The 57671-nt window shown below is 72.0% G+C and carries 51 protein-coding genes and 2 pseudogenes (1 of these 53 running past the window's edge); 37 read left to right on the forward strand and 16 right to left on the reverse strand.

All coding sequences use genetic code 11. The annotated features are described in order from the left end of the window. Together T398_RS13880 and T398_RS13885 are read right to left on the reverse strand one after the other, a co-directional pair. Positions 1-246, reverse strand: a pseudogene (locus T398_RS13880) (hypothetical protein); the annotation flags it as partial. Positions 247-330: 84 nt separating this feature from the next. Then, positions 331-543 (reverse strand): hypothetical protein, encoded by a 213-nt coding sequence (locus T398_RS13885; RefSeq protein WP_496447230.1) that lies wholly within the window; start codon positions 541-543, stop codon positions 331-333. 215 nt (positions 544-758) lie between these two features. Here T398_RS13885 and T398_RS13890 point away from each other — a divergent pair, with 215 nt between their 5' ends. Beyond that, positions 759-4448: an ATP-binding cassette domain-containing protein gene (locus T398_RS13890; RefSeq protein WP_496447232.1), complete on the forward strand. Its 3690-nt coding sequence runs from the start codon at positions 759-761 to the stop codon at positions 4446-4448. Positions 4449-4589: 141 nt separating this feature from the next. Here T398_RS13890 and T398_RS13895 read toward each other — a convergent pair whose 3' ends face one another. Further along, positions 4590-5897 carry a dicarboxylate/amino acid:cation symporter gene (locus T398_RS13895; protein ID WP_496447234.1) on the reverse strand — a complete coding sequence of 436 codons (1308 nt, stop codon included), beginning with the start codon at positions 5895-5897 and terminating at the stop codon, positions 4590-4592. 313 nt (positions 5898-6210) lie between these two features. Between T398_RS13895 and pcaF the strand changes: the two genes are divergently transcribed. From pcaF to T398_RS13920, 5 genes are all read left to right on the forward strand, one after another. Continuing rightward, positions 6211-7416 (forward strand): 3-oxoadipyl-CoA thiolase, encoded by a 1206-nt coding sequence (gene pcaF, locus T398_RS13900; RefSeq protein ID WP_496447236.1) that lies wholly within the window; start codon positions 6211-6213, stop codon positions 7414-7416. 159 nt (positions 7417-7575) lie between these two features. Next, positions 7576-8394 (forward strand): SAM-dependent methyltransferase, encoded by an 819-nt coding sequence (locus tag T398_RS13905; protein WP_496447238.1) that lies wholly within the window; start codon positions 7576-7578, stop codon positions 8392-8394. A 5-nt stretch (positions 8395-8399) separates the two neighbouring features. After that, positions 8400-10601 carry a putative bifunctional diguanylate cyclase/phosphodiesterase gene (locus T398_RS13910; RefSeq protein WP_496447240.1) on the forward strand — a complete coding sequence of 734 codons (2202 nt, stop codon included), beginning with the start codon at positions 8400-8402 and terminating at the stop codon, positions 10599-10601. 209 nt (positions 10602-10810) lie between these two features. Continuing rightward, positions 10811-11668, forward strand: a complete 858-nt coding sequence (gene map / locus T398_RS13915; protein WP_496447242.1) for a type I methionyl aminopeptidase — start codon at positions 10811-10813, stop codon at positions 11666-11668. Then, positions 11665-12378: a VIT1/CCC1 transporter family protein gene (locus T398_RS13920; protein WP_496447243.1), complete on the forward strand. Its 714-nt coding sequence runs from the start codon at positions 11665-11667 to the stop codon at positions 12376-12378. Before map ends, T398_RS13920 begins: the two co-directional genes overlap by 4 nt. Positions 12379-12390: 12 nt before the next feature. On the opposite strand, the gene T398_RS13925 is transcribed toward T398_RS13920, so the two are convergent. The 3 genes from T398_RS13925 to T398_RS13935 all read right to left on the reverse strand — a co-directional run bounded on the left by T398_RS13925 (position 12391) and on the right by T398_RS13935 (position 13809). Beyond that, a complete protein-coding gene (locus T398_RS13925; RefSeq protein ID WP_496447244.1) occupies positions 12391-12861 on the reverse strand; it encodes a nitroreductase family deazaflavin-dependent oxidoreductase in 471 nt (156 codons plus the stop codon). 73 nt (positions 12862-12934) lie between these two features. Then, positions 12935-13378, reverse strand: coding sequence for a ferritin-like domain-containing protein (locus tag T398_RS13930; RefSeq protein WP_496447246.1), 444 nt, complete (start codon positions 13376-13378; stop codon positions 12935-12937). Beyond that, positions 13375-13809, reverse strand: a complete 435-nt coding sequence (locus tag T398_RS13935) for a hypothetical protein (RefSeq protein WP_496447386.1) — start codon at positions 13807-13809, stop codon at positions 13375-13377. Before T398_RS13935 ends, T398_RS13930 begins: the two co-directional genes overlap by 4 nt. Positions 13810-14047: 238 nt before the next feature. Here T398_RS13935 and rimP point away from each other — a divergent pair, with 238 nt between their 5' ends. The 10 genes from rimP (at position 14048) to T398_RS13985 (ending at position 23895) form a co-directional block, all read left to right on the forward strand. Then, positions 14048-14704, forward strand: coding sequence for a ribosome maturation factor RimP (gene rimP, locus T398_RS13940; RefSeq protein ID WP_496447248.1), 657 nt, complete (start codon positions 14048-14050; stop codon positions 14702-14704). Next, positions 14701-15744, forward strand: coding sequence for a transcription termination factor NusA (gene nusA, locus T398_RS13945; protein ID WP_496447250.1), 1044 nt, complete (start codon positions 14701-14703; stop codon positions 15742-15744). The genes rimP and nusA overlap by 4 nt, the downstream gene beginning before the upstream one ends. 15 nt (positions 15745-15759) lie before the next feature. Then, positions 15760-16092 carry a YlxR family protein gene (locus T398_RS13950; RefSeq protein WP_496447252.1) on the forward strand — a complete coding sequence of 111 codons (333 nt, stop codon included), beginning with the start codon at positions 15760-15762 and terminating at the stop codon, positions 16090-16092. Positions 16093-16185: 93 nt separating this feature from the next. Continuing rightward, positions 16186-19215, forward strand: a complete 3030-nt coding sequence (gene infB / locus T398_RS13955; RefSeq protein ID WP_496447254.1) for a translation initiation factor IF-2 — start codon at positions 16186-16188, stop codon at positions 19213-19215. Between the two features lie 87 nt (positions 19216-19302). Beyond that, the gene (locus T398_RS13960) at positions 19303-19596 is read left to right on the forward strand and encodes a DUF503 domain-containing protein (RefSeq protein ID WP_496447255.1); all 294 of its coding nucleotides are present in this window, start codon (positions 19303-19305) and stop codon (positions 19594-19596) included. A 156-nt stretch (positions 19597-19752) separates the two neighbouring features. After that, a complete protein-coding gene (gene rbfA / locus T398_RS13965; protein ID WP_496447257.1) occupies positions 19753-20223 on the forward strand; it encodes a 30S ribosome-binding factor RbfA in 471 nt (156 codons plus the stop codon). Then, positions 20220-21266 carry a DHH family phosphoesterase gene (locus tag T398_RS13970; protein WP_496447259.1) on the forward strand — a complete coding sequence of 349 codons (1047 nt, stop codon included), beginning with the start codon at positions 20220-20222 and terminating at the stop codon, positions 21264-21266. The genes rbfA and T398_RS13970 overlap by 4 nt, the downstream gene beginning before the upstream one ends. 166 nt (positions 21267-21432) lie before the next feature. After that, positions 21433-21840, forward strand: coding sequence for a hypothetical protein (locus T398_RS13975; RefSeq protein ID WP_496447260.1), 408 nt, complete (start codon positions 21433-21435; stop codon positions 21838-21840). Then, positions 21840-22049: a DUF6186 family protein gene (locus T398_RS13980; RefSeq protein ID WP_018219014.1), complete on the forward strand. Its 210-nt coding sequence runs from the start codon at positions 21840-21842 to the stop codon at positions 22047-22049. The genes T398_RS13975 and T398_RS13980 overlap by 1 nt, the downstream gene beginning before the upstream one ends. 517 nt (positions 22050-22566) lie before the next feature. Further along, on the forward strand, positions 22567-23895 hold the full coding sequence (locus tag T398_RS13985) for an MATE family efflux transporter (protein ID WP_496447262.1): 1329 nt from the start codon (positions 22567-22569) through the stop codon (positions 23893-23895). 57 nt (positions 23896-23952) lie between these two features. Here T398_RS13985 and T398_RS13990 read toward each other — a convergent pair whose 3' ends face one another. Then, positions 23953-24279, reverse strand: coding sequence for a hypothetical protein (locus T398_RS13990; RefSeq protein ID WP_496447263.1), 327 nt, complete (start codon positions 24277-24279; stop codon positions 23953-23955). Between the two features lie 78 nt (positions 24280-24357). Here T398_RS13990 and truB point away from each other — a divergent pair, with 78 nt between their 5' ends. From truB to dapB, 6 genes are all read left to right on the forward strand, one after another. Next, positions 24358-25332, forward strand: coding sequence for a tRNA pseudouridine(55) synthase TruB (truB, locus tag T398_RS13995; protein WP_496447264.1), 975 nt, complete (start codon positions 24358-24360; stop codon positions 25330-25332). Positions 25333-25370: 38 nt separating this feature from the next. Then, positions 25371-26300, forward strand: coding sequence for a bifunctional riboflavin kinase/FAD synthetase (locus T398_RS14000; RefSeq protein WP_496447265.1), 930 nt, complete (start codon positions 25371-25373; stop codon positions 26298-26300). A 222-nt stretch (positions 26301-26522) separates the two neighbouring features. After that, a complete protein-coding gene (rpsO, locus tag T398_RS14005) occupies positions 26523-26792 on the forward strand; it encodes a 30S ribosomal protein S15 (protein ID WP_496447267.1) in 270 nt (89 codons plus the stop codon). 234 nt (positions 26793-27026) lie between these two features. Then, a complete protein-coding gene (locus T398_RS14010) occupies positions 27027-29381 on the forward strand; it encodes a polyribonucleotide nucleotidyltransferase (protein WP_496447269.1) in 2355 nt (784 codons plus the stop codon). A 93-nt stretch (positions 29382-29474) separates the two neighbouring features. Further along, the gene (locus T398_RS14015) at positions 29475-30842 is read left to right on the forward strand and encodes a M16 family metallopeptidase (RefSeq protein ID WP_496447388.1); all 1368 of its coding nucleotides are present in this window, start codon (positions 29475-29477) and stop codon (positions 30840-30842) included. A gap of 135 nt (positions 30843-30977) precedes the next feature. Further along, on the forward strand, positions 30978-31751 hold the full coding sequence (gene dapB / locus T398_RS14020; protein WP_496447270.1) for a 4-hydroxy-tetrahydrodipicolinate reductase: 774 nt from the start codon (positions 30978-30980) through the stop codon (positions 31749-31751). Between the two features lie 50 nt (positions 31752-31801). Here dapB and T398_RS14025 read toward each other — a convergent pair whose 3' ends face one another. Continuing rightward, positions 31802-32398: a GNAT family N-acetyltransferase gene (locus T398_RS14025; protein WP_496447271.1), complete on the reverse strand. Its 597-nt coding sequence runs from the start codon at positions 32396-32398 to the stop codon at positions 31802-31804. A gap of 35 nt (positions 32399-32433) precedes the next feature. Between T398_RS14025 and T398_RS14030 the strand changes: the two genes are divergently transcribed. From T398_RS14030 to T398_RS14055, 6 genes are all read left to right on the forward strand, one after another. Next, positions 32434-33672 (forward strand): glycosyltransferase 87 family protein, encoded by a 1239-nt coding sequence (locus tag T398_RS14030; RefSeq protein ID WP_496447273.1) that lies wholly within the window; start codon positions 32434-32436, stop codon positions 33670-33672. A 10-nt stretch (positions 33673-33682) separates the two neighbouring features. Continuing rightward, positions 33683-34912 (forward strand): winged helix-turn-helix domain-containing protein, encoded by a 1230-nt coding sequence (locus T398_RS14035; protein WP_496447275.1) that lies wholly within the window; start codon positions 33683-33685, stop codon positions 34910-34912. After that, positions 34909-35511 carry a DUF2752 domain-containing protein gene (locus T398_RS14040; RefSeq protein WP_496447276.1) on the forward strand — a complete coding sequence of 201 codons (603 nt, stop codon included), beginning with the start codon at positions 34909-34911 and terminating at the stop codon, positions 35509-35511. The genes T398_RS14035 and T398_RS14040 overlap by 4 nt, the downstream gene beginning before the upstream one ends. A 285-nt stretch (positions 35512-35796) precedes the next feature. Further along, positions 35797-36540, forward strand: coding sequence for an FAD-dependent thymidylate synthase (thyX, locus tag T398_RS14045; protein ID WP_496447389.1), 744 nt, complete (start codon positions 35797-35799; stop codon positions 36538-36540). Positions 36541-36586: 46 nt separating this feature from the next. After that, on the forward strand, positions 36587-37513 hold the full coding sequence (gene dapA / locus T398_RS14050) for a 4-hydroxy-tetrahydrodipicolinate synthase (protein WP_496447277.1): 927 nt from the start codon (positions 36587-36589) through the stop codon (positions 37511-37513). 52 nt (positions 37514-37565) lie between these two features. After that, complete coding sequence (locus T398_RS14055; protein ID WP_496447279.1) at positions 37566-39254, forward strand: ribonuclease J; 1689 nt, start codon at positions 37566-37568, stop codon at positions 39252-39254. Positions 39255-39289: 35 nt separating this feature from the next. Here the strand turns inward: T398_RS14055 and T398_RS14060 are convergent, their stop codons facing one another. Together T398_RS14060 and T398_RS14065 are read right to left on the reverse strand one after the other, a co-directional pair. Further along, positions 39290-40924, reverse strand: a complete 1635-nt coding sequence (locus tag T398_RS14060) for a YbjN domain-containing protein (protein WP_496447281.1) — start codon at positions 40922-40924, stop codon at positions 39290-39292. Continuing rightward, a complete protein-coding gene (locus tag T398_RS14065; RefSeq protein ID WP_496447283.1) occupies positions 40921-41397 on the reverse strand; it encodes a type III secretion system chaperone family protein in 477 nt (158 codons plus the stop codon). The genes T398_RS14060 and T398_RS14065 overlap by 4 nt, the downstream gene beginning before the upstream one ends. 112 nt (positions 41398-41509) lie before the next feature. Here T398_RS14065 and T398_RS14070 point away from each other — a divergent pair, with 112 nt between their 5' ends. Beyond that, positions 41510-43975 (forward strand): DNA translocase FtsK, encoded by a 2466-nt coding sequence (locus tag T398_RS14070; protein ID WP_496447285.1) that lies wholly within the window; start codon positions 41510-41512, stop codon positions 43973-43975. A gap of 76 nt (positions 43976-44051) precedes the next feature. On the opposite strand, the gene T398_RS14075 is transcribed toward T398_RS14070, so the two are convergent. Continuing rightward, entirely contained in the window at positions 44052-44366 is a 315-nt protein-coding gene (locus T398_RS14075) for a DMT family transporter (protein ID WP_018220635.1), read from the reverse strand. 102 nt (positions 44367-44468) lie between these two features. On the opposite strand from T398_RS14075, the gene T398_RS14080 reads away from it, so the two are divergent. From T398_RS14080 to pspM, 7 genes are all read left to right on the forward strand, one after another. Next, on the forward strand, positions 44469-45389 hold the full coding sequence (locus T398_RS14080; protein WP_496447287.1) for an ornithine cyclodeaminase family protein: 921 nt from the start codon (positions 44469-44471) through the stop codon (positions 45387-45389). Between the two features lie 99 nt (positions 45390-45488). Continuing rightward, positions 45489-47039: a 30S ribosomal protein S12 methylthiotransferase RimO gene (gene rimO / locus T398_RS14085; RefSeq protein ID WP_496447289.1), complete on the forward strand. Its 1551-nt coding sequence runs from the start codon at positions 45489-45491 to the stop codon at positions 47037-47039. 56 nt (positions 47040-47095) lie between these two features. Then, positions 47096-47683, forward strand: a complete 588-nt coding sequence (gene pgsA / locus T398_RS14090) for a CDP-diacylglycerol--glycerol-3-phosphate 3-phosphatidyltransferase (protein WP_496447390.1) — start codon at positions 47096-47098, stop codon at positions 47681-47683. A gap of 25 nt (positions 47684-47708) precedes the next feature. Next, positions 47709-48236: a CinA family protein gene (locus T398_RS14095; protein ID WP_496447291.1), complete on the forward strand. Its 528-nt coding sequence runs from the start codon at positions 47709-47711 to the stop codon at positions 48234-48236. A 201-nt stretch (positions 48237-48437) separates the two neighbouring features. Further along, positions 48438-48890: a helix-turn-helix domain-containing protein gene (locus T398_RS14100; RefSeq protein ID WP_018219039.1), complete on the forward strand. Its 453-nt coding sequence runs from the start codon at positions 48438-48440 to the stop codon at positions 48888-48890. A 147-nt stretch (positions 48891-49037) separates the two neighbouring features. Beyond that, positions 49038-49913, forward strand: a complete 876-nt coding sequence (locus T398_RS14105; protein ID WP_496447293.1) for a PspA/IM30 family protein — start codon at positions 49038-49040, stop codon at positions 49911-49913. Between the two features lie 23 nt (positions 49914-49936). Next, a complete protein-coding gene (gene pspM, locus T398_RS14110; protein ID WP_496447295.1) occupies positions 49937-50716 on the forward strand; it encodes a phage shock envelope stress response protein PspM in 780 nt (259 codons plus the stop codon). 47 nt (positions 50717-50763) lie between these two features. Here pspM and T398_RS14115 read toward each other — a convergent pair whose 3' ends face one another. Both T398_RS14115 and T398_RS14120 read right to left on the reverse strand, forming a co-directional pair. Next, positions 50764-54480, reverse strand: coding sequence for a hypothetical protein (locus T398_RS14115; protein ID WP_496447392.1), 3717 nt, complete (start codon positions 54478-54480; stop codon positions 50764-50766). A 107-nt stretch (positions 54481-54587) separates the two neighbouring features. After that, a complete protein-coding gene (locus T398_RS14120; protein ID WP_496447297.1) occupies positions 54588-55436 on the reverse strand; it encodes a helix-turn-helix transcriptional regulator in 849 nt (282 codons plus the stop codon). 135 nt (positions 55437-55571) lie between these two features. Between T398_RS14120 and T398_RS14125 the strand changes: the two genes are divergently transcribed. Next, positions 55572-56351 carry an NAD(P)H-dependent oxidoreductase gene (locus T398_RS14125; RefSeq protein ID WP_496447298.1) on the forward strand — a complete coding sequence of 260 codons (780 nt, stop codon included), beginning with the start codon at positions 55572-55574 and terminating at the stop codon, positions 56349-56351. 33 nt (positions 56352-56384) lie between these two features. Here the strand turns inward: T398_RS14125 and T398_RS14130 are convergent. The 3 genes and pseudogenes from T398_RS14130 to T398_RS14140 all read right to left on the reverse strand — a co-directional run. Further along, positions 56385-56474, reverse strand: a pseudogene (locus T398_RS14130) (zinc finger domain-containing protein); the annotation flags it as partial. A 33-nt stretch (positions 56475-56507) separates the two neighbouring features. After that, positions 56508-57323, reverse strand: coding sequence for an S-adenosyl-L-methionine hydrolase (locus T398_RS14135; protein ID WP_496447300.1), 816 nt, complete (start codon positions 57321-57323; stop codon positions 56508-56510). A gap of 79 nt (positions 57324-57402) precedes the next feature. After that, a protein-coding gene (locus T398_RS14140; RefSeq protein ID WP_496447301.1) for an ATP-dependent helicase crosses the window boundary here: on the reverse strand, positions 57403-57671 show its 3' end. Its footprint extends 4378 nt past the window's final position; the window shows 269 of its 4647 coding nt (coding positions 4379-4647); its start codon lies off the right edge, out of view; its stop codon occupies positions 57403-57405.

The following is a 57671-nucleotide window of genomic DNA, read 5'->3' on the forward strand; positions in this document are numbered from 1 at the left end:
GGCCTCGATGATGGCCTTCACGTTGGCGACCTGCTCGTCGCCGAGGGTGATACGCGACTGCTCACCCTGGGTGCCGTGCGGGATCAGCGTGCCCATATCCGGCTTGTCCGCCTGCACCGCCGCGGCGGCGGCCGAGGCCGGGGCGGGGGTGGTGTCGGTCAGGGTGCCCAGGGGGCCGGCGATGACACCGGTGGACAGGGCCAGACCAGCGACACCAAGGACACTACGACGCAGAATCGTGTTCATCAGGGTTGCTCCATTCGGGGGTCGACACCCACACACACGCCCGAAAGGGGGGTCAGGCGGCAGGGTGCAAGCACCGTCCGGCGCTCAAAGAAACAGGGGAAGAAGATCCTCGGCGACCGCGGGCTTCACCGGGGGCTGCACGGTGCCGGGTCCAGATGTAACGACCGGCCGGCCACCGGCATTCCCGGCGACCCGCACCCGGCGGCACCCGCCCGAGCGGGGCACCTCCACGGCCGTACGCAGGGTGTAACGCCCCCACGCCCGCCGGGATTCCACCACCACGATGCCCCCGGTCACACCGCACCCAGGCATCAACCGGACACCAGCGGATTTTCGTGCCGAAGAGTTCCAGACGACGCGCGGCGTGATCCGCTCCCGATCCGGGTCCCGCAGTAGGCTCGGCTGGTGTTTCCGACGAGGGCTCCGGTCTGCAGGGCCCGAAATGCGTTGAGCGATGGTTGCCCGTCGGGTGAGGCTGGGCGTTCTCGAGCCGCTCGTCGTTAGGGTTTCCCGTGCGCCTGCTCCGTGACCTGTGGGCCACCGCGCCCCGCCGCATGACGATCGTGGGCATCCTGGTCCTGCTCGGCGCCGGCGGTCAGGCCGCTGCCGCCGCGTTGGCCGGGCCGGTCCTGGTGCACCGCTCCGTCGGTGCCTTCGCCCTGCTCGCGGCGGCGCTGGTCGCCGCCGTCGTCAGCGCTCTCGTGGTCAATCTGGTGCTGGCGGGGGTGACCGCCGACTGGTCCGCCGCCGTCCGGCGCCGGCTCTGCCGGGTCGCCTTCGGGCAGGACCTGCCCACCTTGGAGGCGACCCCGGTCGGCGAGCTGCTCGACCGGATCGACGGCGACGTCTACCAGGTTGCCGCCGGAATCCGAGCGCAAGGCATCCGCATCGCCCAGATGCTGACCGCGGGCCTGCTCTCCGCGGTCGTCGCCCTGGGCGTCTGGTGGCCGGCCGGGCTGACCATGCTGCTGCTCGCCGGTGTCCTGGCCGTCGGCCTGCGCCGGCCCACCGCGCGCATTGTTCCCGGCCGGATGGCCGAGGAAGCTGCCTGGTCCGACCTGGCCGCGGTGATGGAGGAGGCCGTCCACGGCCAGGATGACGTGCGGACCAGCCTCGCCCAGCCGTACGTGCTGCGGCTCTGGGCCACCCGGGCGGCGGCCGTGCTCGCCCGGGGGATGCCGGTGAGGCGGATGTCGGCCCGGGTCACCACCACCGCGGTCGGCGTCACCAGCGTCGGGATCGCCGCGGTGGTGCTCGCGGGAGCATGGGCGCTGGCCAGCGGTCGGGTGGACGGCGCCCGGCTGACCGCCGTGTGGCTGCTCGCCATCGCTTACGGCGCGACCGTCGAACACGTCAGCCGGCTGGTGCCGGAGATCCAGTACGCACTCGGTGCCTGGGGCCGCGTACGGCTGCTGGCGGGTTCCCCGCAGGAACCGGTGGGCGGGCTGGCCCCGGTTGCCGGTGATCTGACGGTGCGGGGTCTGACCTTCCAGTACCCGCTGGCCGAGGGCAGCCGTGGGCCGGCCCTGCGCGACATCCACCTCACCTTCACCCGTGGCCGTTCGTACGCTCTGGTCGGCCGGACCGGTTCGGGTAAGTCCACCCTGGCGAAGGTGCTCACCCGGGCGGTTGACGTGCCGGCCGGGACAGTCCTGCTTGGCGGTCGTGACCTGCGCGACCTCGATGTCGACCAGCTACGCCGCTGGGTGGCGGTGGTGCCGCAGCGTACCGAGATCCTGGCCGGCACCCTCGTCGAGAACATCGCCCTCTTCGACCCGGACCTGCTCGACGCCGCCGCCGATGCCCTGCGCGAACTGGGCCTCGACGGCTGGGCCACCGAACTCCCCGACGGGCTGCGGACCCGGCTCGGCGAGGGTGGGCACGTCCTCTCGGCCGGTCAGGAGCAACTGGTCGCGTTCGCCCGGATTCTGGTGCGCGACCCGCAGGTGGTGATCCTGGACGAGGCGACCGCCCGGCTCGACCCGGTCACCGAGGCGCGGGTGCAGGCGGCCACCGAACGGCTGCTGCGCGACCGGATCGGCATCGTCATCGCGCACCGGCTCTCCTCGGTCCGACACTGCGACGAGGTGGTGGTGCTGGCCGACGGCGCGGTGCTGGAGGCCGGGCCGCTGCGGGAGTCGGGGCGTTTCGCTGAGCTGCTGGCCGTCAGCGACGCCGTCACCAGCGACGCCGTCACCAGCGACGCCGGCATCTCGGCCGTCATCCCCGTCAGCACCAGCGTCAACGCGCCCGTCCAGGTTGGCAGCGGTGGCCCCGGCCCCACCAGCGGTGTCGGCGCTGGGATCGGGTTGCTGGACGGCCCGAAGCCGGACGCCGGGCCCGAACTCGGCCCGGTCGTCGCCCCGGCGAAGCCCACCTCGCCGCTCCCCGCGGACCTCTCGTCAGCGGGAGCCGCGCCACGCACAGCAGCACCCACTCTGGACCTCTCGCCATCAGCCGTGGACGTCTCGCCGCCAGCCGAGGAGCGCCGGCCGCCGGCTATGGACGCCTCGCCGCCGGTGGCGCCCCTTGGTCAAACGCTGCGGGAGCTCTGGCGGCTGCTCGTCAACGACCCACGGTACGGGCTGGCGGCCATGGCGCCCTTCGTGGTGCTGGTGTTGGTCGGCCTGGATGGCCCGGTGCTGCCGTGGCTCTGGGCGGACGTGGTCGACGGCGTCGGTGAGCCGTGGCTGCCGGCGCTCGGCATCGCGGCCGGGCTGCTGGTCACGCTGCCCTTCCACTGGTACACGACGTTGTGGTTCCAGACCTGGTGGGTACGGCAGATGCTGCGGATCAACCTTCGGCTGGTGCATGGGCAGACCGGGCCCCGGCGGGTCAGCGGCTACACCCCCGCCGAGGTGGTCGCCCAGGGCGGTGACACCGAACGGGTCGTGGAGCTCGCCGACAACGTGGTGGACCAGTTCTTCGGCCTGGCCCTGCTGGTGGCGATGACCGCCATCTCCGGCAGCGTCGTACCCGGGCTCTTCTTCCTCGGGACGATGGTGGTGTCCGCGCTGGTGGCCATCCTGTTCGGCCCGGCTCTGGAGCGCGGCGCACGGGCGACGGTGACGGCGCGGGCCGCGTACGCGACCGCGCTGGTCTCCGGGCTCTCCGCCGCGCGGACGGTGAAGCTGGCCGGCGCGACTGGACCGGTGCTCGACCACCTCGCCGACCTGGACGCCACCCGCAGCGAGCGCCAGCGGCGGGAGATCACCATCCAGGTGTGGTCCCGCTCCACGCCATCGGTGGTCAGCGGGCTGTTACCGATCGGCGCGTGGGCGCTGTTCCTGGCCGGTGTGCTGTCGGCCGGCGCGACCCTGGTCGCCGTCTCCACCCTCGTCGCGGCGCGCTGGATCGCCTGGACCGCGGCGTCGCTGCTCTCCCAGGTGCCGTCGGCGCGGGTGTGGACCCAGCGGACGGTGGCGATGACCGGGGCGCCGGCGTACTCGGCGGCGCTGCCGGGAGTCGACCCGGCCGCAGGGACCGCTCCGGCCCCGCCGGCGCCGGCCCGGCACCCCCTGCGTCGGCTCGAGCTGGCCGGCTTCGGGGTCCGTCACCCGGACGGGGTGGCGGCGGTCCGCGATGTCGACCTGACGGTCGAACGCGGCCAGCTCGTCCTGGTGGTCGGTCTGGTCGGGTCAGGCAAGTCGTCGCTGCTACGGGCCCTCGCCGGAATCGTGCCGCACACCGGCCGGCTGAGGTGGAACGGCGTGCCGGTGACCGAGCCGGAGCTGTTTCTCCGCCCGCACCAGGTCAGCTACGTCGGTCAGCAGCCCCGGGTGCTCTCCGGGACGGTCGCCGACAACATCACCCTCGGCTACCCGGTGGACGCCGACGCGGCGGTGTCCACCGCCCAGCTGGAGCCGGACCTGGCGGCCTCCGAGGCCGGTCTCGGGCTGGTCATCGGGCACAAGGGCACCCGGCTCTCCGGCGGGCAGCTGCAGCGGCTCGCGCTGGCCCGTGCACTCGCCCCGGGGAGCGAGCTGCTGGTCGCCGACGACGTCTCCTCCGCGTTGGATGTCACCACGGAGTTGGCGCTCTGGGCGGCGCTGCGACGGCACGGGGTCACGGTGCTGGGGTCGACCTCGAAACGGGCGGCGCTGCTGCGCGCCGACCATGTCCTGGTGCTGGAGGACGGGCGGGTGGCCGCCCAGGGTCGTTGGTGCGAGCTGGCGGCCCAGTGGTCGCACCTGGCCGGCTGACGGGCAGCCGCGCCGCGGATCTGGGAGGTTGGCCGACGAGAAGCGCCCGGTGCCCGGTGCTGGGCGCTCGCGCATGGTGGCGCCCAGCACCGGGGGCGGGTTCGGTGTTGGTCGGGGCGGGCCCGGGTGGACCGCTCAGGCTCAGGCTGGGGCCGGAACCGGCTCCTCGCGCTGGCCGGGCCGGGAACCGTGCTCGACCGGGTCCTCGTCAACCAGGCTCCGCCGGCCGGCCGCGTCGTACGCGGTCCGGTCGAGGGTGCCCTCCCGGGCCGCCACGATCGTCGGCACGAGAGCCTGCCCGGCGACGTTGGTCGCGGTGCGCACCATGTCCAGGATGGGGTCGATGGCCAGCAGCAGGCCCGCGCCGGCCAGCGGCAGGCCGAGCGTGCTCAGCGTCAGCGTGAGCATGACGATCGCGCCGGTGAGGCCGGCGGTCGCCGCCGAACCGACCACGGAGACGAAGGCGATCAGCAGGTAGTCGGTGACGCCGAGCTGCACCCCGAAGACCTGCGCCACGAAGATCGCGGCCAGGGCCGGGTAGATCGCCGCGCAGCCGTCCATCTTCGTGGTGGCGCCGAACGGGACCGCGAACGAGGCGTACTCGCGGGGGACCCCCAGCCGCTCGACCGCGCGCTGGGTCACCGGCATGGTGCCGACCGAGGAGCGGGAGACGAAGGCCAGCTGGATCGCCGGTCCGGCACCGGCGAAGAAGCGCAGCGGGTTGAGCCGGCCGGCACCGAGCAGCAGCAACGGGTAGACCACGAACAGCACGATCGCGCAGCCGACGTAGACGGCGGTGGTGAAGCGGGCCAGCGGGGCCAGCAGGTCCCAGCCGTAGGTGGCGACGGCCTTGCCGATCAGGCCCAGGGTCCCGATCGGGGCGAGCCGGATCACCCACCACAGCGCCTTCTGGACGATCGCCAGGAGGGCTCGGTTGAGTTCGACGAACGGCTCGGCGGGCGGGCCGACCAGCAGGGCCGCCGCGCCGATGACGAGGGCGAGGAAGACGATCTGGAGGACGTTGCCCTCGACGAACGCGCCGACCGGGTTGGTCGGGACGATGCCGGCGAGGAAGTCGGTCCAGGAGCCGGTCGTGGTCGGGGCGGTGGCGTCGGCGGTGTCCAGGGTGACCCCCTGGCCGGGGTTGGCGAGGAGCCCGAGGCCGATGCCGACGCTGACCGCGATGAGCGCGGTGGCACCGAACCAGAGCAGCGTACGTAGCGCCAGCCGGGCGGCGTTGGCCACGCCCCGCAGACTGACCACGCTGATCACGATGGCGGTGAAGACCAGGGGTGGCACGGCGAGCTTGAGCAACTGGACGAAGAGGCCACCGACGATGTCGAGGCCGCTGGTCAGCCAGCTCAGCTCAGCGGCGCGGGCGAGGTAGCCGAGGGCCACACCGAGGGCGAGGCCGAGCAGAATCTGCACGGAAAAAGGGATCTTGCGCATGAAAGGTCCAAGTCTGGAAAGCGAAAAGGTACGGGCGGCGTCAGAACTGCGGCCGCGCCGGACAGACACCGCTGGCCTGCCGTCGAAGGTCGACGTACAAGCGCACGGTGAGATTCCAGACATTGGTCATTGCCGGATGACGATACACCGTTCTCCGCGGTCCGGGGAGCGGCTGGCCGGTGACCCTCCCCACCAGGGTCGCTCGGGCACCTGTGACCCCGCTGGTCCGGGCGTCGATATTCTGACGCCGGAGCGTTGCCCGGGATCCGGGTCCGTTCCATCCCCCGACCTTCCCACCCCCGAAGGACTCGCGATGACCGTGGCATATCTGGTGGCTGGTGTCCGTACCCCGATCGGGAGGTACGGCGGGGCGCTCGCCGGCGTCCGCCCCGACGACCTGGCCGCGCACGTGATCCGGGAGTTGGTGACGCGGTACCCGACGGTGGACTGGGCCCGGACCGATGACGTGATCCTGGGCTGCGCGAACCAGGCCGGCGAGGACAACCGCAACGTGGCCCGGATGGCGGCGCTGCTCGGCGGGCTGCCCGAGCAGGTGCCCGGCAGCACCGTCAATCGGCTCTGCGGCTCCGGCCTGGACGCCCTCGCCCTCGCCGCCCGTTCCATTGTTGCCGGCGAGGCCGACCTGGTGCTGGCCGGCGGGGTGGAGAGCATGAGCCGGGCGCCGTTCGTGTTGCCCAAGGCCGAGACCGCGTACTCCCGCAACGCGGAGGTCTACGACACCACCATCGGCTGGCGGCTGGTCAACCCGTTGCTGGAACAGGGGTGGGGCATCGACTCGATGCCGGAGACCGCGGAGAACGTGGCCGCCGAGTACGGTGTCGCGCGGGCCACCCAGGACGAGTTCGCGTACCGCTCCCAGCAGCGTGCGGCCAAGGCCCAGGCCGACGGCCGACTAGCCGAGGAGATCGTGCCGGTGTCGGCCCCGGCTGGCCGGCGGGGGACGACGCTGGTCGAGGTCGACGAACATCCGCGGGAGACGTCGCTGGCGAAACTGGCCGCGCTGCCCACCCCGTTCCGGGCGGGGGGCACGATCACCGCCGGTAACTCCTCCGGCGTCAACGACGGCGCGGTGGCGCTGCTGGTGGCCTCCGAGGCGGCACTGACCCGGTACGACCTGAACCCGTTGGCTCGGATCGTCGGCTCCGCCGCGGCCGGTGTGCCGCCGCGGGTGATGGGCGTCGGTCCGGTGCCCGCCACCCGCCGGCTCCTCGATCGGCTCGGCCTGGGGGTGGGTGACCTGGACGTGGTCGAGCTGAACGAGGCGTTCGCCGCGCAGGCGGTGGCGGTCCTGCGGGAGCTGGGTCTGCCAGCGGACGCCGAGCAGGTCAACCCGAACGGGGGTGCGATCGCGTTGGGGCATCCGCTCGGCGCGAGTGGGGCCCGGCTGGCGCTGACCGCTGCCCTGGAACTGCGGCGCCGGGGCGGCCGGCGGGCGCTGGCCACCATGTGTGTCGGGGTGGGCCAGGGCATCTCGCTGCTGCTGGAGTCCGTGCGGTGACCAGTGTCCCCCGCCGGCGCCCTCCCGCCCGGATTGACGCACGCCTACAGTTGTCTGCATCTAAACGATCCGCGGGTCGGCCGGTGGCCTCCGCGTGTCCGCAATGCGTCGCGACACCGGTCTCTCCCGCACCGTGGCGACGACTTGGGGTATAGCACTGTGCAGACGCAGGACGGACTTCCCGCCGAGATTGACCTTTCTCGCCCGAGCGCGGCCCGGGTGTATGACTACTTTCTCGGCGGGGCCCACAATTTCGAGATCGATCGGCAGCTCGCCGAGCAGATCGCCAGCATGACGCCGAACCTCGCCGGCACCATGCGCGCCGGCCGCGAGTTTCTCCGCCGCGCGGTCCGGGTGCTGCTGGATGCCGGCATCGACCAGTTCCTCGACATCGGCTCCGGTATCCCGACCGTCGGCAACGTGCACGAGGTGGCCCAGGCGGTCAACGCGAAGGCCCGGATCGTCTACGTCGACATCGACCCGGTCGCGGTGGCGCACAGCCGGGAACTGCTGGCGGGTAACGACCGGACCGGCGTCATCCAGGCCGACCTGCATGATCCCGGGCACATCCTGGCGCAGGCGCGGGCGCTGAACCTGCTGGACCTCGACCGGCCGGTGGGCATCCTGCTCGCCGGGGTGGTGCACTTCATCGGCGATGACAGCCGCCCCGGAGATCTCCTTGCCACGCTCCGGGCCGCTGCCGCGCCGGGCAGTTACCTGGTGATCTCACACTCCACATTCGAGGACCAGCCGCGGGAGATGCTCGAGGCTCAGCGGTTGTCGGCGCGTACCGACACCGAGATCACCCTGCGTTCCCGCGCCGAGATCACCGGCTTCTTCGGAGACTGGACCCTGCTGGAGCCGGGGGTGGTCCACATGCCGTTGTGGCGGCCGGACTCCGCCTCCGACGTGGATGACAATCCGGCGCAGTTCGGTGCCTTCGGCGGGGTCGCCCGGCACGACCAACCGGTCGGCTGATCGCGGTGGCCGTCGTCCTGGAGTCGGGAGGGCGCGACCGTAGCCAGGCCGGCGCCGAGGGGTATGCGGCCGAGTGGGCCCGCGCCGTACGTCGGCTCGGCTTCGTCCCGTTCAGCGCTGCGGAAACCCAGCGGCTGCTGCACCTGCACACCGTCCGGCTGGCCCAGGCGCTGCGCGCCGAGCCGTTCTCGTCCCAGCCCGCGGCCCAGGTCGGCCAGGCGCTGGCCGAGGCGCACCTGACCGAGCCGGGGGTGCTCGACTGGTCGGTCCGGGCGCTCGGTGACGGGTTCCTTGCCCGGGTGCTGCCCGACCTGGTCGGTACGGAGGAGGCGGCGACCCGGGTCGCGGCGTTGCAGGGTGCGATGGCAGCCGGATTCGCCGGCGCGCTCCGGGAACGCACCTTCACCCAGCAGGAGCGGATCGCCCGCTCGGCCTGGCAGGCGCGGGACGAGGTGGAGCGGGCGTTGCGGGACAGCGAGGCCCGGTTCCGCGCGGTCTTCTCCGGTGCCGCCATGGGGATCGGCATCGGCCTGGTCGATGGCCAGATCATCGACGTCAATCAGGCATTCGCCGACATGCTCGGCTACACGATCGAGGAGTTGCGGCGGCGCAACGTGTCGTCGCTGTTCCACCCCGACGACGCGGCCGGGATCTGGGAGCTGTACCAGGAGGTCGTCGAGGGCAAGCGGGACACCGTCCGGATCGAGAAGCGGTACTACCGTAAGGACGGCACCACGGTCTGGACCGACCTGGCGGTGTCCCTGGTCCGGTACGACGACGGCCGTCCCCGGTTCACCGTCGCGGTGGTCGAGGACATCACCGAGCGTTACGAGCTTCAGCAGCGGCTCCGGTTTCAGGCACTGCACGACCCGCTCACCGGCCTGCCCAACCGGACCCTCTTCTTCGAGACCCTCGGGATGGTCTTCGACAACGCCGGCGCCGGCCATCCGGTCGGGGTCTGCTTCCTCGATCTGGACGGGTTCAAGGCGGTCAACGACAGCCTCGGTCACGATCTGGGCGACCAGCTGCTGGTGGTGATCGCCGAGCGGTTGTCGGACTGCGTCGCCGGGTTCGGGCATCTGGTGGCCCGGATGGGGGGCGACGAGTTCGTCATCCTGGTCGACGACGGGGAGTCCCTCGACGACGTGGTGAGCGTCGCGGAGGCCGCACTCGCGGCCGTGGCCGCACCGATTCGGATCGGTGACCACCAGCTCATGGTTTCGGCGAGCGTCGGCATCGTCGAGTGTCCGGTGCACACGACCGACCCGTCGGAACTGATGAAGGCCGCCGACACCACGCTGTACTGGGCCAAGGCCGAGGGGCGTGGCCGGTGGGCGGTCTGGGACCGGGAGCGAAGCGCGCGCGAGATCGCCCGGTCCACGTTGGCCGCCGGACTGCCGGCGGCCCTGGAGCGGGATGAGTTCGTGCTGGACTACCAGCCGATCGTCTCCCTGCGGGACGGCTCGATGCTGGCCGTGGAGGCGCTTGTCCGCTGGCAGCATCCCACGCTGGGTCGGCTTGGCCCGGCCCGGTTCATCGGGCTGGCCGAGGAGACCGGGTTGATCGTCCAACTCGGGGAGTGGGTGTTGCGCCGGGCGTGCCGGGACGCCGATGCCTGGCGACGCGAGGTGCCGGCGGCCCGCCTGGTCGTCAGCGTCAATCTCGCCGCGCGTCAGGTGGAACACCCCGGCATCGTGGACGTGGTGGCGGAGGCGTTGACCGACAGTGGGCTCCCCGCCGAGCTCCTGCAGCTGGAGCTGACCGAGAGCGCCCTGATGGGTACCGCGGGGGAGCCGCTGCGGGCGTTGCACCGGCTCGCCGGGCTGGGGGTGGGGCTGGCCATCGACGACTTCGGCACCGGCTACTCGAATCTGGCGTATCTGCGCCGGCTGCCGATCCGGTCGCTGAAGTTGGCGGGCCCGTTCGTGGAGGGACTGCGGGAGGGCGGAGCCGAGCAGGCGGCCGGCCATCGGGACGAGCAGATCGTGGACGCCCTGGTGCGGCTGGCGCGGGCGCTCGGGTTGTCGGTCACCGCGGAGGCGGTGGAGACCGGGGTGCAGGCCGAGCGGCTGCGGGCACTGCGGTGCGACACCGGGCAGGGCTACTGGTTCGGTGTGCCGGGGCCGGCGGGTGAGATCACGGCCCGGCTCCGTGGGCGGGGAGCGGTGGCGCGGAACCCATCGGGTACGGCGGATCACCGTACGTGAGAGAGAGGTTGGATCCCGCGCCACCGCTCCGCCGGGCGTTGCCGAGCGCCCGGCGCTGGCCCGTCCGGATCGGGCCTGGTCACCGCAGTCAGGATGCGGCCGGGGCGGGCAGTGGGGCAACTCATTTCGGGCGGCGGGTGCTCGTCCGGGCCGGTCCGGGGCGCGATGGGCGCCACGCGGTGTCGAGGTCGCGGCGTTAGGCTTGCGCCATGACCGTCCGTGCGCCGTTGACACCCGGCACGCTCTCTCCCTGGCGACAGGTGCCCGCCCACATTCCCCGACCCGAGTACGTGGGCAAGAAGGAGCCCAAGCAGTGGCGTGGCTCACACGTGCAGACACCGGAGACCATCGAGCGGATGCGGGCCGCCGGGCGGCTGGCGGCACAGGCCATTGCGCTCGCGGGCGAACACTGCAAGCCGGGGGTCTCCACCGACGAGATCGACCGGGTGGTGCACGAGTTCCTCTGTGACCACGGTGCCTATCCGTCAACGCTGGGTTACCGGGGGTTCCCCAAGTCCTGCTGCACCAGCCTGAACGAGGTGATCTGCCACGGCATCCCCGACTCGACGGTGCTCCAGGACGGTGACATCATTAACGTCGATGTCACCGCCTTCCTCGACGGGGTGCACGGCGACACCGATGCCACCTTCTGTGTGGGTGAGGTGAGCGAGGAGGTCCGGTTGCTGGTTGAGCGGACCCACAAGGCGACGATGCGAGGCATCCGGGCGGTGGCCCCCGGTCGGCAGATCAACGTGATCGGTCGGGTGATCGAGTCGTACGCGAAGCGCTTCGGCTACGGCGTGGTGCGTGACTTCACCGGGCACGGCATCGGCGAGGCGTTCCACAGCGGGCTCTACGTGCCGCACTACGACAGCCCGCGGCCCACCGACGTGATGGAGCCGGGCATGACCTTCACCATCGAGCCGATGATCACCCTCGGCACCTACCAGTACGACATGTGGGATGACGGCTGGACTGTGGTGACCAAGGACCGGAAGTGGACCGCCCAGTTCGAGCACACGATTCTCGTGACCGACGACGGCTACGAGATCCTCACCCTGCCGTGACCGAGACCCCGGCGGCGTTGCGGGAGGCACACCACGCGGACGTCTCCGGAGGCTGGCTGCGCCCCGCGGTCTTCGGGGCGATGGACGGACTGGTCACCAACATCGCCCTGATCGCCGGGGTGGGGGGCGGTGGGGTGTCGGCGCGGGCCGTGCTTCTCACTGGCACCGCCGGTCTGGTCGCCGGCGCCATCTCCATGGGGCTGGGGGAGTACACCAGCGTCCGGTCGGCCAACGAACAGGTCGCCGCGGAGGTGGCCAAGGAGCGGCGGGAGCTGGAACGGCATCCCGAGGTCGAGGCGCGCGAACTGGCGGACACCTGGGTGGCCCGCGGCCTGCCCCGGGAGCTCGCGACGCAGGTCGCGGAGGTGGTGCGGCGCAATCCCGAGGAGGCGCTGCGAGTGCACGTCCGGGAGGAGTTGGGCGTCAACCCGGATGACCAGCCGAGCCCGTGGGCGGCGGCGTTCTCGTCGTTGGTCTGCTTCTCCGTCGGCGCCCTGGTGCCGCTGCTGCCCTATCTGCTCGGCAGCACCAGTCTCTGGCTGGCGCTCGGCGTCGGCGGCCTCGGCCTCTTCCTGGCCGGTGTGATCGTCGCCCGGTTCACCAGCCGGCGCTGGTGGACGGCGGGCCTGCGGCAGCTGCTGCTGGGTGGCCTCGCCGCCGCCGCGACCTACGGTATCGGCACCCTGATCGGGGTCCAGGGCGGCCTGTAGGCGGGGTTCCGGTTATCCGGCGACGGGTACCAGCCGGAAGATGTGGATCTCGCGGTCGCCGGCCCGCTGCACGTAGGTCTGGTAGGCCGGCCACTCGGTCACCAGCAACTGCCAGAGTCGGTCCCGCTCGGCGCCCTCGGGCGGGTCGGCGCGGACCGGAAACCGGCGCCCCTTGATGTCCACCTCGGCGTGGGGGGTGGCGAGCAGGTTCAACGCCCAGGCGGGCTGGTGGGTCTGTCCCCAGTTCGACCCGACCACCACGTAGCCGTCCCCGTCCGGCACGTACAGCAGGGGGTTGCTGCGGGGTTGGCCGGAGCGGCGGCCGGTCGTGGTGATGACCAGCGACGGGAGAAGCCCGAGGGCGATCACCCGCCCGCGGCTGAGCCGCCCGACGGCGCGGTCAACCGGGACGAGGAGCCGGGCGGCGGTGCTGAACCAGCGGTGGTGGCCGACCCGGCGGGTGAGGGAACCCAGAATGGACATGAGGGCATTCTGCCGACCTGCGGCCCGCGTCGATGCTCCGACCCTGCGGTCGGCGACCGTCGCCGAAACGGGGTCAGGCGGTCCTTCCGGGGAAGGGCGTGGTCAGGGGGGCGATCCCCGCGGTTCGCCGCCAGCGGGTGGCCCGCACCGCACAGTCAACCAGCGCCGCGAGCGCACGTTCTCGCTCGGCGCCGCTGGTGGCGGCCACCGCCGCCCGCCAGAATCCCGCCGTCCGTTCCTCGACGTCAACGGCGAGTCGGAGGGCGCTCGCCTGGTCGGTGACGGGGAACGGTAGGGCGTAGCCGGCCTGGTCGGCCGGGAGGCTGTCACCAGCGTCGGTGAGGTGCAGCACCAGGTCGTCTCGGCGGCGCCGGTGTGTCGCCTCGGCATCGCGGGCCGCCTCCTGGGCGGGGCCGGTCAGGCGTACGCCGATCGGACCGTAGGCCCAGATGGCGGCGTATTCGGCGGTCAGGGCCGCGGCGTGGGCGGAGCTCGCGCCCGGGGTGGGGGTGTTCACTGCAGCGCCTCCAGGTGGCTGGCGCGGGCGGCGGCGATGCTGGCGAGCAGCGCGGCCCTCCCGGCCGGTGCGGCCAGGCAGGCTCGGGTGGCCGCCTCGCCGGCTGCCCGTTCGCGTTCGCGTAGCCCGGTGAGGGCCGCGTCGGCGTTGGCGGGGGTGCTGGTGGTCGGGGTGGCCGACGGTAGGGCCACCTTGGTGATCCGGGCCAGCTCCGTCGCGTGCGCGGCGTGCGCTTCGGTGATCGACGTCAGCCGCCCAGCCAGCGTGGGGTGCGTCGTGGCGGCGTCCCGGTAGGCCGCGGCGAGCGCGAGCGCCTCGTCCACCATGGGGGCGAGTGGGTCGGGTGTGGGTGGTTCCTGGTTGAACGGGTCACAGCCGGTGAGCGACGGTACGGCACCACCGAGGGTCAGGAGGGCGCCCACCCGTAGCACATTTCGTCGGGAATGTCTCATTTTTCGGCCCAGAGGTGGGTCCGGCTGCGTCGTTTTGCCCATCACCGTCCAAGTCAACACCATGTTGGCCAGCCCCACGTTGTCCGGAGTCGGTGCGCCGGCCCATCCGACTGGCGGGCAGCGCGTTACGCTCTGCGCAACCACCGGCGCGTCCGCCCCGGTGGCGTGTGGCTATGGCGACCGACCGGGCGCCGCCAACAGCAGATAGGGGCGCTAGATGAGCCAGCGTGGCCGGGCCGCCGGGCCGGCGGGGCGACCGCGCCGTACGGGTGGCCAGCGCAGCGCCGGTCGGGTCGGCCGCGGCGGTGATCTCGCCAGCCGGCGGGCTCGGTTGCACGAGGTGGTCGAACCAGTCATCGGTGCGGCCGGATACGACCTGGAGGAGCTGTCGATCTCCCGGGCCGGCCGGCGCCACGTGGTGCAGGTGATTGTCGACGCCGACGGTGGTATCGACCTGGACGGCGTCGCCGACGTCTCGCGGGCCGTCTCCGCCGCCCTGGACGCGGCCGAGGAGGAGCGCGGGGACCTCATCGCCGGCGAGTACCAGCTTGAGGTCAGCTCGCCGGGCGTGTCCCGCCCGCTCACCCTCCCCCGGCACTGGCGGCGGAACACCGGCCGGCTGGTACGGGTCATGGTGCGGGGCGGGCCGGGCACCGGCGACCGTCAGGTAACCGGCCGGATGGTCGAGGCGGACGATGAGCAGGTGGTGTTGGAGACCGACGCCGGCCGGACGGCGTGGCGCTACGCCGAGTTGGGCCCAGGACGGGTGCAGATCGAGTTCACCCGCCCGGGCGAGGCGGATGGCGCTGACGACGCCGACGAGGCCGGCGATTTCGACGACGACGATGATGATGTGGAGGGCGAGGAGAGGTGAACATCGACCTCGCGGCGCTGCGCGCACTGGAGCGTGAGCGGGAAATCCCGTTCGACACGATCCTCGCGGCGATTGAGACCGCGCTGCTGACGGCGTACCGGCACACCGAGGGTGCGCAGCCGCACGCCCGGGTGGAGATCGACCGTAAGACGGGCGCGGCCTCGGTCTTCGCCCAGGAGATGGAGCCCGACGGCGGTGTGGTGCGGGAGTGGGACGACACCCCGCACGACTTCGGTCGGATCGCGGCGATGACCGCCAAGCAGGTGATTCTTCAGCGGCTGCGGGAGGCCACCGACGAGGTGCACTTCGGCGAGTACGTGGGCCGGGACGGGGACCTGGTGACCGGGGTGGTCCAGGCGCACGAGGCGCGTGCCGAGAAGGGCATCGTCAGCGTGGACCTGGGCAAGCTGGAGGGGGTGCTGCCCCAGTCCGAGCAGGTTCCCGGTGAGCAGTACGCGCACGGCGAGCGGGTGCGCTGCGTCGTGGTGCACGTGGCCAAGGGCGTACGCGGTCCGCAGGTTACGTTGTCCCGCTCGCACCCGGGGTTGGTGAAGAAGCTCTTCGCCCTCGAGGTGCCGGAGATCGCCGACGGCACGGTGGAGATCACCGCGATCGCCCGTGAGGCAGGTCACCGTACGAAGATCGCGGTCCGCTCCACCGCGGCGGGGGTGAACGCCAAGGGTGCCTGCATCGGGCCGATGGGTCAGCGGGTGCGGGCGGTCATGGGTGAGCTGCACGGGGAGAAGATCGACATTATTGACTGGTCGGAGGATCCGGCGGCCTTCGTCGGCAACGCGCTTTCGCCAGCCAAGGCCCTCCGGGTGGAGGTGGTTGACCTGGCCTCCCGTACCGCCCGGGTGACGGTGCCGGATTTCCAACTTTCACTGGCTATTGGGCGAGAAGGGCAGAACGCCCGGCTTGCCGCCAGATTGACCGGTTGGCGGATTGACATTCGCTCCGACGTCGAGCCGGCCCGTCCGGCGGGCGACACCGATGTCGATCAGGTCCCGGAGCCGGGCCGCGCGATCTCCGGGGGCTAGGGGTAGACTTTCCCAGTGGTACGACGCGCGCTGCCGGAGCGCACCTGTGTGGGTTGCCGGTCTCGAGCGTCAACCAAGGAACTGCTGCGGGTTGTCGCGGTGGGTGCTGGGGCTGGTCACAGCCTCCGTCCCGACCCAGCCCGCAGGATGCCGGGTCGGGGGGCGCACGTGCACCCAGACCCGGCCTGCTTCACGCAGGCGGTGCGGCGTCGTGCTTTCGGGCGGGCGCTGCGCGTCACCGGGGTCGCCGACCACGGTGAGCTTGCGAGGCATCTCGATGCGCCAGCCACGACGTCCGGCCAACCCGACCGGACGCGGGTCGCTAGCAAGGTAGGACGACCGACATGAGCACACGATGAAGTCGCAGAAATGACCAGGCTTCAAGTGCACGAGTGAGGTCCGTGCGGGTGCTGCCCGCACGACCTCGGAATGAGGAGTGCAGTGGCAGGAAAGGCCCGCGTACACGAGCTCGCCAAGGAGCTCGGGGTCGAAAGCAAGACCGTTCTCGCCAAGCTCAAGGAGATGGGCGAGTTCGTGAAGTCCGCGTCCAGCACGGTCGAGGCGCCGGTCGCCCGACGGCTGCGTAACGCGTTCGTCAGCAACGCCGGCTCGCCCACGCCGGCGGCGACCCCGCCGACCCCGACCCCGACCCCGACCCCGACCCCGACTCCGACCCCGACCCCTCCCCGGACCCCGGCGCCGCCCCCGGGCGGATCCCGCGTCACGGCCAAGCCCATGCCGCCACGGCGGCCGGGTGCCCCGATGCCCGGCCCGAAACCCAAGGGTCCGGTTCCGGGTCCGCCGCAGTCCGCGACACCAGCCGCCAAGCCGGCGAGCGCCCACGACATCGAGGTGGCGGCCGCCGAGGCGCGTGCCGCCGCGCTGAAGGCCGAGCAGGAGGCCGCGGTCAAGGCCGCGCAGGCTGCCCGGCAGCAGCAGCGGGAGAACGTCCGGCGGGAGCCGCCCACCGAGGGTGGTCCGCGCCCGGGTCCCCGCCCCGGCCCCGGCACGATGCCGCCCCGGCCCGGCTCTCCGGCCGCCGGACGTTCCGGTGGGCCCGCTCCGGGCCCCGGTCCCCGGTCCGGCGGTCGTCCGCCGGCGCGTGGCGCCGGTAACAACCCGTTCGGCATCCAGGGCGGCCAGCAGCGTCCCCCGGCCGCCGGTGCGGGTGGCCCGCGGCCCAGCCCGGCCTCCATGCCGCCGCGGCCGAGTCCGGCCTCCATGCCGCCGCGGCCGAGTCCGGCCTCCATGCCGCCGCGGCCGAGTCCGGCCTCCATGCCGAGCCAGCGTCCCGGCCGCCCCGGCGGTCCCGGTTCCGGTCGTCCCGGTTCCGGCGCCGGCCGCCCCGGTGGTGGCGGCGGCGGTGGTGGTGGTTACCGCGGCGGTGGCGGCGGTGGTGGCGGCGGCTACCGGGGTGGCCCCGGCGGCGGCCCCGGTGGTGGCGGCGGTGGCTACCGCGGCGGCCCCGGTGGTGGCGGCGGTGGTTTCCGCGGCGGCCCCGGTGGCGGTCGTCCCGGTGGCGGTGGCCGTGGTCGCGGTGGCGGTGCCGCGGGTGCCTTCGGGCGTCCCGGTGGTCGGCCGACCCGCGGTCGCAAGTCGAAGAAGCAGCGCAGACAGGAGTTCGACAACCTGTCGGCCCCGACCATGTCCTCGGGTGCGCCCCGGGGACAGGGGCAGACCGTCCGGTTGTCCCGAGGCGCCTCGCTGTCGGACTTCGCCGACAAGATCAACGCCAATCCGGGTTCGCTGGTCCAGGAGATGTTCAACCTGGGCGAGATGGTGACCGCGACCCAGTCCTGCTCTGATGACACCCTGCTGCTGTTGGGTGAGCACCTGGGCTTTGTCGTCCAGATCGTCAGCCCGGAGGACGAGGACCGCGAGCTGCTCGCGCAGTTCAACATCGACCTGGACGCCGAGGTGGCGGAGGACCGTCTGGTCAGCCGGCCGCCGGTGGTGACCGTCATGGGTCACGTCGACCACGGTAAGACGAAGCTTCTGGACGCGATCCGGAAGGCGAACGTGGTGGCCGGCGAGGCGGGTGGCATCACCCAGCACATCGGCGCCTACCAGGTCCACGTCCCGCACGAGGACCAGGACCGGGCGATCACCTTTATCGACACCCCCGGTCACGAGGCGTTCACCGCCATGCGTGCCCGTGGCGCCCAGGTCACCGACATCGTGATCCTGGTCGTCGCGGCCGACGACGGGGTGATGCCGCAGACGATCGAGGCGTTGAACCACGCCAAGGCGGCCGACGTGCCGATCGTGGTGGCGGTCAACAAGGTCGACAAGCCGGACGCCAACCCGGACAAGGTCCGCCAACAGCTGACCGAGTACGGACTGGTCGCCGAGGAGTACGGCGGCGACACCATGTTCGTCAACGTGGCGGCCAAGCCCGGTACCGGGATCGGCAGCCTGCTCGAGGCGGTCCTGCTGACCGCGGACGCTTCGCTGGAGTTGACCGCTCCGACGGACGGCCCGGCGCAGGGTGTGGCGATCGAGGCGCACCTGGACAAGGGCCGGGGCGCGGTGGCGACGGTGCTGGTGCAGAAGGGCACCCTGCGGGCAGGCGACTCGATCGTCGCCGGTGGGGCGCACGGCCGGGTTCGGGCGATGCTCGACGAGAACGGCGACCAGGTCGCCGAGGCGGGTCCGGCTCGTCCGGTGCTGGTGCTGGGTCTGACCGCGGTGCCTGGGGCGGGCGACACGTTCCTGGCCGCCGAGGACGACCGCACCGTGCGGCAGATCGCCGAGCAGCGGCAGGCGCGGCGGCGGGCGGCGGCGTTCGCCAACTCCCGCGGTCGGGCCACCCTCGAGACGCTCATGGAGCAGCTCAAGGCGGGCGAGAAGACCTCGCTCAACCTGGTGCTCAAGGGCGACGTCTCCGGCTCCGTGGAGGCGCTCGAGGATGCCCTGTTCAACCTCGACATCCCCGAGGAGGTCCAGCTACGGATCATCCACCGCGGCGTCGGGGCGATCACCGAGAGCGACGTCATGCTCGCGAGCGCCTCGTCGGAGGCGGTCACGATCATTGGCTTCAACGTGCGGGCCGCCAACAAGGTCCGCGAGATGGCCGACCGCGAGGGCGTGGAGATTCGGTACTACACCGTTATCTACCAGGCCATCGAGGAGATCGAGGCGGCGCTCAAGGGCCTGCTCAAGCCGGAGTACGAGGAGGTCGAGCTGGGCACCGCGGAGGTCCGCGAGGTGTTCCGTTCGTCCAAGGTCGGCAACATCTCCGGCTGCATCGTCCGGTCGGGTCTGCTTCGGCGCAACGCCAAGGCTCGGTTGCTGCGCGACGGCGCGGTGGTGGCGGACAACCTCACCATCAGCTCCCTCAAGCGGTTCAAGGACGACGCGACCGAGGTACGCGAGGGCTTCGAGTGTGGTCTGACCCTGGGCGGCTACAACAACGTCCAGGTCGGCGACGTGATCGAGACCTTCGAGATGCGGGAGAAGGCGCGCGCCTGATCCGGTAGGGACAACAGGTCAAGGGGTTTACGCCAGGCGGCGTAAACCCCTTGATCATGTCCGGGTTCGCCCGTAGTCTCCGGGACGATGTTCACCGGAACTGCGGTATTCGACCTTCTGCTGCCGGGCGACTCCCGGTCGCTGAAGGCCAAACGGTCCTATGTCCGGCCGATCGTGGCGGCGCTGCGTCGCGTCGAGGTCTCCACCGCCGAGGTGGGGGTGCTCGACCTGCACGGGCGGGCGGAGATCGGCGTCGCGGTGGTGTCCGCGACGGCGGCCCACGTACACGAGGTGCTCGACTCGTGTGAGCGCCTGGTCGCCGCCCGTCCCGAGGTTGAACTGTTGTCGGTGCGTCGGCGGCTGTACGGCGCGGACGACTGATCCGCCGGCGTCGCTGCGGGGCTGCCTCCGCGGGCGGTCACCGCACCGGCCGCGTACGGGCGGACCGGCGGCGCGGGTAGTGTTCGTGGTGATGGCCGGCGGCTTGGGCACCCCTGGTGCCCGGCGGCCGGGAGCGGTACGCCTGGAGGTGGCGAGATGTCGGATCCGGCCAAGGTGCGCCGGCACGCGGAGCGGGTGCGTGAGCTGGTGGCGTCGGTGGTACGTAGCCAGATCAAGGATCCCCGGCTTGGCATGATCACCATCACGGATGCGCGGATTACCGCTGACCTCCGCGACGCCACGGTCTTCTACACGGTGCTCGGCGACGCGGCCGCCCAGGCGAGCACCGCCGCGGCGTTGGAGAGCGCCAAGGGCATGTTGCGCAGCACCGTGGGGAAGGCACTGGGGCTGCGCCACTCGCCGACGCTGACCTTCGTCCTGGACGACGTTCAGGACCAGGTCAAGCACATTGACGACCTGCTCGCCCAGGCCCGCCACGCGGATGCCGAGGTGCAACGCCTCGCCACCCGGGCCGAGTATGCGGGGGAGGCCCAGCCGTACCGGCTGGAAGAGGAGCCCGAGGCGGCCGGGGACGAGGTGCCGCCGCCGGGCGGGGAGCAACGGTGACCGATTCTGCCGCCGGGGCGCGATCCGCGCCGGCGGAGGCCGACTGGGCGGCGGCGGTGGCCGCGGTCCGGGCAGTGCCGGCCGCGGGGCGGGTGCTGCTGGCCTGCCATGTGAATCCGGACGGCGACGCGCTCGGCAGCATGCTCGGCTTCGCGCTCGGCCTGCGTTGGCTCGGTCTGCGACAGGTACAGGCGACCTTTCCCGGCCCGCCGCAGCTTCCGGAGCCGCTGCGCGGGCTGCCCGGTGAGCAGCTGCTGGTTCCGGCGGCGGAGGCGGTTACCGATCCGGACCTGCTGATCAGCTTCGACGCGGCGAGCGAGTCCCGGTTGGGGGAGCTGGCTGACCGGCTGACGACCGCCGGCAGCACGTTGGTACTCGATCACCACGCGTCCAACCCCGGCTTCGGCGCGATCAATCTGGTTGAACCCGGGGCGGCGGCCACCGCGGTAGTCGTGGACGAGCTGCTCAACCGGCTGGGGGTGCCGCTCGACGCGGAGATCGCGGAGTGTCTCTACGTGGCGCTGACCACTGACACCGGTTCGTTCCGGTACGTGGCCACCACCGCGGCGGTGCACCGGTTTGCGGCCCGGCTACTCGCTACGGGCATCCGTCCCGGTGAGATCTCTCGACGCGTCTTCGACACCCGCCCGTTCGGTGCCGTGCGGCTCTGCGCCGAGGTGGTCGGTCGGTCCCGGCTGGAGCCCGCCGCGGCGGGCGGTCACGGCCTGGTGTGGACCTGGGCGAGCCAGGAGGACCTGGCCCGGCACGGGCAGCCGGCGTACGTGCTGGAGGCGCTGATCGATGCGGTGCGGTGCACGGCGGAGGCCGACGTGAGCTGTGTGGTGAAGCAGACCGCCGATGGCGAGTGGGCGGTGTCGTTGCGGAGCAAGGGCGCGGTGGACGTGAGCCGGGTGGCGATGGCGTTGGGCGGCGGGGGGCACCGACTCGCCGCGGGCTTCACCGGCCGAGGCAGCGCCGACGAGGTGGTGGAGGCCGTCCGGCGGGAGCTGGCCGAGGCGCTACTCGCCCCGACCGGTGGTTGAGGGCGGCCGCGCGGTGTCGGTCAGGTCAGCCTTGCGGTATCGGTTAGGCCAGCCTCGCGGTTAACTGCTGGCTGTCCTTTCGGCTGATGATCTGTCGACAAAGATCAGGGTCGGCTTACGGGTGTTCGGTCTTCCCGCCGTTGCTAACGGTGGGCAGAATTGCGGAATGGAACAGCCCTGTGACCTGACCATCGAAGCGCCGCGCGCCTGGGATCGTCCCGCTGTCACCGTGCCGGTGCTGGTCTGCCTGTCGTTGGTGGGTGGCCGGTTTCCGTCCTTCTCGATTGAGGCGAATCTGTGGACGCTCGGCACCGGTGGTGTCCTGATCTGGCTTGGCCTGGGTAACCGGGTGTCCCGGCGGCCCGCACCGGTTCGGCTGGGCCGGGGTGCGGTGTGGTGGACGTTGCCGGTGGTGGTGTTTGTGGTCTTCGAGGGGGCCACCTTCGCGGCCGCTGCCGGTGATGATTTCCCGACCTTCTCCCGGCTGGCGGATCCACTGCTGGAGGACGGGGTGATTCGCTCAGCGGGTTGGCTGGCCTGGTTGTCCGCGTTCTGGGGGCTGGTGCGGCGATGATGCGGACACTGGCGATCGGCGGCTTCCTGGTGGCGGTGGCGCTCTTTGTCGCGGTGGAGTTGGCGGCCCGCCGGGAGGGGTCTCGCATCCCCACCCTGGGTGAGGTCTGCGCGTACGTCATGCGGTACGAGGTCGGCTCGGTGCCGGTCGGCCGGATCGGGCTCTTCGGCTTCTGGTGGTGGCTGGGTTGGCACTTCCTGGCTCGTTGAGGTGCCGTTTCCGCGCTGGCCGACCAGCGGCCTCCGGAGCTCTGGCCTCGCCCGGATGGTGGGAACAGCCGGCGGTGGGTGGACCTGAACGATAGCTTGGGTATTGACCGATGCCGTGCTGACGGTGCTGGTCGTGGGTGGTGGGGCCGTACCCGGCGTCGTCGCTCTCCAGGGTCGGACCGACCCGGGCTCGCTGCTCCGTGCGCTGCTCCGGCAACCCCGGACGCCCGCGGGTGGCAGACCTTGCCCGTGAGAGTTCCACCGCTGAGCTGGTGGCTCGCGCCTTGGAAGGGGTTTCCCATGCCGAACAAGCCCAAGCCCGACACCGCTGACGAGGCGCGTGAGCAGTTGCGCCGGGCGCTGCAGACCTCGATGGACACGCGCCAGTGATGTCGCCGACCGGCTGACGCCCTCCCCGACGGGCGGCGCTGGCCGCCCGTTGTCCCCCGCCGCGAACCGCTGGTAAGTGACTAGTCCGTTTTGCGGTCCTTACCGAGCCGTGTCAGGATCGGCGACGATGAACCCGCCGGCCGCCTCCGCAACCCGTTCCGCCTCGCCCCGCCGGATCGCCACGCTCGCCCTGCCCGCCCTCGTGGTGCTCGCCGCCGAACCGCTTTACGTGCTGGTGGACACGGCGGTGGTGGGACACCTCGGCCGGGTCCCGCTCGCCGCGTTGGCGATCGGCGGCACCGTGTTGACGCTCATCGCCTGGCTGGGCACGGTCGTCGCCTACGGCACCACCGGACGTTCCGCCCGGCGGTTCGGGGCTGGTGATCGCACCGCCGCAGTCGCCGAGGGGGTTCAGGCCTCCTGGCTCGCGCTCGCGGTAGGGGTCTTCGTCGCGGTCGGCATGCAGGCCGGCGGCGGCGTGCTCGCCCGTGCCCTCGTCGGGGCGGACAACGACGTGGCGGAGGCCGCCGCGCAGTGGCTGCGGATCGCGGCGCTCGGCGCACCGGGGCTGCTCCTCGCCGCTGCTGGCAACGGCTGGCTGCGGGGCGTCCAGGACACCCGCCGGCCGCTGTGGTTCGTGCTCGGCCCGAGCCTGCTCTCCGCGGTGCTCTGCCCGGTGCTGGTCTATCCCGTCGGGCTCGGCCTGCCCGGATCGGCGGTGGCCAACGTTGTGGCGCAGACGATCTCTGGTGCGCTCTTCGCCGGGGCGCTGGTCGCCGAGCGGGTGGCCCTCCGCCCCCGGCCCCGGGTCCTCGCCCAGCAGCTTGTGCTAAGTCGGGACCTGCTCATCCGCGGCGTCGCCTTCCAGGCGAGCTTCCTCTCCGCGACCGCGGTGGCCGCCCGCTTCGGCACGGCGGCGGTCGGCGCCCACCAGATCGTCCTGCAACTCTGGTTCTTCACCGCCCTGGTGCTCGACGCGCTCGCCATCGCCGCGCAGGCCCTGGTCGGCGCCGCGTTGGGTGCCGACGACGCGGCCGGTGCCCGCGGACTGGCCCGCCGGATCGGGTTGCTCGGCGCCGGCTGCGGCGCGGCGTTCGCGCTGGTCATCGCCGCTGGCGCCGGGGTGGTCCCGGGCTGGTTCAGCGCCGATGGGCAGGTCCGCGAGGAGGCGATGGTGGCCTGGCCCTGGTTCGTCGCGATGTTGCCGCTGGCGGGCGTCGTCTTCGCCCTGGACGGGGTGTTGATCGGCGCGGGGGACATCCGCTACCTGCGGAACCTCACGATCGTGGCGGCGCTGGGCGGATTTCTGCCGGCCATCTGGCTGGCGTACGGGCTGGACCTCGGACTCGGTGGGATCTGGGCTGGGCTCACCTTTTTCGTGGTGCTCCGGCTGGCCGCCCTGCTGCTGCGGCTGCGCTCCGGTCGCTGGGCGGTCGTCGGCGCCGTCCGGACCTGAGTAGCCGGGCCGGACCCGTCCGCCGGGCCCAACCACCGGCCCGTACCGCTGTTCGGGTCAGGACAGCCTGGGTAGCACGACGTACACCGCCATCACCAGCGCCAGGGTCACGGCGAAGGACACGACGAAGCCGATCACCTTCATCGTGTTCGGGAAGCGTTGGTACAGCCGGCGTCGGCCCTGCCACACCTGCCACCGCCGGCGCAGGGCGGCGGCACCCGGGAGCGTGAGCAGCGCAGCGGCGATCCGGTCCCCAGCAGTGCGGCGCGGGGGCGGTGGGTCGAGCATCCAGGCGGGGAGGTTGGACGGCTGCTCTGGCTGGTGCAGTCTAGGAGACCGACCCTGACCCTGATCCTGGTCATGATCCTGGCGCTGACGTGACATTGCCCAACCCTCCGCTGGCTGATCAGTCCAGTGATAGCAGCCGGCGTCAATTCAGTCCAGTGATAGCAGCCGGCGTCAATGCGCCTCGTCCTGGCAGCGGTGGGGCGCGTCGTCCGGGTGGGCGTCCCGGTGCCGGCCGGGCCCGCCCGTCTGGCAGGCTTGGCGGTCGTGAGCGCAGACGGACTGATCGTGGTCGACAAGCCCGGCGGCATGACATCGCACGACGTGGTGGCGCGGGTGCGCCGGCTGGCCCGGACCCGGCGGGTCGGGCACGGTGGCACGCTCGACCCGATGGCGACCGGGGTCCTGGTCCTCGGCGTGGGGCGAGCCACCCGGCTGCTGACCTACGTCATCGGGGCCGGCAAGAGCTACGCCGCCACGATTCGGCTGGGACAGGCGACGGTGACCGACGATGCCGAGGGGGATGTGATCTCCAGTGCCCCGGCTGGTCAGGTGACCGAGGAGGCGGTCCGGGCCGTGCTGGCGGCGCAGACCGGCGCCGTGGACCAGGTGCCCAGCGCGGTCAGCGCCATCAAGATCGACGGTCAGCGGGCGTACCGCCGGGTCCGGGAGGGGACCAGTGTTGACCTGCCGCCCCGGCGGGTCACCATCTCCCAGCTCGACGTGCGGGCGCTGCGGCGGGACCAGCCGGACGTGGTGGACGTGGACGTGGATGTCACCTGCTCCTCCGGCACGTACGTGCGGGCGATCGCTCGGGACGCGGGCCAGGCGCTCGGCGTCGGTGGGCACCTCACCGCGCTGCGGCGTACCGCCGTGGGCGGTTTCACCCTCGCCGAGGCCGCTACCCTCGATGACCTGGAGCGCCGGGCACCCGAGGTGGTCACGCTCTCCCTCGCGGCGGCGGCCGACCGGTTCTTCCCGCGCCGCGAGGCGACCGCCGAGGAGGAGCGGGTGCTCTCCCACGGCGGTCCGTTGGATCCGGCGGGGATCGACGGCCCGTACGCCGTCTTCGGCCCGGCGGGTGGGTTGGTCGCTATCGTCAGCGAGCGGGCCGGTCGGGCCCGTGCGGAGATCGTGCTGGCCCCGGCCTGATGGCACAGCGGTCGGGACAGCGGCAGGGGAGGAGCGTTATGCAGCGGTGGCGGGGGTACGACGCGGCGCCCGGCGGCTGGGGGCGGTCGGTCGTCACCATCGGCGTCTTCGACGGCGTGCACCGGGGGCACCAGGCGATCATCGGGCACGCGGCGGCGCGGGCTCGCGAACTCGGCGTCAAGTCGGTGGTGGTCACCTTCGATCCGCACCCCGCCGAGGTGGTCCGTCCGGGCTCGCACCCGGCGGTGCTCACCGAGCCGACCCGCAAGGCCGAGTTGATCGAGGCACTCGGCGTGGACGTGCTCTGCGTGGTGCCGTTCACCCCGGACTTCTCCCGGCTGTCGGCGGAGGCGTTCGTGCACGACGTCCTGGTCGAGCACCTGCACGCCGCGCTGGTCGTGGTGGGGGAGAACTTCCGGTTCGGGCATCGGGCCGCGGGGGACGTGGCGTTGCTGGAGCAGCTCGGTCGGACCTTCGGTTACGCCGTCGAGGGGGCACCACTGGTGGCCGAGGCGGGGACGGTCTTCTCCTCCACGTACATCCGGTCGTGTGTCGCCGCCGGGGACGTGGTGGCCGCTGCCAGCGCGTTGGGGCGGCCGCACCGGCTGGAGGGCGTGGTGGTCCGCGGCGACCGGCGCGGTCGCGAGCTGGGCTTCCCCACCGCGAACCTGCTCTGCCACCGGTACGCCGCGGTCCCGGCCGACGGCATCTACGCCGCCCGCCTGGTGCGGCGGGGGCAGCGGGAGCCGATGCGGGCGGCGGTGTCGATCGGCACGAACCCGACCTTCTCCGGCCGGGAACGGCGGGTCGAGGCGTACGTGCTCGACTTCGACGCGGACCTGTACGGTGAGCGGCTGGCCCTGGACTTCGTGGCGCACCTGCGCGGGCAGGTCCACTACGACGCGATTGAGCCGCTGGTGGCCCAGATGGCCGAGGACGTCGAGCGCACCCGCCAAGCCCTGGGGTGATCATGGAAAGTGATCCGGTTCGACACCCCGGCCCGCCCCTGGTCCGGAGCTTCCCGACCGGCTGGTAGCCTGGCAGGGACGTCGGCCGACCGACGTGGGTCCTGGCGTGCCTGCACGACGCCGCGGGTGCGAGGACCGTCCGCCGCCGGGCCTCGCCCGGCCATCCGGGCGAAGCCCAACTGGCGGACACCATACCGATCAACCCACCGAAACAGGGAGAACATGGCGCTCGACCAGCAGGACAAGGCCAAGATCCGCGAGGAGTACGCGACCGTCGACGGTGACACCGGTTCGCCGGAGGTCCAGGTGGCCGTCCTCACCAAGCGGATCGCGGGCCTGACCGAGCACCTGAAGGTGCACAAGCATGACCACCACAGCCGCCGTGGGCTGCTGCTGCTGGTCGGCCGCCGCCGTCGGCTGCTCAACTACGTGCAGAAGAAGGACATCAACCGCTACCGGTCGCTCATCGAGCGGCTCGGTCTGCGCCGGTGACGTGACGGGGGAGTGGCCGAACGGCTGCTCCCCCGCTCCGGTTCACCGCCAGGAACTCCGACAATCAGGGCCGCACGACCCCCCGACCACCGGGAGCCGGTCAGCGCACCGGTCTCCGGTAGTGGCCTCCGGGCATCCGGCACCTCGCCGATCCGCCCGGGCGCTTCGATCGAAGACCGGCCGTCTGAGCAGCTGCGCGTCGCGGTCCGTGGACGCGAAGGAGCGCAACCACAGATGACCGAAAGTAATCTCGGTACCCAGTCTCGTACCGCCACGATCGACAACGGGGCCTTCGGCACCCGTGCGATCACCTTCTCCACCGGCCGGCTGGCTCGGCAGGCCGCCGGCTCCGTCGTCGCCCAGCTCGGCGAGACGGTCGTCCTCTCCGCCACCACCGCTGGTCGGCAGCCGAAGGAGCACTTCGACTTCTTCCCGCTGACCGTCGACGTCGAGGAGCGGATGTACGCGGCGGGCCGGATCCCCGGTTCGTTCTTCCGCCGGGAGGGGCGCCCCAGCGAGGACGCGATCCTCACCTGCCGGCTGATCGACCGGCCGCTGCGTCCCTCGTTCGTCAAGGGCCTGCGCAACGAGGTCCAGGTCGTCGAGACCGTCCTGGCGCTCGACCCCAGCCACCCGTACGACGTGGTGGCCATCAACGCCGCCTCGATGTCGACGAAGCTCTCCGGCCTGCCGTTCTCCGGCCCGATCGGGGCGACCCGGATGGCCCACATCGACGGCTCCTGGGTTGCCTTCCCGACCCACGAGGAGCTGGAGCGCGCCACCTTCGACATGGTGGTCGCCGGTCGCGCCCTGCCCGACGGCGACGTCGCGATCATGATGGTTGAGGCGGAGGCCACCGAGCACACCGCGAAGCTGGTCGCCGACGGCGCCGCCGCACCGACCGAGGAGGTCGTGGCGAGCGGGCTGGAGGCAGCCAAGCCGGCCATCCGTGAACTGTGCCGCGCGCAGAGCGAGCTGGCCGAGGTGGCGGCGAAGCCGATCGCCGAGTTCCCGGTCTTCCTCGACTACTCCGATGACGCGTACGACGCGGTCGCGGAGCTGGCCCGGGAGGACGTGGCCGAGGCCCTGAAGATCGCCGGCAAGGCCGACCGCGAGGAGGCCCTGGACCGGATCAAGGCCCGGGTGGTCGAGGAACTCGGCCCGCGTTTCGAGGGTCGGGAGAAGGAGCTCTCCGCCGCGCTGCGGTCGCTGACCAAGTCCGAGGTCCGCAACCGGGTGCTGCGCGAGCAGGTCCGTATGGACGGCCGTGGCCCGCGGGACATTCGCCCGCTGACCGCCGAGGTCGGGGTTCTGCCCCGGGTGCACGGCTCGGCGCTCTTCGAGCGGGGCGAGACCCAGATCATGGGCGTCACCACGCTGAACATGCTCCGGATGGAGCAGTCCCTGGACACGCTCTCCCCGGAGAAGTCCAAGCGTTACATGCACAACTACAACTTCCCGCCGTACTCGACCGGGGAGACCGGCCGGGTTGGCTCGCCGAAGCGGCGGGAGATCGGCCACGGCGCGCTCGCCGAGCGGGCCCTGATCCCGGTGCTGCCCTCGCGCGAGGAGTTCCCGTACGCGATCCGGCAGGTCTCCGAGGCGCTCGGCTCCAACGGCTCGACCTCGATGGGCTCGGTCTGCGCCTCGACGCTCGGCCTGCTCTCCGCCGGGGTGCCGCTGAAGGCGCCGGTCGCCGGGATCGCCATGGGGCTGATCTCCGACGAGGTCGAGGGTAAGACCCGGTACGTGACGTTGACCGACATCCTTGGTGCCGAGGACGCCTTCGGTGACATGGACTTCAAGGTCGCCGGTACGCCGGACTTCGTCACCGCGCTGCAGCTCGACACCAAGCTCGACGGCATCCCGTCGGACGTGCTCGCCGCGGCGCTTCAGCAGGCATACGAGGCCCGGCAGACGATCCTGCAGGTGATGCAGGCGGCGATCGAGGCGCCGGCCACGATGAGTGACTACGCGCCGCGGGTCACCACCGTCAAGATCCCGGTGGACAAGATCGGCATGGTGATCGGCCCGAAGGGGCAGACGATCAACGCCATCCAGGACGAGACGGGCGCCGAGATCTCGATCGAGGACGACGGCACCATCTACGTCGGGGCGACCAACGGCCCCGCGGCGCAGGCCGCGGTCGAGCGGATCAACGGGATCGCGAACCCGACCCTGCCGAAGGCGGGCGACCGCTTCCTCGGCACGGTGGTCAAGACCGCTGCCTTCGGCGCGTTCGTCTCGCTGCTTCCCGGCCGCGACGGTCTGCTGCATATCTCCAAGGTGGGCGACGGCAAGCGCGTCGAGAAGGTCGAGGACTTCCTCAACGTCGGGGACAAGGTCGAGGTGGAGATCGCCGACATCGACCAGCGCGGCAAGATCTACCTGGACAAGGTGCGCCCGGAGGGCGCGGAGGCCCCGGCGGAGGTCGCTGGCGAGCGGCCGGCGGGTCGGGACCGGGGCGACCGGGGACCGCGTGACCGCGGCGACCGCGACCGCGGTGGCCAGGGCCCGGACAGCGGTGACCGTGGCGACGGCGGTGAGGGCGGCGAGTCGCGTCCGCGCCGTCGTACCCGGCGCAGCTGACCGTCGGACCAGCGCACCATCCACCCCTCGTCGAACCGGGAGCCCTTCGTGAGCCGGACCGTCTCCGTACCGTCCACACCGGAACGACGGGGGGTGGCCGCGGTTCGGGGTGCCCCCGACGGCGCGGCCAGCCGCGCCGTAACCCGTACGCTCAGCGACGACCCGTTGGGTGGCACGGTCCGCCGGACCGTGCTCCCCAGCGGGCTGCGGGTCCTCACCGAGGCCATCCCCGCGATGCACAGCGTTTCGTTCGGCATCTGGGTGTCGGTCGGCTCCCGGGACGAGACCGGCCCCCAGTCCGGTGCCGCCCACTTCCTTGAGCACCTGCTGTTCAAGGGGACACACCGGCGGTCGGCACTGGAGATCTCGTCGGCGATCGAGGCGGTCGGCGGCGAGACCAACGCCTTCACCACGAAGGAATACACCTGCTACTACGCGCGGGTGCTCGACGACGATCTGCCCCTCGCCATCGACGTGATGTGCGACCTGGTCGCCGACTCGGTGCTGACCCCGGAAGACGTGGAGGTCGAGCGGGGCGTGATCCTCGAGGAGATCGCCATGCACGACGACGAGCCCGGTGATGAGGTACACGACCTCTTCGCCCGGGCCGTCTACGGTGAGCACCCGCTCGGCCGGCTGATCTCGGGGACGGAACAGACGGTCAGCCCGATGACCCGGCGACAGATCCAAAGCTTCTACCGGCGGCACTACACCCCGCCCCGGATCGTCATCGCCGCCGCCGGGAGCCTTGACCACTCCAGCGTGGTCAAGCTGGTCCGGCAGGCGCTGCAGGGCACGCCCCTGGACACCGACCCGGCGGCGCCCGCAACGTACCGGAGCGCCACCCCGGCGGTACGCACGCAGCCGGCGACCACCCTGGTGGGGCCGAAGGAGACCGAGCAGGCGCACGTCGTGCTCGGCTGTGCTGGCATCGATCGGCGGGATGAGCGTCGGTTCGCCCTCGGGGTGCTGAACAACATTCTCGGCGGCGGCATGTCCAGCCGGCTCTTCCAGGAGATCCGCGAGCAGCGGGGGCTGGCCTACTCGGTCTACTCCTACGCCAGCCAGCACGCCGACAGCGGCCTGTTCTCCGTCTACGCCGGCTGTGCGCCGGGTCGCGCCAGCGAGGTGTTGGAGTTGATCCGCGCGGAGTTGGCCCGGATGGCCGCCGACGGACTCACCGCCGCCGAGCTGGCCCGGGGCAAGGGCATGAGCAAGGGCGCGTTCGTGTTGGGCCTGGAGGACAGTGGTTCCCGGATGAGCCGGCTGGCCAAGGGGGAGCTGCTCTACGGCGAACTGATGCCGGTGCACACCCTGTTGGCCCAGGTGGACGCGGTCACCCTGGCCGACGTGAACGCGCTCGCCGCGGAGTTGCTGAGGCGCCCGATGTCGCTGGCGGTGGTGGGTCCGTTCGGCGAGTCCGACTTCGCCGCCGGAGTGACCCCGACCACCCCCGCCTGACCACCCCGCCCTCGCCAGCTCCGAATCGCTGCCCCAGCCGGAGCACCGGCACCGGAATTCCGGGCCCCGGTCCATCGGGCTACCCCGACCACACCCGGGCGATGCTCGTGTCCCGGCTGGGATAGGTTGTCGGCTGTGACTGACGAGCAGGACAAGAGCGCGGACGAGCCACTCCGGGTCGGTGTGCTGGGCGCCCGTGGCCGGATGGGCATCGAGGTGTGCAAGGCGGTGGACGCGGCCCCCGACATGGAGTTGGTGGCCATGGTCGACCAGGGCGACTGGTTGTTCAACGCCTCCGACGCCGGAGCCGAGGTGATCGTCGACTTCACCACCCCTGACGTGGTCATGGACAACCTGCACTGGTGCATCGACCAGGGCATCAGTGCCGTGGTCGGCACCACGGGCTTCACCGAGGCGCGGCTGGAGCGGATGCGCGGCTGGCTGGCCCGGAAGCCGGGGGTGGGCGTGGTCGTCGCCCCCAACTTCGGCATCGGGGCGGTGCTGATGATGCAGTTCGCCGAGCGGGCCGCCCGCCACTTCGAGTCAGTCGAGATCATCGAGCAGCATCACCCGCGCAAGCTGGACGCGCCGAGTGGTACCGCGACGCACACCGCCCGCCTGATCGCGGCGGCCCGTGCCGCCGCCGGTCAAGGTCCGGCACCGGACGCCACCCGGGACGAGGTGGCCGGTGCCCGCGGCTGCGACATCGACGGCGTACGCGTGCACTCGGTCCGCGCCACCGGCCTCGTCGCCCACCAGGAGGTGCTCTTCGGCACCACCGGCGAGACGCTGACCATCCGGCACGATTCGTACGACCGGGCCTCCTTCATGCCCGGCGTGCTGCTGGCTGCCCGCGAGGTGCGCAACCGGCCCGGCCTGACGGTCGGCCTGGACGCCCTGCTCGACTGAGCGGATCGCCCCGGGCCGGCAGCGAAGCGGGCCGTCAGGGAGTCGGGTCGTCAGGGAGTCGGGTCGTCCGGGAGTCGGGTTGGCTCCGCGGGGACCGCGACGTGTAGTCGCAGCTGGGCGACCAGCATGTCATCTACGTCCAACGCGCGGGTCGCCCCGTCCGGCTCCCACCCGGTGCCGGTCAGAAACCCCCGGGTCGCCGCGTCGGCGTCGAACGCCCACGCCACGGCGTGGGTGAACCCGTCATCACGCCAGTGGTCCACCGCCGCGGCGAGTAGCCGGCTGCCGTGCCCGCGCCGGCCCCAGCGCGGCTCCACCAGCAGGTCGGTGACCGCGACGACGTCCGGACCCAGCGCTTCGGCGGGCTCGCCGGGTGCCTGGGCCTCGACGTCGGCCGGGCCGGAGGCGGCGAATCCCACCAGATACGATTGCTCGGCCTGTTCGACGGCGACCAGCACCCGGTGGGCGGCCGAGGGCGGCTCTTGCACCGCTGCGGTCCACCGCTGGGTCAGCCACTCCTCGTCGAGGTTCGCGAGCACCTGCCGGGGCAGGATGCGGCGGTACGCGACCCGCCAGGTTGCGAGTTGGATGCGTGCGATATCGCCGGCGTCCTGCGGACGCGCCGGGCGGACGTACCCGAGAGCCATGGCACGAAAGCCTACGCAGGGTGGAGGAGGCGACGATGGCGCAGGGTGCCAAGCGGACGGTCAGACAGGCGACCGGTGTGGTCGGGCTCGCTGTCGGGGTGGCCCTGTTCCTGTCCGTGGCGGCCGCGCGGCACGGGTTTTTTGACCTTGGGGTCTACTACGGCGCGATCCGTTACTGGGCGCACGACGGCGGAGAGATCTACGACTTCCTGCGCCCGTTCACCCAGTACGGCTTCACCTATCCGCCGTTCGCAGCCCTGGTCATGCTGCCGATGGCGTACGTCTCCTGGACCGTGGCGATCGTGCTGAGCGTCTCCGCGAGCGTGGTGGTCACCCTGGTGCTGCTCTGGTGGCTGCTGGACCCGATCTCGCGCCGCGCTGGCTGGACCCGCTGGTTTGCCATCGCGGTGGCGCTCTGCCTCGCCGCGGCGTACGAGCCGATGCGGGAGACGGTGAACTTTGGCCAGGTCAACATGCTGTTGCTGTTTCTGGTGGCGGTTGATCTACTGCGGCTACTGCCTTCGGGGAGCCGGTGGGCCGGGGCCACCATCGGCCTGGCCACCGCGATCAAGCTGACCCCGGGGATCTTCATCGTCTACCTGCTGGTGACGGGGCGCTGGCGGGCGGCGGTCACTGCGATGGGTACCGCCGCCGGCACGACCCTGTTCGCCGCGGCCCTCTTCCCGGACGCCTCCCGGGTGTTCTGGACCGAGGCGCTGTGGAACACCAACCGGGTGGGCGAGCTCTCCTTCGTCTCCAACCAGTCCCTCCGTGGGGTGGTGGCCCGGCTGAATCCGGAGGATCCGAGTACCGTCGCCTGGTTGGTGCTGGTGGTGGTGGTACTGGCGCTCTGGGTGTGGCGGGCCCGGTCCGCGGTGGCGGTCGGTGACGAGGCGACCGGGCTGGCGTTGACCGGTGTGCTGATGTGTCTGGTCAGCCCGGTCACCTGGGTGCACCATCTGGTCTGGCTGCTGCCGGCGCTCATCCTGTTGGTGGACAACGCGATGGCCGCGCCCGCCGGCAGCCGTCGGCGGCGCCGGCTACTGGCGGCCGTGGGCATCGCGTACGCGTTCCTGATCAGCCGGATCGTGTGGGCCTGGGAGCGGGACTTCACCGGGATCGACGGCTTCCTCGGCAGCAACACGTACGTCTGGATCAGCCTGGCCCTGCTGGCGTTTCTGCCGATCCGGACCGCGACGCACCAGACCGCGGTCGGGACGGCCGGGCAGGAGGAGGCGGGCCAACCCCGAAGCGGTGTCGTACCGGTGACCTAGTGTCCCCGCGGTGACCATGCCGGAATCGCTCTCGCTCGCCCAAGCCCGACGGATCGCCCTGGCGGCCCAGGGTTTCACCGACCCGGCGCCGACTGGTGTGCCCACCCGCCGGCACCTGCGTCGCGTGCTGGACCGGGTCGGCCTGATCCAGCTGGACTCGGTCAACGTGCTTCAGCGGGCGCACTATCTGCCGCTCTACAGCCGCCTCGGCCCCTATCCGACGGCGCTGCTCGACGCGGCCGCGTACCGCCAACCCCGTGATCTTTTCGAGTACTGGGGGCACGAGGCGTCGCTGGTGCCGGTCGCGTTGCAGCCGGCGCTGCGCTGGCGGATGGCGGGCGCCCGTAGCCAGTCCTGGGGCGGCATGCGCCGGATCGCCGAGGAGCAGCCGGAGCTGGTGGCGTGGGTCCGGGACGAGGTAGCGGCCCGCGGGCCGATCACCGCCGCGGAGATCGAGCACGACGCTGAGCGAGTGACCGGCAACTGGGGCTGGAACTGGTCGGCGACGAAGCGGGCGCTGGAGTACCTGTTCTGGTCCGGCGAGGTGGCGGCCGCCGAGCGTACGACGTCCTTCGCCCGCCGTTACGCCCTGCCCGAGCAGGTGCTGCCGGCGGCGGTGCTGGCGGCGCCCACCCCGAGCGACGCCGAGGCGTACCGGACGCTGGTGGCCGTGGCCGCCCGCTCCCTCGGCGTGGCGGCGGAGCCGGAGCTGCGGGACTACTTCCGGTTGCCGCTGGCGCCGGCGCGGGCGGCGATTGCCGAGCTGGCGGAGGCGGGGGAGCTGGTTCCGGTAACCGTGTCCGGCTGGCGGCAGCCGGCCTGGCTGCACGCCGAGGCCCGACTGCCCCGTTGGGTGCGGGGCAACCGGCTGGTCAGCCCCTTCGACCCGCTGGTCTGGGAGCGGGACCGCACGCGGCGGTTGTTCGATTTCAGCTACCGCATCGAGATCTACGTCCCGGCGCCGAAGCGGGTGCACGGCTACTACGTGTTGCCGTTTCTTCAGGGGGAGCGGTTCACGGCCCGGGTCGACCTGAAGGCCGACCGGAAGAGCGGTGTACTCCGCGTGCCGGCAGCGTGGCAGGAGCCCGGCGTTGAGGCGGGTGAGACGGCCCTCGCGCTCGCCGCCGAGTTGTACCGGCTCGCCGGCTGGCTGGGTCTGGCCGCTGTGGCGCCACCGACGGCAGGTGACCTGGCGGTGCCGCTGGCCGCTGCCCTGAGGTGCGTGGCAGGTGTACCGTGATCGACGTGACGAGCGTTGACGGGCCGCAGAGCCGGGCCGCCGCGGCGACTGATGCTGTTGGCCAGCGGTCTGCGGGTGCAGCCCTGCCGCCGGATGGCCCGCCGCCGGACGGCTGGCCGGTGGAGGCGGCGCCGGTCTATCCGGCTCCGCAGCCGGACCGACTGACCCGATTCGTGCTCCGTCTCCAGCAACGCGCGCCTCGGTGGGCAGTGCCGCTGGCCGCCCTGGGCTGTATCGGCGCCGGCATCGGCTACACGCTGATGATCGACCCGACCCGGTCCACGCCGGATGCGGCCCCCACCTGTCTGCTCAAGCTGACGAGCGGGCTTGACTGTCCGGGCTGTGGTGGCACCCGGGCCCTCTGGTACCTGCTGCACGCCGACCTGCCGGCCGCTGCCCGACACCATCTCCTCCTCGTCTTCGCGCTTCCCTTCCTGGCGTACCTGTTCGTGGCGTGGGCGGGTCGGCAGGCATTCGGGTGGCGGCTGCCCGAAATGCGGATCAGCAACAAGGTGATCGGGGTTTTCCTGGGCGCCTGGTTGGCTTTCTCCGTGGCGCGTAACCTGCCCTGGGCGCCGTTCACCGCGCTCTACGTCTGACCGGCTCGGCATCTCGGCCCCCCACCCTTCGGATACCCCGTTCTCGCCGCTGTCGAGCTGCCCCGTCGGTGAGGTCTGGCACCTCCGGTCGCTCGTGGCGGTAGGCGCAGCGTGGCGCTCGCCACACGCCACCCGCCGGTCGCCCGCTACCTTCGTTGCGCCGGTGCTCGCGTTGTGCCTGCCCGCACCATGGGAAGTGCTGCGGCCAAGCCCGCTCCCCGCCGACTGCGGGGTCCGATTTCCGTCGGCACCGGTCGCGCCACTACAGTCGCAGGAATGCCGGACATGGTGCAGCCCCAGGTCAAACTCATTGCGTGGACCCAATTCGCGGCCCCAGACGACGTTGGGTGGTCGACTGACGCCGACGGGGGGCAGGCGCTCGCGGAGTTCGCTGGGCGGGCCTGCTACCAGAGTTGGAAGAAGCCAAACCCGGCGACGGCGACCAACGCCGGCTACCTCGCCCACATTCTCGAGGTGGGCCACCTGAGCGTGCTGGAGCACGGCTCGGTGAGCTTCTACTTCACGGGGGTGTCGCGGTCGCTCACCCACGAGTTGATCCGGCATCGGCACTTCTCGTACTCGCAGCTGTCCCAGCGGTACGTGCCGGAGCGGGACGCGGCGATGGTGGAGCCGGCCGTGATCGCCGATGACCCGGAGCTACACAAGCGGTTCGTGGAGGCCGCCGAGGCGAGCGTGCGGGCGTACACCGAACTGCTGGAGGGCCTGGAGCAGCGCTTCACCGACGAGCCCAACGCCACCCTGCGGCGTAAGCGTGCCCGGCAGGCGGCGCGGGCGGTGTTGCCGAACGCCACCGAGACCCGCATCGTGGTCACCGGCAACTACCGGGCGTGGCGGCACTTTATCGGCATGCGGGCGACCGAGCACGCCGACGTGGAGATCCGGGAACTGGCGGTGGAGTGCCTCCGCCAGCTGCAGGGGGTGGCCCCGAGTGTCTTCAACGATTTCGTGATCTCCGCCCTGCCCGACGGCACCGAGGTGGCGACCAGCCCGCACGCGGAGGTGTCCTGAGCCCTTCCCCGTCGGGGGCTCCGAGGCCGTCCGCTAGGTTGGACGCATGACGAGTGACCTCCCCGACACCCCCGCCCGGACGGCCTCCCGGCCGTTCGGGCGGGTGCTCACGGCCATGGTGACACCCTTCGCCGCCGATGGTGCGCTCGATCTGGATGGTGCGGCCCGGTTGGCGAACTACCTGGTCGACGAGCAGGGCAACGACGCGGTGGTGGTCAACGGCACCACCGGTGAGTCGCCGACCACGACCGACGCGGAGAAGGAACGCCTGATCCAGACGGTCGTCGCGGCCGTCGGTGACCGGGCCAAGGTGGTGGCCGGGGTCGGCACCAACGACACCCGGCACACCGTCGAGCTGGCCGCCGCCGCGGAGAAGGCCGGAGCGCACGGCCTGCTGGTGGTGACCCCGTACTACAGCAAGCCGCCGCAGGCGGGCCTGGTGCGGCACTTCACCGCGGTGGCCGACGCCACCGGATTGCCGGTGATGCTCTATGACATTCCGCACCGCGCCGGGGTGGCGATCGAGACCGAGACGCTGGTGCGCCTGGCCGAGCACGGGCGGATCGTCGCGGTGAAGGACGCCAAGTGTGACCTGACCGCCACCAGCTGGGTGGCCAGCCGGACGGGTATGGCCTTCTACAGCGGCGAGGATTCGCTTCTGCTGCCCGCGCTGGCGGTGGGTTCGGTCGGCGTGGTTGGCACGTCAACCCACTTCACCGGGGCGCGGACCCAGGAGCTGATCCGGGCGTTCGACGCGGGGGACAACGCCACCGCGCTCGCCCTGCACCGCCGGCTGCTGCCGCTGTACACGGGCATCTTCCGGGCTCCCGGCACGATCCTGGTCAAGGCCGGCCTGGCGGCGAAGGGACTGCCCGCCGGTCCGGTCCGTTCCCCGCTGGTGGACGCCACCCCCGACCAGCTCGCCCAGCTCCGCGCCGACTGCACGGCGGCGGGCCTGGACCTCCCTGAATGAACGAACGACACGACGGACGCCGGGTGACGGCGTCGCAGAATGAGGTGAACGCGTGACCGAGGCGCGAATCGAGACAGAACTGCCGCCGCCGCTGCCCGAGGGTGGGCTGCGGATCATTCCGCTGGGCGGGCTCGGCGCCATCGGTCGGAACATGACCGTCTTCGAGTACGACGGGAAGCTGCTGGTCGTCGACTGCGGTGTGCTTTTCCCGGACGTGGAGCAGCCGGGCGTGGACCTGATCCTGCCCGACTTCGCCCCGATCCTGGACCGCCTCGACGACGTGCAGGCGATCGTGCTCACGCACGGCCACGAGGACCACATCGGCGCGGTGCCGTACCTGCTCGCCCACAAGCCGGACATCCCGCTGGTCGGTTCGGAGTTCACCCTCGCCCTGGTCGAGGCGAAGCTCGCCGAGCGGCGAATCCAGCCGTACACGCTGACGGTGCGGGAGGGCGGTCGGGAGCAACTGGGCCCCTTCGAGTGTGAGTTCTTCGCGGTCAACCACTCGATCCCGGACGCGCTCGCCGTGGCCATCCGCACCCCGGCCGGCCTGGTGCTGCACACCGGTGACTTCAAGATGGACCAGCTCCCGCTGGACGGCCGGATCACCGACCTGGCCGGCTTCGCGCGGCTCGGCGCGGAGGGGGTGGATCTGCTCCTGTCCGACTCCACCAACGCCGAGATTCCCGGCTTCGTCACGCCCGAGCGGGAGATCGGCCCGGTGCTCGACTCGATCTTCGCCAAGGCTCGGGGCCGGATCATCGTCGCGTCGTTCGCCTCGCACGTGCACCGGGTCCAGCAGGTCTTCGACTCGGCGGCGGAGCATGGCCGCAAGGTGGCCCTGATCGGCCGGTCGATGGTGCGCAACATGGGCATCGCCCGCGACCTCGGTCTGCTGAACATCCCACCCGGCCTGGTCGTCGGGCTTGACGAGGCCACCAGCATGCCGCCCGACCAGATCGTGCTGATGTCGACCGGTAGCCAGGGCGAGCCGATGAGCGCGCTGGGCCGGATGGCCAGCGGTGATCACCGGCACATCACCATCGCCCCCGGCGACACCGTGGTGCTCGCCTCCTCGCTGGTGCCCGGCAACGAGACTTCCGTCTTCCGGGTGATCAACCGGCTGGCCCGGGCGGGCGCCGTCGTCGTGCACAAGGACGTGGCCAAGGTGCACGTCTCCGGGCACGCCCCCGCTGGCGAGCTGCTCTACCTGCTCAACATGGTTCGGCCGAGCAACCTGATGCCGGTCCACGGGGAGTGGCGGCACCTGCGCGCCCACGCCCGGCTCGGCGTCGAGTCCGGGGTCGCCGCCGACCGGGTGGTGCTCTGCGAGGACGGCGACGTGGTCGACCTGGTCGAGGGGCGGGCCAGCGTGGTCGGACGGGTCAAGAGCCGATACGTCTACGTCGATGGCCTCGCCGTCGGGGACGTGTCGGAGTCGCTGCTCACCGAGCGGCGGATCCTCGGCGACGGCGGGTTCATCGCGGCCACCGTGGTGGTCGACTCGGTCACCGGGAAGGTGGTCGGTGGGCCGACCGTCTCCGCGAAGGGCTTCTCCGAGGACCCGGAGGCGTTCAGCCCGGTGGTGCCGTTGATCACCGAGGCGCTCAACCGCGCGGCCTCCGAGGGCATCACCGACCCGCACCAGCTGCAGCAGATCGTGCGGCGCACGGTGGGGCGGTGGGTCAACGACGCCTACCGCCGTCGGCCCATGGTCGTGCCGAACGTGGTGGAGGTCTGAGCCGAGGCGCGGCAAGGTCGGGGAGCCGGCTCGGGTCAGGGCAGCTCCGCGACCGCGTCGGCGTACGCCGAGCCGGTGCGTACCGCGGCGGCCAGCAGCACATCCAGCTGGGTGGGCGCGACCCCGTGGGACAGGTCGGTGCTGACATCACCGGCCAGCACCAGCTCGGCGCCGGAGTCGTGCACGTACGCCGTCGGTAGCAGCCGGTCCTGGTTCCAGGCGTTGCAGAACGCGTACGCCTCGGCGCGCCGGTCGGCGGGCAGCCGGCGACTGGCCACGGCACGTACGTGCAGGACCTCGCCGCGCTCGCCGGCCCGCCGTACCTGGATCAGCGCCTCGCCCCAGCGCCCCACGACGGTGTCCGTGGCGTCCAGGATGTATTTGTCGCCGCGCCGGTCCAGGGCGTTGGTGATCGCGGCCAGGCTGAGCGGGGCGGGCTGGTCGGCCGGTTGGTCGTCCGGCTCGGGGTCGGGTTCGTCGTCGTCCGGGCGCTCGAACGGCAGCGCCACCGGGTGGGCCAGGGCCCGTTCGGCCGCGCCCCGCTCGTCCAGCCAGGAGGCGACCCGCCCGGACTGGTGCCCGGTGCCGTTGCGCGCGTCGAAGCTGCCGGCGAGCCTGGTGGCCAGGTCGGTCAGCGCGGCCCCGAGGGTGGCGAGGTCGAGGTCGGCCGCGGGCCGTTGCCCGTACGCGGGGCGGTGCACCCGCTGCTCGCCGAGGTCGGCCGCGACAGCGACCCCGCACACCAGCGCCCCGGCGGCGGCGAACTCCATCGCGGAGAGCTCGTCGGGAGCCCGATCCAGCCGGGGCAGCTGCTCGGTGAGGACGGCCAGGCCGCGGACCGGGTTCCCGCTGAGCGCGCAGAAGCGCAGGTGTGCCGCGAGGCACGCGAAGCCGGCCCGTTCGCGTCGGTGCCGCTGGTACGCGTGCACGTGCGCCGCCGCGGCCGTTTCGGTCGCGCCGACCCGGAGCCACGGGAGCATCCCGGCGGCGAGCCCCCGCTCGGGTGCCCTGGTGCAGTCGTCCGGGTTCACCCCGGCCAGGAGGTCCAGCGCGGCGGACCACTCCTCCCACCCGGCGAGCAGCTCCGCCTGTCGGACGGCGGCGCAGCTGAGGCAGCCGTCGGCCGGGGTGGCGGGCGCCGCTACCCAGCGGTCGTACCAGGACCGGGCGGTCGGCTCGTCGCCGAGGTGGTCCGCGATCCGGCAGTAGAGTTCGGTGGCGGTCGCGGTGTCGGCGGCGCCGAGGTCGTCGAGGAGGTCCCGGGCCTGGTCCAAGCCACCACGCGGGCTGCCGAGCAGGGCTTCGACCGCGTACCGCCGGTAGCGGGCCAGGGTTTCGTGACCGTCGCGCGGCAACAGGTCGGGCCGCCGGTCCACGGCGGCGAGGCAGCGGCGGACCGGTTCGATCAGGCGCCACCGCTCTTCGTCGAGCAGGTAGGTCTCGATCAGCGCGAGCCGGGCCGCCAGCGCCGACTGGTCGTCGCCGGCGGCGTCGGCGCGCGCGGCGATCCGCTCCAGCTCGGCGCTGCGGGTCTCGCCGTCGGGGGAGTCCCGGGCGTCGGCCAGCTCCTCGGCGAGGGGGCGGTCGTCCCGCCCGGGTCGTTGGCGCCGTGGTGGCCACCCCGGCCAGCCGAACTCGTCCAGCCCGCGGCCGCCGGGCTGCCCGATCACGACCGCACCCCGCCGGGTAGCCGGTCCACCTCGGCGGCGAGCTGGCAACCGGTGGTGATGCCGCGGTCGAGGAGCCGATCGAGTTGGTGCGGGGTCACGCCGCGTTCGAGGTCGGTGATGATCTCCCCACAGATTCGCGCCCGACCGTCATCTTCGACGTGTACGAACGCCTTGGGCCAGAGCCGGTCGTGGTTCCAGGCGTTGCAGAAGGCGTGCAGCGCGGGGACGTACTCGATCGCGAAGGTGGGTGCCACGACGGTGCGTACCTGGAGCAGCTCGCCGGCGGTCCCGGGCCGCAGGAACCAGATCAGGCTGTCGGCCCACCGGCCGACCAGTTCCCCGGCCGGGTCGGTCTCCACCGCGTAGCCCCGCTGGGTGAGTACGGTGGCGACCAGCTCATTGGTGAGTGGGCTCAGGGCGCCCGGGTAGCCGCCCAGGAGGCGGTCCGGAATGTCCCCGGTCGGCGACGCCATGCGGCATCCCTTCTGAGGCGAATATCACGACCGGCGGCGGATTCGCGTGCCGACGCGCGGACACGACCTGGAATAGCGGCGATCCGCCGGGTACCGCCGCTAGGTTGATGCTATGGCGGGCCGTACCTCTCAGGCGAGTCGGCGACGCGGCGCGTCGCCGCGAGGCAACACGAACAACCGTGCCCGGCAGCCGGCGAAGAAGCCCCGCGCTGCCGCCAAGCGTCGTCCGCCGGCCCGTACCAGCCCGGCTGGTTCCGTGGGCCGGGCGCTCGGGGCACTGTGGATGGGCCTCGCGCACGGGGTGGGCTGGTCTGTTCGCGCCGCCGGCCGGCAGGCCGCCGCGGCCCGTGGCCTCGACCCCGAGCACCGGCGCGACGGCGTCGGGCTGCTGGTGCTCGGCGTCGCGTTGCTCAGCGCGGCCAGCATCTGGTTCGAGAAGGCCGGACCGGTCGGGGAGCGGCTGGCCGACACCGTACGGCTGTTCCTCGGTGCGATCGCCGTCGTGGTGCCGGTGCTGCTGATGATCGGTGCCTGGCGGCTGATGCGGGAGCCGACCGCGCCGGAGCACCGGGGGCGGGGGCCGGTCGGCTGGGGGGCCATGCTGTTGGCTACGGCCGCGCTGCTGCACATCGGGCAGGAGCCGACCTCGCAGGCGCAGCGGGACTTCGCGGGCGGCCTGATCGGTGCGGGGGTGGGGAGCCTGCTGGAGCGGGCGGTGACGGCCTGGGTGGCCGTGCCGCTGCTGGTGCTGCTCCTGGTCTTCGGGCTACTGGTGGTCACCGCGACCCCGATCAACAAGATTCCGGAGCGGCTCGGTCTGTTGGCCGGCACGGTGGTCGGCACCCCGGCCGGCGCGGAGGCCACCGAGGAGGCCGCGGCGGAGACCGGCAAGCCGGTTCGCAAGCGTGCGGCGAAGCGGACGCCGCCAGCATCGCCGGACCCGGCCGACTTCGCCGACGACCTGGCGGGCGCGGATCTGCAGGAGACACTCGTGCTGCCCCGCAAGTCGTCGGCGAAGGTGCCGGCCAGTCGGAAGCCGGCGGAGCCGCCGGAGCACTCGCCGCTGCCCACCCGGGCCGAGCAGCTCGCGTTGACCGGGCTGGCGGGCGACTACGCGCTGCCCCCGGCGACGTTGCTGGGCAGCGGTGCCGCCCCCAAGAAGCGCAGCCGGGCCAACGACGAGGTGATCGCCGCGTTGACCGGGGTGTTCGAGCAGTTCGACGTGGACGCCGCAGTCACCGGTTTCACCCGGGGGCCGACGGTGACCCGGTACGAGGTCGAGCTGGGCCTCGGCGTCAAGGTGGAGCGGATCACCCAGCTCTCGCGCAACATCGCGTACGCGGTGAAGTCGCCGGACGTGCGCATCCTCAGCCCGATCCCGGGCAAGAGCGCGATCGGGGTGGAGATCCCGAACACTGATCCGGAGAATGTCGCCCTCGGCGATGTGCTGCGCTCCCGGGCGGCCACCGGCGACCATCACCCGATGGTGGTCGCGCTCGGTAAGGACATCGAGGGTGGCTACGTGGTGGCCAACCTCGCGAAGACGCCGCACATTCTCATCGCGGGGGCCACCGGCGCGGGGAAGTCGAGCTGCCTGAACTCACTGCTGGTCTCGCTCCTGACCCGGGCCACCCCGGACGAGGTACGGCTGCTGTTGATCGACCCGAAGCGGGTCGAGATGACCGGCTACGAGGGGATCCCGCACCTGGTCACACCGATCGTGACGAACGCCAAGAAGGCAGCCGACTCGCTGGAGTGGGTCGTGCGCGAGATGGACATGCGCTACGACGATCTGGCCGCCAACGGGGTTCGGCACATCGACGACTTCAACCGCAAGGTGCGCAATGGTGAGATCACGGCCCCGCCCGGCAGCGAGCGGGAACTGCGGCCGTACCCGTACCTGCTGGTGATCGTGGACGAGTTGGCCGACCTGATGATGGTCGCCCCGCGCGACGTGGAGGACTCCATCGTCCGGATCACCCAGCTCGCCCGGGCCGCCGGCATTCACCTGGTGCTCGCCACCCAACGTCCGTCGGTGGACGTGGTGACTGGCCTGATCAAGGCCAATGTGCCGTCCCGGCTCGCCTTCGCGACCTCGTCGTTGGCGGATTCCCGGGTCATCCTGGATCAGCCGGGTGCGGAGAAGCTGCTCGGTCGCGGTGATGGTCTCTTCCTGCCGATGGGTGCCTCCAAGCCAGTGCGCATCCAGGGCGCGTGGGTGACCGAGGGGGAGATCGCCGATGTGGTCCGGTTCTGCAAGGAGCAGCGGGAGCCGGAGTTCCGTTCGGATGTGCTCACCGTGGCCCAGGAGAGCAAGAAGAAGATCGACGAGGACATCGGCGACGACCTGGACCTGCTGGTGCAGGCGGTGGAGCTGGTGGTGACCTCGCAGTTCGGCTCCACCTCGATGCTGCAGCGCAAGCTGCGGGTCGGTTTCGCGAAGGCGGGTCGGCTGATGGATCTGATGGAGACCCGCGGCGTGGTGGGCCCGTCCGAGGGCTCCAAGGCCCGGGATGTGCTGGTGAAGCCGGACGAATTGCCGGAGGTTCTGGCCGGCCTGCGCGGCGGCGAGGACTGACCGGGACCGTCGTCGTGCCTGACGGATCGGTCTGGCCCCGATGCCGGTCGGGGTCGGTCCGGTCCCGGTTCGGCCGTCAGTGGTAGATCTTCAGGCCCATCACGCCGGCGATCACCAGCAGGAGGCAGAGGATCCGGGGCAGGCTGGTTGACTCGTTCAGCGCCACCATCCCCACCACGGCGGTACCGACCGCGCCGATGCCGACCCAGACCGCGTAGCCGGTGCCGACCGGGATTTCCCGGAGCGCGTAGGCGAGGCCGATCATGCTGAGGGCGGCCGTGACGGCGAAGACAATCGTGGGGACAAGCCGACTGAAGCCGGCGCTGCGGTCGAGGGCGATGGCCCACGCGGTTTCGAGGAGTCCGGAGATCACCAGCACGATCCAGGCCATTGCCGGACGGTAGCAGTTGCCGGAGAGCGGAGCGGTGCGGTAAAGGTGATCTTCACCACCTCGGCTGGAGCTAAACCTGACTTTATCTTGCAGTATCGGTCCATGCCGCTGCTTCTCACCGACTCCGAGGTCGCTGCCGCGCTCGACGCCCCGACGACCATCGCCGCCATGCGGGACGCGCTGCACGCCGCCCGCGACGGTCGACTGGTCGCCCCGCCCCGAGCCGCCGCGTCGCTGGGCGGTGGCCGGATGGTGCTGACCGCCGGGCACCTCGTCGGTCAGTGGTACGGCTCCTGCTCCTACGACACCTTCGGGCTCCCCGGAAGCGAACCGGTGGTGGTGTTACACGACGCCGGCACCGGGAGTGTCCGAGCGGTCGCGGTCGGGACGGAGCTGAGCTCCCGGCGTACCGGTGGGTTGGGCGGGGTCGCCATCGACGCGCTGGCCCGCCCGGACGCGGCCACGCTCGGGGTGGTCGGCTCGGGCCGGCAGGCGTGGGCGCAGGTCTGGGCCGCCGCGGCGGTACGGCGCCTGCGGGAGGTACGCGTGCACAGCCGCTCGGCGGCGCGGCGTACCGCCTTCGCCAACCGGGCCCGCGCCGAACTGGGCGTACCGGCGCGGGCAGTCGACTCCGCGGCGGCGGCCGTCGGCGGCCGGGACATCGTGGTGATCGCCACCTCCAGCACCGCGCCGGTGGTGGACGCCGCGGACCTCGCGCCCGGCGCCCACGTGAACGCGGTGGGCTTCAAGCAGGTCGACCGGCACGAGTTCGGCCCGGATCTGCTGGACCGGGCCGAGGTGCTGGTCACCGACTCGCCAGCGCAAGCCGCCGGGTACGCCCCACCGATGCTCGCCGCCCTACCCCCGTACGCCGAACGGCTGCGCGACCTGGGCGCGGTCCTGGCGGCGGCGGTGCCCGGCCGGACCAGTGCGGACCAGATCTCCGTCTTCTGCGCCACCGGCGTGGGCGGTACCGAGCTCTTCCTGCTCGATCGTCTGGTTCGGGTCGCCGCGACGGTCTGACCAACCGGTGCGGCTTTGTCGGGTTGACCCGGCTGGGAGCCCGGTCGAGGCCGGCCGCTGGCGGTTGCCGGGCGGTCAACCCGCGCCCGGTACCCTCGGATGGTGTCTGCCACCCCTCCCGCACCCGCCGACGGCCGCCGCGTCGCCCTGCTGACCCTGGGCTGCGCCCGCAACGAGGTCGACTCCGAGGAGCTGGCTGCCCGGCTGCACTCCGACGGCTGGCAGGTGACCACCGACGGTGAAGGCGCCGACGTGGTGGTCGTGAACACCTGCGGATTCGTCGAGAAGGCCAAGCAGGACTCGATCCAGACGCTGTTGGCCGCCGCCGAAACCGGCGCGAAGGTGGTGGCGGCGGGGTGTATGGCCGAGCGGTACGGGCGGGAGCTCGCGGAGAGCCTGCCCGAGGCGCAGGCGGTGCTGAGCTTCGACGACTACCCGGACATCTCTGATCGGCTCGGGGCGGTGCTCGCCGGAACCGCGATCGACTCGCACACCCCGCGGGACCGGCGCGAGCTGCTCCCGCTCACCCCGGTACGGCGGGCGGAGGCGGCGGTGTCGGTGCCGGGCCACGGCACCCCGGCCACCGTGTCGCACTCCGGCACCCCGGCCACCGTGTCGCACTCCGGCACCCGGTCCGCTCCGGTTGAGGTGGACGAGCACACTCCGGCGCATCTGCGTCCGGTGCTGCGGCGTCGGCTCGACACCGGGCCGGTCGCGTCGCTCAAGCTGGCCAGCGGCTGCGACCGACGGTGTGCCTTCTGCGCCATCCCCGCCTTTCGCGGTGCGTTCGTTTCCCGTCCGCCGGAGGCGCTGCTCGCCGAGGCGGAGTGGCTGGCCAAGACCGGGGTGCGGGAGTTGGTGCTGGTCAGCGAGAATTCCAGCTCCTACGGCAAGGACCTGGGTGACCCGCGGGCACTGGAGAAGCTGCTGCCCCAGCTCGCCGCGGTGGACGGCATCGTTCGGGTGCGGGCGAGCTACCTTCAGCCGGCGGAGACCCGTCCCGGCCTGGTCGAGGCGATCGCCACCACGCCGGGCGTCGCCCCGTACTTCGACCTCTCCTTCCAGCACTCCAGCGAGACGGTGCTGCGGCGAATGCGCCGGTTCGGCTCCACCGACCGGTTCCTGGAACTGCTGGGCAGCATCCGGGAGCTCGCCCCGGCGGCCGGCGCGCGGAGTAACTTCATCGTCGGTTTTCCCGGCGAGACCCGGGCCGACGTCGCCGAATTGGTCCGTTTCCTGGAGGCGGCGCGGCTGGACGCGATCGGGGTGTTCGACTACAGCGACGAGGACGGCACCGAGGCCGCCGGCCTGCCCGGCAAGGTCACCGCCGCTACCGTCAGGCGCCGCTACGATCGACTCGGCGCCCTCGCCGACGAGCTCTGCGCGCAGCGGGCCGAGCAGCGGCTCGGCTCGACGGTGCAGGTGTTGGTCGACTCGGTCGACGGCGGCGTGGTGGAGGGTCGGGCCGCGCACCAGGCCCCCGAGGTGGACGGTTCAACCACCCTGGTCGCCCCGGCCGAGGGGGGCGCAGACCTCACCGCCCTGCGCCCCGGTGACCTGGTGCAGTGCACCGTCACCGCTACGGAGGGTGTGGACCTCGTCGCCGTGCCGGAGGCGATGATCTCGGCGGCGCCGGGCGTGGCGCGGTGACGGTGCGGTGGGGGGATACGGAGGGCGCGGGGCCGGAGCGGCGGCGGGACACGGCGGTGACCGGAGCGGCGGAGCCAGCGCCGGCTGCTACCCGGGTGCCGGTGCTCAACGCCGCCAACGCGCTGACGTTGCTCCGGCTGGTATTGGTGCCGGTCTTCGCCGCCTCGGTGGTCGCCTCCGAGATGACTCACGTCGGCTGGCGGATCGCGGCCTGTCTGATCTTCGTCGGGGCTGCCTTCACCGACCTGGTGGACGGGTGGATCGCGCGCCGTTTCGGGCTGGTCACCTCGGTGGGTAAGGTGGCCGACCCGATCGCGGACAAGGCGCTCACCGGCGTCGCGCTGTTGTTGCTCTCCGCTTACGACCAGCTCCCGTGGTGGGTGACCGGAACGATCCTCTTTCGGGAACTGGGCATCACCGCACTGCGGTTCTGGGTGATCCGGTACGGCGTCATCGCCGCCAGCCGGGGCGGGAAGATCAAGACGGCCCTGCAGACCCTCGCGATCGTCTGGTACCTCTGGCCCATGCCGGCGCCGCTGGACCTGGTCGGACCATGGGTCATGGGTGCCGCGTTGGCGGTTACGGTGGTCAGTGGCATCGACTACGTGGTGCGGGCGTTTCGTCTGCGGCGGCACGCGCGCTGACCAGGACCGGCGGGGGAGGGCAAGCATGGGGCTGGGAGCGGATGCCGAGCGGCCCGTCGAAGGCCCCGCCGCCAGCGTCGTGCACAGCTTGGCCCGGCGGGGGGAGACGCTCGCCACGGTTGAGTCGCTGACCGGTGGTCTGCTCGCCGCCACGATCGTGGAGGTCGCCGGGGTGAGCAGCGTCTACCGCGGTGGGCTGGTGGTCTACGCGACCGAGTTGAAGTCCCAGCTGGCCGACGTGTCGGAGAAGCTGCTCACCGGGCGTGGTCCGGTCGACCCGGACGTGGCCGTGGCGCTCGCGCGGGGAGGTCGGCGGCGGTGCGCCGCCGACTGGTGCCTGGCTACCACCGGGGTGGCCGGGCCGGAGCCGCAGGGCGGCAAGCCGATAGGCCTGGTGTACGTGGCGGTGGCCGGTCCGGGCGGCAGCGCGGTGCGCCGGCTGGAGCTGGGTGGAGGCCGTGAGCTCATCCGGTCCGCCAGTGTGGTGCAGGCGCTTCGGCTGTTGGCCGAACGGGTGTCCGGGGCGCCCCGCGATCCGGACGATGGTGCGTAGCGATACCGACCGTGATACGGTCGGCACTCTTTGTCGGCAGCGTTGCCGTTCGGTGGGCTGGCCGGCCCGCAGTCCGATCCGGCAGGCGGGGCGGTATGTCGGCCGAGCCGGCACCGGGTACGGTTGCGGGAAGGTTCCGGTGGTCGGGGCCCGGATTCCCCGGGTCGTCGAGGCACGGAGTGTTCCTCCAGGGGAGGTGCGATGGTCCTGCTACGCCGGCTGATCGGTGACGCGCTACGGACACGCCGGCAGGGGCAACACCGCACCCTGCGCGAGGTCTCCTCAGCCGCCAATGTCAGTCTCGGCTACCTCTCCGAGATCGAGCGTGGGCACAAGGAACCGTCGAGCGAGCTGCTGGCTGCCATCTGTGACGCGCTTGGCGCGCGCCTCTCCGAGCTGCTGCGTGAGGTGAGCGACACGGTGGCGCTCGCCGAGCAGATGTCGGGGGTGCTGGTGCCGGTCCAGGACGAGCCAACCGGGCAGCAGCCCGCCCCGGTCCCGGCAGCCAACCACGGCAAGACCGCCGGCCGCGCGGTCCGCCAGGTCTCCTCGGACGGCACGGTGTCGGTGCAGGTCCGCCAGGAGTCGCCGCTCAAGGCGACCCTGCACACGCGGGTACGCGCAACGGACCGGGACGTGGTCTGCGCCGCCTGAGCGCGCGTAGGGTTGTCGTGGGCACCGTGGCCCCGCTGCGTTGTCGGCGGCTGCCTGACTAGCATCCGCCTGCGACGATGGAGTCACTGCCGTCGCGGCCGGCCAGGTCGCGGCCGGCCGCGTTGCTAGTGAGGGGATACCACGGAGATGGCGAACCCGTTCGTCAAGGGTTGGAAATATTTGATGACGCTCTTCGGCACCAAACTTGACGAGCGTGCCGATCCGAAGGTGCAGGTCCAGCAGGCGATCGAGGAATCTCAGCGGCAGCACCAACTGCTCGTCCAGCAGGCCGCAGCGGTGATCGGCAACCAACGGCAGCTGGAGATGAAGCTGTCCCGACAGATGTCCGAGGTCGAGCGGTTGCAGGGCAACGCCCGCCAAGCCCTGGTCCTGGCCGATCAGGCCCGCGCCCGGGGCAGCGTCACCGAAGCCACCCGTTACGAGCAGTCCGCCCAGGCGCTCGCCACCCAACTGGTAGCCGCGGAGCAGGCCACCGAAGACCTCAAGACTCTGCACGACCAGGCGCTCGGCGCGGCGGCGCAGGCGCGTAAGGCGGTCGAGAACAACTCGATGATCCTCCAGCAGAAGCTCGCCGAGCGGGCGAAGCTGCTCAGCCAGCTTGAGCAGGCCAAGATGCAGGAGAACGTGGCCGCGTCGCTGGAGTCGATGTCCGCGATCACCGCCCCGGGTACCACCCCCACCCTGGACGAGGTGCGCGAGCGCATCGAGCGGCGTTACGCCAATGCGATGGGCCGAGCCGAGCTCGCCGGCAACTCGGTTGAGGGGAAGATGCTCGACATTCAGCAGGCGGCCCTCGACGCGGCCGGCTCCGCCCGACTCGATCAGCTGCGCGCCGGCATGGCCGGGGAACAGCTACGCGGCGCGGGCGAGCGGCCCGCCGTCACCCGACCCGAGCAGCAGGGTGCTCCGGTCGCCGACTCGGCCGCCGTGGCCCGGCTCGACGAGATTCGCTCCACGTTGGGTCGCGAACGCGGCACTGGGGACAGCACCGCCGCCGGCTGAGCTGCGCGGGATGGGGAGGCAACGTGGCGGACGAGCGGACGCGATACTTCCGGCGGCTGGCCCGCCGGCGGCGCTCTGCCCGGCGGTGGAGCGTCATCGCAGGTGGGCTCGGCGGCGCCGCCGCGGTGCTGACGCCGTACGCCGGTCTGGGGTTGCCCGACGCGGCCTGGGCCGCCGGCGCGGGTGGAGCGCTCGTGCTCGCCGCCTGGCGCTGGGCCGACCTGCGGGCGCTCGCCGCCCAGCCGGCGCCGCCGGCGCTGGTCCCGGCCGAGGCGGCGGCCCAGTCGCGAGCCCGGCTGGTCGCGGCGGTGCAGCGCCTCCCGGCCGGCTCCGGCATGCTCGCCGAGGCCCGACGGGTACGGTCCCGGGTCGCGCTGCGCGGCACCAGCGCCGCCGAGCCGTGGGGCCGGCTGGATCGGGCCGGGTCGACCTTCGCCGGCCTGCGTGGCCGGTTGACCGGGCTGGCGGCACCCGCGGTCGCCGAGGCCACCGCAGCCGACCACTCGCTGCGGGACCTCGCCCTCCGGGTCGCGGAGGTCGAACGGGCCATTCGGTTTGCGCCACCCGACACCCGGCCCTCGCTTGAACAGGCCCGGGCGGCCCTCGCCGACCAGCTGCGCGACGGCGTCGAGGCGTACGAGCGGTTGGTGGCGGCCGCCGCTGGGTACGTGGCCGAGAACGTCCGGTCCGATGTCCAAGAACCGGCGGTGGCCCGGCTCACCGAGGCGACCGACCTGCTACACGGGACGGCTTCGGCACTGGCGGAGCTGCGCGCCACCGACCCCACCTTCCGGGCCTCCTGAACCACGGGCCGGAGCCACCACCGGACTGGCGGTGGTGGGGCGGGATGTCAGTCCGGCGTCGTCACCACGATCGGGGCGGTGAACGGGGACAGTCCGACGACGTTGAACGCACGGATCCGGTAGTGGTAGGTGGTTCGGCGGGCCAGGCCGGTGTTGGTGAACCCCCGTCCCGTCACGGTGAAGGCGGCGACGTCCTGGCTGAACGCCGGGTCCGCGGCCCGCTGCACCGTGTAGCCGGCCCCGGATCCGACGGCTGCGCTCGTCGTCCAACCGAGGATGACCGTCGCCGTGTCCGGTGTGACCGCGGTGGCGGTGACCGTCACCGACTCCGGTGCCCCCGGCCGGGGCGGTGTGGTCACCTGCGCCACTGTGGACCAGGAGGAGGCCGAGCCGAGGTAGGTGGTGCGGACCCGGTAGTAGTAGCGGGTGTCCGGCGCCACGGTGGTGTCCAGATGGGTGTCACCGACACTGATGGCGGTGGTGCCGGGTCCGCTGGTGAACGTGGGGTTGGTGGCGCGCTGCACGTCAACGCCGGTGGCGAAGGAGTGATTGCGCCAGTGCAGCCCCACCCGTAGCGGTGCGGCCGGGGGCACTGCCGCGGCCAGGCCGGTCGGCGCGGTGAGTTGCACCGATGCGGGCGCGCAGTTCGACCATGCCGAGCAGCTGACCGCGTTCTCCGTCCGGATGCGGTAGTGGTAGGTGACCCCGGGAATGACGGTCGCGTCGGTGTACCGGGTGACGTTGGCGGCTACCGTGATCGTGGCGAGTCCATCGGTGAACGCCGGGTCGGTGGCCCGTTGGAGTTGGTGGCTGGTGGTGGGGGGCCGGTCGCCGTTGCGGGTCCAGGCAAGCAGGATCGCCGGCAGCGTGGTGGCCGATCCGGGTCCCGGGGTCGCGGTCAGCCCGGTCGGGGCCGTCGGGGCGACCCGCAGCACCAGCGGCCGGCTCAGGCCCTGGTCGCGGTAGCCGGCGAGTTGGCTGTGCCAGCGGTACTCCCAGCCCAGGTTGACCGGTTGGGTTCCCGCCGGGGCGGCTTGGCCGCCGCGCGGCGCGCCTGGGGGGTGGAGGCTCGCTGGTCGGCTGGGGTCCAGCGGCCGTACGCTGTCCGTGATCTTGAATGGGAGGGGCGGTGCGACCGGGCGCAGTGCCACCACCACATCCTCCCGTGGGTTGACCCGGACCACCTGTTTCCAGCCCAGCTCGTTCGGTGCCGGCGCGCGGAGCGTGCCGTCCCATCCGGCTCGGTTGACCAGCTGCAGGTCGACGCCGTCGAGGCGGACCGGCTGGGTGTGCCGACCGGCGCCGCGCAGCCGCCACACGTGCACCTCGTCGACGACCGGGTCCCCCGTTACCGCCGACTCGCCGACCGACACCACCTCGGTGGCCGGATCGGTCGGGTCGAGTGGTGTCACGGCCGGGGTGCGGGACGCTCCGGGTGGCGGACCGACGCCGAAGCAGCCGGCGAGTCGGCCGTGCAAGGGCTCGAAGACCTCCCCGATGGACTTCACGGCGAGCGGCAGCAGGACGGGGGAGGTACTGCCGGTGGGGGCGAACGCGACCGTCGCGGCGTGCACCGGGACGATGGTCGCTCGGGCCGTACGGGTGCCGAACGCCGGGTCGTAGGCGGGCTGCGGCACGAGCGGCGGACGCTGGCTGGCCGAGTACGCCTGGGGTAGCCGCTCCTGGAGCCGGGCCAGGTCGTAGCGGGGCTTCGGAACGCCGGCCACCCGGAACAGCAGCAGGGTACGGGTGTTCGGCCCGTACCCGGGACGGCTCGGTGGGGTCCCGCCCTCGGCGGTGTGGTCCGGGGCTTCGGTGTGGTGGTCATAGCGGGGGTCGAAGGCGGGGAACGGGGCCGGGGCGTCGTTGTAGAGGAGCACGGTGCTGCCGGGGGTGACGGTGGCGAAGTCCACCAGCACGTCGGCCTGCTCTCCGGGGGCGAGCAGCAGCGTGTGCCGGTCAACGTTGAGCACGGTGGGGTCGCGTCGGTCGTACCGGTAGGTCACCGGTTGGTTGGGAAGCACCGCGGGGGCCGGTAGGAGGCCCCCGTCGTTGCCGATCTGCACCAGGTCGGGGCCGGCGGCACGGGGATCCGGCACCCCGCCCGCCCGCCCGTCGGACGGCCACCGGGCGGGCCGGCCGGGCATCGGCACCGCCGCGACCATCGGTACCTCGCCGGCGTTCGGGTCGGCCAGCCTGCCATCGCTGTCCCACATCGGGCCGGCGGAGCGCGCATGGTAAATCTGGAGGTTCAGGCTGCGGTCCAGGCACCCGTTGAGGACGCGGAACCGGTAGGCGCGCGGCTCGACCGCCAGCCAGGGGTACGCGACGCCGTTGACCAGCACGGTGTCGCCGTACGCGGCCGGCACCGCCGACGGGTGCGGTATGCCGGGTGCCATCGGCGGTTCAGCCGAGGCGTCGTCGACCGGGTCGTGGTGTGGGTTCGGGACCGGCCTCGGTCCGGTGCCGTTGGGTTCGGTGCCGTTGGGGCTGGTTGTGCTCTCGGTCCCGAACCCGTCGGCGGTTCGCGTCCACGGCCCGTAGTCCCAGCGCCCGGTCGGGTTGATGCCATCGTTGCGGTAGGGGTTCTGCCGGGGTTGGTAGATGTGTGGGTGCCAGAGGCTGCCCCGCGCCCCCCAACGGTCGCGGTCCCAGGTCGGGTCGGTGGCGGCCAGCTGACTGTCGTCGGGCACGAAGGTCTTGTCCTCGAAGACCAGCGGGATCTGGTCGGCGGGCAGCACCCCATCGGCGACCAGGTCGTCCTCGGCGGGGTCGGTGATCAGGTAGATGCCTAGTTGTCCCGAGTAGCTGGTGAGCCGGGCCAGTCCGACGGTGTTGTCGTGGAACGCGAGCAGCCGACCGCTCTGCTCGTTCGGGTAGTACAACGTGGTGGCACCCCTGCCGGGCGGCGGCATGTCCGGCACGGGGGTCAGCCCGGGACCGGTTGGGTATGGGGTGATCTCGGTGGCAGGTGTGATCCAGTGCCATGGGTTTCCGGCGCTGATCCAACCGGTCTGCGCGCCAGCGAGGTGCAGCACCGCCCGATTCTGCGGGTATGGTGCTGGCCCGTCGAGCGGCCCGTGACCGGCACCGTCGATGGTGGGGTCAACGGGTAGGAACAGTTCACCGGCCCGACCGGCAGGAAGCTGGTTGATGAACTTGACCCGTACCGGTCGGCCGCGCCGCGCGACGAGCACCGGGCCGAGGTGGACCGGGCGCCTCGGTGGGGGGACAGTGTTGTGCCCGGTCGAATCCGTACCGAGATTCAGTTGCCGGTATCCCCGCAGCCGGGTGGCCGGAAGGTCCCGGTGCAGCTGTTGCGCGTACTCCTGAAGGCCGATTTCGTAGTAGTCGCAGCCCGGGTAGGTGATGGTGTCGGGTACGGCCACCGGCAAGCGGCCGGGGTCGTTGGCCGAGCCGAGCGTGGGCAGCGGGTCGACGAACTTACGGATGCCGGTGCCGGGCACCACGTCGCCAGCGTCGTCCACGGTCGGCAGCGGGCTGTGCGCGTGGTTCGGCACCCGGCCGAAACAGCGGGGCCGTGCCGCCGGGTCCAGCGTTGTCGGTGCCGCCGGGTCCAGCGTTGTCGGTGCCGCCGGGGCCAGGGCCGCCGGCGGGTTCGGGGCCTCCGATGGCGGGCTCGCCGCAGCGTCCTGCGCGCTCCGTGTCGCCGGCACCAGCGGGCCGTCGTCATCGGTGGCGGCTGTGTGGTTGGTGGCGGGTCGCTCGGCCCAGGGGATCCGGAATCTGCGGAACAGGTCCATGGCTCTCCCGGCGTCGGGCGCGGCACCGACCACCTCGGCGTGGCGGTGGACGCGCGAACGAACGGTGTGTGAGCGCTCCACCGCAGCATGCGACCTGTGGGGGTGGGTTAGGAAGTGTCCAATCGTCCCTTTCTGAGACCGCCCGTCGGTTCGTCCGTGCCCAGCCCCGCGAGCAGTTCTAGCCCGTCCGCGCTGGGGCTGCCGGGGGCCGCGGACAGGACCAGCAGTTCCACGCCGGACTCGTCCGGCGGCATGAGGCTTTCCTGATGCAGTTCCAGGAGCCCGACCAGCGGATGCCGATATGTTCGGCGTCCGTGGGTGCGGGCGCGTACGTCCGCGCGGGCCCAGAGGCTGCGGAAGCGCTCGCTACCCATCGCCAGTTCGCCGATGAGCGAGGTGAGGTGGGGCTCCTCGGGGTACTTGCCGGCAGTCAGGCGCAGATGTCCGACCACGTTGAGCGTGCACGCCTCCCAGTCCGCGTACAGACCGCGTTCGTCCTCCTCGAGAAAGATGTGCCGAGCGGTGTTCAGGCCCGGCATCGGTAGGCCGTAGAGGAGCCGGGCGAGGCGGTTTCCGCCGAGTACGTCCAGGCGATGGTTCATGAGCAGCGCGGGCGCGTCGGCTATCAGGTCGAGGATGCGGAGCAGCTCGGGCCGGACCCGCCCGCCCGGTGTCTTCGTGCGGTGGCGACGCTGTCGGGCGAGCCGGTATAGGTGCTCGCGTTCGGTCTCGTCGAGGCCGAGAACGCGGGCGAGCGCGTCGAGGACCTGGTCGGAGGGTTGGGTCGCGCGGCCCTGCTCCAGGCGTACGTAGTAGTCGACGCTGACTCCGGACAGGTGCGCGACCTCCTCGCGGCGTAGCCCCTGGACCCGGCGGTGCCGGTCGGTGGGGATGCCAACGGCCGTCGGGTCGACCCGGGAACGCCGGGTCCGCAGGAAGCCCGCGAGACTGTCCATCCGTCCAGTATCGCTGGGTGGTTGCCGCGTGGGTGGTACTGCTGTTACCAGGACATCCCGTCCGAGGAAGCGGCGCCCCTGAATGTCGGGGTGCCCCGGCGTCCAGGATCGAGACACCGATCCGAAGGAGCCCCCATGAAGACGCTGATCGTCTACGCCCACCCGGAGCCGCAGTCGCTCAACGGCTCACTGAAGGACCTCGCCGTCTCCACCCTGCGCACCGCCGGACACGAGGTGCGGGTCAGTGACCTGTACGCGATGAACTGGAAGGCGGCCGTGGACCGCACGGACTACGACACCGACGCCTCCGGTCGGCTGAAGGTCGCCCTGGACTCGGGCCGAGCCTTCGACGCCGGGACACTCACCCCGGACGTCCTCGCCGAGCAGGAGAAGCTGCTCTGGGCCGACACGGTCATCTTTCAGTTCCCGCTGTGGTGGTTCACCATGCCCGCGATCCTCAAGGGCTGGGTGGACCGGGTGTTCAGCTTCCACTTCGCGTACGGCGTCGGCGAGTACAGCGACACCAGGTTCGGTGACCGCTTCGGCGAAGGCACTCTGGCCGGCAGGAAGGCACTGCTGTCGGTGACCGCCGGTGGATCGGAGCCGCACTACTCTGATCGTGGGATCAATGGCCCCCTCGCGGACCTGCTGTTCCCGATCCAGCATGGCGTTCTCTACTACCCGGGTATGGAGGTGCTGCCGCCGTTCGTGCTGTACGGCGCTGATCGGCTGACCGACGAGGACTACCCGGACATCGCCAAAGCCTGGACACAGCGCCTGCTCACCCTGGAGTCGACCGAGCCGATCGCGTTCCGGCGGCAGAACTCCGGCGACTACGAGATCCCCTCGTTGCGGCTGAAGGAAGGGCTGGAGCCCGGGGGCCGTACCAGCTTCGGGCTGCACCTGCGGGACTGACCGCGGTCGCCCGCCGCCGTCTCGACGGTCCGTTCAGCCGGGAGGTCCGGGCTGGCAGGTCGGGCACCAGTAGGTGTCCCGTTCATCCTGCTCCTGCCGACGGATCATGCCGCCGCAGCGGCGGTCCTCCCGCTCGGGCGGGGTCGGCGCTGCCGGTCAACCGGCGGTGACGCGGAGCTGGTCGCCCGGCGCCACCCCGAGTACGTCGGCGGCCCGCCCACCGTTGACCGCGACCGCGACCAGGCCGGCCGAGTCCACGTACGCCAACAGCGATCCCGGCGGTGCATCGTCGAACGTCCGGGCGTGCACCGTGTGCGCACCGACGCGGTCCGGGCCCGTTGGCCGGTGCGCGACCCGAAGTGACGGGGGTAGCGGTGCCAGCAGGGCGCCCGTCGCCGCTAGCTGCACGTTGCCGAACTGGTCCACGGTCAGCACCTCGGCGGTGAACCCGTCGGGCTCTGGTTGGACCAGCGGGGTGGGCAGCCGGACCAGGGTGCCCGGTTCGACGGCCGGGCCGGCGTCGGCGAGCGGCGCACCGAGCGCCAGCCGGGCCGCGACCGGCGCGAAGATGTCCCGGCCGTGGAAGGTTGCGGACAGCTGCGGTCCGAGCCAGTCCGGGTTCGTCAGCTCCACCGCGGCGCTCACCCCGCCGAGCGCCGCCGCCGCGTCCAGCAGCAGCCCGTTGTCCGGTCCGACCAGCAGTCCGTCCCCGGCGGCGAGGGCGATCGCCCGGCGGGCGGTGCCCACGCCGGGGTCGACCACGGCGACGTGGACGGCGGCCGCCGGCAGGTACGGCACGGTCTGCGCCAGCACCGCCGCGCCGCGCCGGACGTCGCCGGGTGGGACCAGGTGGGTCACGTCGATCACCCGGGCGGTGGGCGCCAGCCGGGCCAGCGTCCCGTGGCAGGCGGCCACGAAGCCGTCGGCGAGACCGTAGTCGGTGGTGAAGGAGATCCAGGGCGTCGGCGCCATGAAGGGAAGGCTAGCTGAGCCAACCGGTCGACCCGGGCATCCGGCGGATTCCCCCGGGGGCCCGAAACCGGTGGACCGATCAGGCCCGGAGGCGGAGCCCGCGGGGGGTGGGCCGGAACCCCGCGGCGGTCAACGCGTCGTGCAGCGGTGACGAGCGCACCGCCTCGCCGTCGGCCCGCTCGACGGAGATCGTCCCGAGGGCTCCCCCCTGTACGGCGTCGGCGAGTGCCTTACCGGCGGTCGCCAGCACGTCGCTGTCGGCGGCGAAGGAGAGCAGCGTCCGACCGCCCCGCTCGACGTAGAGGACCAGATCGCCGGAGACCAGCACCACCAGGGCGCCGGCCTTGC

Source organism: Salinispora goodfellowii (assembly GCF_059570675.1).

What these genes read in the sequence shown, in the direction of transcription:
- T398_RS13895 (WP_496447234.1), bottom strand. Translation starts at nt 5,897, where the DNA reads ATGCGCAAGATCCCTTTTTCCGTGCAGATTCTGCTCGGCCTCGCCCTC.
- pcaF (WP_496447236.1), top strand. Translation starts at nt 6,211, where the DNA reads ATGACCGTGGCATATCTGGTGGCTGGTGTCCGTACCCCGATCGGGAGG.
- map (WP_496447242.1), top strand. Translation starts at nt 10,811, where the DNA reads ATGACCGTCCGTGCGCCGTTGACACCCGGCACGCTCTCTCCCTGGCGA.
- T398_RS13925 (WP_496447244.1), bottom strand. Translation starts at nt 12,861, where the DNA reads ATGTCCATTCTGGGTTCCCTCACCCGCCGGGTCGGCCACCACCGCTGG.
- rimP (WP_496447248.1), top strand. Translation starts at nt 14,048, where the DNA reads ATGAGCCAGCGTGGCCGGGCCGCCGGGCCGGCGGGGCGACCGCGCCGT.
- T398_RS13960 (WP_496447255.1), top strand. Translation starts at nt 19,303, where the DNA reads ATGTTCACCGGAACTGCGGTATTCGACCTTCTGCTGCCGGGCGACTCC.
- rbfA (WP_496447257.1), top strand. Translation starts at nt 19,753, where the DNA reads ATGTCGGATCCGGCCAAGGTGCGCCGGCACGCGGAGCGGGTGCGTGAG.
- T398_RS13975 (WP_496447260.1), top strand. Translation starts at nt 21,433, where the DNA reads ATGGAACAGCCCTGTGACCTGACCATCGAAGCGCCGCGCGCCTGGGAT.
- T398_RS13980 (WP_018219014.1), top strand. Translation starts at nt 21,840, where the DNA reads ATGCGGACACTGGCGATCGGCGGCTTCCTGGTGGCGGTGGCGCTCTTT.
- T398_RS13985 (WP_496447262.1), top strand. Translation starts at nt 22,567, where the DNA reads ATGAACCCGCCGGCCGCCTCCGCAACCCGTTCCGCCTCGCCCCGCCGG.
- T398_RS13990 (WP_496447263.1), bottom strand. Translation starts at nt 24,279, where the DNA reads ATGTCACGTCAGCGCCAGGATCATGACCAGGATCAGGGTCAGGGTCGG.
- truB (WP_496447264.1), top strand. Translation starts at nt 24,358, where the DNA reads ATGCGCCTCGTCCTGGCAGCGGTGGGGCGCGTCGTCCGGGTGGGCGTC.
- T398_RS14000 (WP_496447265.1), top strand. Translation starts at nt 25,371, where the DNA reads ATGCAGCGGTGGCGGGGGTACGACGCGGCGCCCGGCGGCTGGGGGCGG.
- rpsO (WP_496447267.1), top strand. Translation starts at nt 26,523, where the DNA reads ATGGCGCTCGACCAGCAGGACAAGGCCAAGATCCGCGAGGAGTACGCG.
- T398_RS14010 (WP_496447269.1), top strand. Translation starts at nt 27,027, where the DNA reads ATGACCGAAAGTAATCTCGGTACCCAGTCTCGTACCGCCACGATCGAC.
- T398_RS14025 (WP_496447271.1), bottom strand. Translation starts at nt 32,398, where the DNA reads ATGGCTCTCGGGTACGTCCGCCCGGCGCGTCCGCAGGACGCCGGCGAT.
- T398_RS14030 (WP_496447273.1), top strand. Translation starts at nt 32,434, where the DNA reads ATGGCGCAGGGTGCCAAGCGGACGGTCAGACAGGCGACCGGTGTGGTC.
- thyX (WP_496447389.1), top strand. Translation starts at nt 35,797, where the DNA reads ATGGTGCAGCCCCAGGTCAAACTCATTGCGTGGACCCAATTCGCGGCC.
- dapA (WP_496447277.1), top strand. Translation starts at nt 36,587, where the DNA reads ATGACGAGTGACCTCCCCGACACCCCCGCCCGGACGGCCTCCCGGCCG.
- T398_RS14065 (WP_496447283.1), bottom strand. Translation starts at nt 41,397, where the DNA reads ATGGCGTCGCCGACCGGGGACATTCCGGACCGCCTCCTGGGCGGCTAC.
- T398_RS14070 (WP_496447285.1), top strand. Translation starts at nt 41,510, where the DNA reads ATGGCGGGCCGTACCTCTCAGGCGAGTCGGCGACGCGGCGCGTCGCCG.
- T398_RS14075 (WP_018220635.1), bottom strand. Translation starts at nt 44,366, where the DNA reads ATGGCCTGGATCGTGCTGGTGATCTCCGGACTCCTCGAAACCGCGTGG.
- T398_RS14080 (WP_496447287.1), top strand. Translation starts at nt 44,469, where the DNA reads ATGCCGCTGCTTCTCACCGACTCCGAGGTCGCTGCCGCGCTCGACGCC.
- rimO (WP_496447289.1), top strand. Translation starts at nt 45,489, where the DNA reads ATGGTGTCTGCCACCCCTCCCGCACCCGCCGACGGCCGCCGCGTCGCC.
- T398_RS14095 (WP_496447291.1), top strand. Translation starts at nt 47,709, where the DNA reads ATGGGGCTGGGAGCGGATGCCGAGCGGCCCGTCGAAGGCCCCGCCGCC.
- T398_RS14100 (WP_018219039.1), top strand. Translation starts at nt 48,438, where the DNA reads ATGGTCCTGCTACGCCGGCTGATCGGTGACGCGCTACGGACACGCCGG.
- T398_RS14105 (WP_496447293.1), top strand. Translation starts at nt 49,038, where the DNA reads ATGGCGAACCCGTTCGTCAAGGGTTGGAAATATTTGATGACGCTCTTC.
- T398_RS14115 (WP_496447392.1), bottom strand. Translation starts at nt 54,480, where the DNA reads ATGGACCTGTTCCGCAGATTCCGGATCCCCTGGGCCGAGCGACCCGCC.
- T398_RS14120 (WP_496447297.1), bottom strand. Translation starts at nt 55,436, where the DNA reads ATGGACAGTCTCGCGGGCTTCCTGCGGACCCGGCGTTCCCGGGTCGAC.
- T398_RS14125 (WP_496447298.1), top strand. Translation starts at nt 55,572, where the DNA reads ATGAAGACGCTGATCGTCTACGCCCACCCGGAGCCGCAGTCGCTCAAC.
- T398_RS14135 (WP_496447300.1), bottom strand. Translation starts at nt 57,323, where the DNA reads ATGGCGCCGACGCCCTGGATCTCCTTCACCACCGACTACGGTCTCGCC.